This window comes from Rhizobium sp. Leaf306 (assembly GCF_001423425.1).
In the GTDB taxonomy this organism is placed as follows: Bacteria; Pseudomonadota; Alphaproteobacteria; order Rhizobiales; family Rhizobiaceae; genus Neorhizobium; species Neorhizobium soli.
In genome coordinates, this window is record NZ_LMNX01000001.1 from 1,355,001 (window position 1) to 1,410,612 (window position 55,612).

The following is a 55,612-nucleotide window of genomic DNA, read 5'->3' on the forward strand; positions in this document are numbered from 1 at the left end:
GCCGATGGCCGTCGCGCGCCGGACCGGCGCGAAATTTCCATGCGCTGGCTTTCCGGAACGTTCCTGACCGGCATTACATCGTCTCTCCTGATGGGCGTCGCGCTGTTTGCAGCGCTCGATGGCCGCCAGCAGCTTGCCACGCCTGCCGAAGCCTCTGCCGCGGTCCCTTCAGATCATGACGACGACATCACGTCGCGCGGCAAGCGTCTGCTCGGTGGCAATATCGTCGCCATGCCCACCGACCGGCGGATCATGGAAGTGTCCACCGTCGTTCACGAGGGCAATAAGGAAGTCGTGCGCCGCCGGCCCTTCGCGCATGTGAAGATGAACCTTGCGGTCAACAACGTCGCGCCGGAAGCCTATCCGAAATTCGATCCGCTCAGCATCTTCTCTTCCAGCGAAGCGCCGCCGCCGCCCAACAGCCGCACCGGCGTGATCTACGGATCCAACGTGGAATCCGATGTCAGCCTGCAGACGGTGCCCTTCCCGGTCAAGGGCGGCACCTATGCCTATGCGGCGCCGATGACGCTCGAGGAAGTGGAAGAAAACGTCCGATCCAACGGCTCCGTGCTAACGTCAGGCAATACCCAGCTCTCGGCACTCTATTATGTCGACCCGCAGCGCTTCTCCTCCGAAGATGAGGATGTCGACCTGACATCGGGTCTGGCGGCCCGCATTGTCGAGCAGAACATGTCGGTCTCGACGCCCGAACCGTTTACGGCGCGCAGCCGCGAATATGCAGATGATATCATCCCGGTCCGTCAGCCGACCACGATCGCCCAGGCGATGACCTCCGTCGGCTACCCCGATACAAAGGCCCGCGAAATCGCCGGCTACCTCAAGTCGCGGATCGGCAGCGAGGATGTGGCCGCCGGCGACGTGATCCGCATCGGCGTGATCCAGGAGGGCCAGATGGTCCTCGTCGTGCGCGCTAGCATCTATCGCCGCGGCAATCACCAGATCACGGTTGCCGCCGACGACAAGGGCCATTTCATCGACGGCAAGGAACCGCAGATGCTGGATGCGGTCGCATCCGCGTTCAGCGAGCAACCGGCCATCGTCGCCGGCCGCGAATTGCCCGACGTCTATGACGGCATCTATCGCGCTGCCCTCTCCTACGGCATGAACAGTGACATGACGTCCCTGCTCGTCAAGCTTCTGGCTAGCAATGTGGATCTTCAGGCGCAGCTGCGCCCCTCCGACATGATCGAAGCCTTCTTCTCCGTCGCGGACGAAAAGGGCCAAGCCAGCCGGGATTCGGAACTTCTCTATGTAAACGCCCGGTTCGGCGACACGACCACCCGGTTTTACCGGTTCCAGGATCAGGATGACGGTTCGGTCGATTACTTCGATCAGGACGGCCGCAGTGTCCGTCAGTTCCTGTTGCGCAATCCCGTCCCGAACGGACGGTTCACGTCAGGCTTCGGCATGCGCAACCATCCGATCCTTGGCCGTGCCTTGATGCATACCGGTTCCGACTGGGCGGCCCCGCGCGGCACGCCGATCATCGCCACCGGCAACGGCACCGTCGAAAAGGCGGGCTGGGACAGCGGCGGTTACGGCAACCAGACGCTTGTGCGCCATGCCAATGGTTACGTCTCGTCCTACAATCACCAGAGCGCGATCGCCAAGGGTGTGCGCGAAGGCGCCAAGGTCACGCAGGGTCAGGTAATCGGCTATGTCGGCTCGACCGGCCAGTCGACCGGCGCCCATCTCCATTACGAACTCGTGGTCAACGGCACCAAGGTCGATCCGATGAAGGTGCGCCTGCCCGGCGGCAAGTCGCTCGACGGCAAGGCGCTGGCGCGGTTCGAGGAAGAGCGCACCCGCATCGATGCGCTGCTGAAGAGCACATCGAAGCCGGCCGAAGTCGCCAGCCGCTAATCTTGCCCCGATACGAAAAAGGCCGCCCCGTTTCCGGTGCGGCCTCATTTTTCGATCGCGGTTTGCGTTTATGCCGCTTCGCTCATGCTGCCCTTGATGCGAAACAGCAAGCGGTCTGAGCCTGATGTCACGTTGATCGTTGATCCGTCCGGGATCTGTCCGGCGAGGATCTGCTCGGCGAGTGGATCCTGCACGAACTTCTGGATCACCCGCTTTAGCGGCCGGGCGCCATAGACCGGGTCGTAGCCCTTGTTCGCCAGCCATTCGCGGGCATCGCCATCCAGGTCCAGTTCGACCTTGCGATCGGCCAGAAGCTTCAGCAGGCGCTGCAGCTGGATATCAACGATCGCGCCCATCTCGTTACGCTTCAGCCTGTGGAACAGGATGATTTCGTCAACGCGGTTGAGGAACTCAGGCCGGAACGAGGCTTTCACCACGCCCATCACCTGCTCGCGCACGCTTTCAGAATCCTCATCCTCGCGAAGGCCGGTCAGATATTCGGCCCCGAGATTGGAGGTCATGATGATCATCGTGTTCTTGAAGTCGACCGTGCGGCCCTGCCCGTCCGTCAGGCGCCCGTCGTCGAGAACCTGCAGGAGAACGTTGAACACGTCGGGATGCGCCTTTTCGATCTCGTCGAACAGAACGATCTGGTAGGGCTTGCGCCGGATGGCTTCGGTCAGGGCACCACCTTCGTCATAACCGACATAGCCGGGAGGCGCGCCGATCAGCCGCGAGACGGAGTGCTTTTCCATGTATTCCGACATGTCCAAGCGCACCATCGCGGTTTCGTCGTCGAACATGAAGCGCGCGAGCGACTTGGTGAGCTCCGTCTTGCCGACGCCGGTCGGGCCGAGGAAGATGAACGAGCCGATCGGCCGGTTCGGATCCTGCAATCCGGCACGAGAACGGCGAACCGCGCGCGACACGGCCTGCACCGCATCGCCCTGACCGACGACCGATTTCGCCAACTCGTCTTCCATCCGCAGCAGCTTGTCGCGCTCGCCTTCCAGCATCTTGTCGACGGGAATACCGGTCCAGCGGGAAACCACATGCGCGATCGCATCCGGATTGACCACTTCCTGCACCATGGCATTGGTGGAACTGTCCTGTGCTTCGGCCTGTGCGAGCTCCTTTTCGAGATCGGGAATGACGCCGTAGGTCAGCTCGCCGGCACGCTGGTACTCGCCCTTGCGCTGGGCAGTGGCAAGTTCGTTGCGTGCCTCGTCGAGCTTACCCTTGAGATCGGCGGCGAGTCCAAGCTTCTGCTTTTCGGCCTGCCAGCGCGCAGTCAGTGCATCCGCCTGCTCTTCCAGCGACGTCACTTCGGTTTCCAGCCGCACCAGCCGGTCGGCCGAAGCCGTGTCGGTTTCCTTCTTCAGCGCCTCGCGCTCGATCTTCAGCTGCATGATACGGCGATCGAGTTCGTCCAGCTCTTCGGGCTTGGAATCCACCTGCATCCGCAACCGCGATGCGGCTTCGTCCATCAGGTCAATTGCCTTGTCCGGCAGGAACCGGTCGGCAATGTAGCGGCTGGACAAGGTCGCAGCCGCAACCAGAGCCGAGTCAGAGATGCGGACCTTGTGGTGCTGCTCGTATTTTTCCTTGAGACCGCGCAGGATCGAGATCGTATCCTCGACCGTCGGCTCCTCGACCATGACCGGCTGGAAACGACGGGCAAGAGCCGGATCCTTTTCCACATGCTTGCGGTATTCGTCGAGCGTCGTCGCGCCGACGCAATGCAGCTCGCCGCGGGCAAGAGCGGGCTTCAACAGATTGGACGCGTCCATCGCGCCATCCGCCTTGCCGGCTCCAACAAGCGTGTGCATCTCGTCGATGAACAGGATGATCTCGCCGTTTTCCGACTGCACCTCGTTCAGCACGCTCTTCAGCCGCTCTTCGAACTCGCCGCGATATTTGGCACCCGCAATCAGCGCGCCCATGTCGAGCGCCATCAGCTTCTTGTCTTTGAGGCTTTCCGGCACGTCGCCATTGACGATGCGCAGCGCCAGTCCTTCGGCGATCGCCGTCTTGCCGACGCCGGGTTCACCGATCAGGACGGGATTGTTCTTGGTGCGGCGCGACAGAACCTGGATCGTGCGGCGAATTTCGTCGTCACGGCCGATGACCGGATCGAGCCGGCCATCGCGCGCTTCGGTCGTCAGGTCGCGGGCATATTTCTTCAGAGCCTCAAAGCCCTGTTCGGCGGTGGCGCTGTCAGCGGTGCGGCCCTTGCGCAGATCGTTGATGACCTGGTTGAGAGCCTGTGCCGTCAGCCCGGCTTTCTTCAGGCTGGCCGATGTCGAGGCCGAGCTTTCGATCAAAAGCGCCAGCAGCAGTCGTTCGACCGTGACAAAGCTGTCGCCGGCCTTCTTGGCGGCTTCTTCCGCTGTCGAAAACACTTTTGCCAGCGGCTGCGAAAGATAGATCTCGCCATTGCCGCCCGATACCTTCGGAAGCTTGGAAAGTGCAGCGTCGTTTGCGATGCGCGCATCCTTGGCGCTGCCGCCAGCGCGTTCGATCAATGCGGAAGCCATGCCCTGGTCGTCGTCGAGCAGAACCTTGAGCAGATGCTCTGGCGTAAACTGCTGATGACCAGCGGACAGGGCCTGGGTCTGGGCAGACTGAAGGAAGCCCCGTACCCGCTCGGAATATTTTTCGATGTTCATAAGATAAACCTCCTGAATCGCCCCGCCCTCCATGGAGGCACGGACCGATGATTGAGATGGGGCTCCCTTTAAAGGCGAACCCGGCCGGCCAACCGGCCTTGGTGAAGATATGGGAGCGCGATTTTGTGATTTAAAGACGCGGAGAAGAGGATTTAGGCGATATTGGCGCGGCGTCGATCGAGCCGGGATCGCGCGATGTCGTCGAGCCGACAACTCGCCGCCGCACCCGGGTAAGACCGGCGACGTAACAGGTGCAAAACGTGCAAGGGACAGGATCCAAGGCGAGCCAGGTGCAGCATGGCGATCTCCCGCACGAGCATTCGGCTACCCCTCAAAGAAAAACTCCGGCCTTTCGACCGGAGTTTTCATATCAATCGTACAGTGTCAGACCGGCTTATTCGCCAGCTTCTGCCAAGGCCGGCTTGTCGTCACCGTCGCCGGCATCTCCGCCGTCTGCCGCATCGGCATCCTTGCGGGTCTGGCGACGTGGACGGTTACCTGCCGTGCGGCGACGGCGTGGCGTGGCTTCCGTCTGCGATTCCTCTTCGACCGAAACCTCGACCGGCGTGCCCTCGATATCAGGCTGCGGGCCGGATCCATCGACCACAGGCGCAACGGCTACCGGAGCTTCGGTGACCTGAGGCGCGCGCTGTCTGGTCCGTGTCGGAGCGACCGGCTGTTCGGCAGCCGGTGCAGCAGGCTGCTCCATCGGCTGCTCGCTGCCCTGTTCAGGTGCGCGCTCTGCACGGTCCTGACGCTCTGGGCGGTCGGGACGTTCCGGGCGACGCTCGCGGCGCTCGTTTCGGTCACGCCGGTTTTCGCGCGGCTGCTGGTCCTGGCCGGACTGGCTGCCCTGGTTGTGCCCAGAGTTTTGACCCGGGTTCTGTCCAGAGTTTTGACCGGAATTCTGGCCTGAGTGCTGTCCAGAGTTCTGGCTGGAATTATGCTCGCGGCGTGGCTGCTCGTCCATCATCGGCTGTGGTGCGTAGCCCATATCGTCGCCGTCACCCTGATCCATATCGTCTTGATCGATCGAGTTGCCGTCGCGGTCCTGGTATTCGCCACGCTCCTGATGCTGGAAACGGTCCTGCATCTGTGCCTGCGCTGCAGCAATGATGCGGTAATAGTGTTCCGCATGCTGCAGGTAGTTTTCGGCCATGACACGGTCGCCTGCGCTTTGCGCATCACGAGCAAGCGTCGAGTATTTTTCGGCGATGTGCTGAGCGGTGCCGCGGATTTTTACATCCGGGCCGGAGCTGTCATAGGACCGGCTGAGCGGGTTGCCGCCCTTGCGATTGAAATTGTTGTTTCCACCGCCGCTGCCGCCGCCGCCGCCATTGCTGCTGCCGCCATTGTTGCTGCCACGCCCCCGACCGCGCTTGTTTTGCTGTCCTGGCCTCATATATCGTTCACCAACTCTCTGTCTTCGCTGATAAAAGGCCACGCGGCCCGCCGGTCATCGCCGGAACAGGACTTCGCGTGCCATGCGCAGGTCGACCAAGGCGGCCTGCCGCTTTCAAAGTCAAATTACCTGATCACGCACTGGATCTGCTCAACCTGCTCGGTCTTCGAAAAGAGCCGGTTCTACGGTTGACCTTTTAGCGAGAACGAATCGTTGTTCACTCCCAGCCGCCCCGATGCGTGATTTACGCTAACTCGCTTCCTGAAGGATTCCAAGCCCTTTCTTTTGCTTTGCAACATCGAAAGCCTGGATAATCAAGGGCCACCTCTCGTAAAGACAAGCACGCGATCGTTGTTACCATAATCACGTCTTGCTTGCGTCAAGATGAAGCCTGCATCCTCAAAGATACGTGTCACCGTGTCTCGCTGATCGAACCCGATCTCGACGCCGATCGACCCTTCGTCCTTGGGAAACGAGCCGTCTTCCTGTGGACCGCGCAGTTCGAGAAAGTGCTCGGCCTGCGATGCGATTGCCCGGTAGGCATCCAGGCCATCGGGTCCGCCGTCCAACGCTGCCGGCGGATCGAAATCGCGAACTTCCGGCTCTAGTTCAGGAATGACATCGCTTCTGATATAGGGCGGGTTTGACACGATTATGTCGAAACGCCCGTCAATTGCGTCAAACCAATGACTTCTGACGCCCTGAAACCGCTCACCAAGATCAAGACGTTGCGCATTACGCGTCGCCGTCGAAAGCGCATCCTCGGAAATATCGGAGCCGACGCCCGTCGCTTGCGGAACCTCGCTCAACAGCGCCAGAATGATGGCGCCGGTCCCGGTGCCAAGATCGAGCACGCGGGCATGGCCCTTTTCCGCAACGATCCGTCTGAGCACGGGCAGCATGCATTCGACCAGGAGTTCGGTATCCGGCCGCGGCTCCAGCGTCTCTTTCGAGAGCAACAGGTCCAGCCCGTGAAACGCCCGCATTCCTAGAATACGGTGAACCGGCTCGTGACCCAGCCGCCTGGCCACCGCGTCCGCAATCCGGGCCATGTCGAGGGCATCGACAACACGGTCGCCATCAACGAACACCTCGGTCGAGGAAAGTCCCAGCAAGCCGCCGATCAGAAGCCTTGCCTCGATGGCCGCATCGGCGATCCCTGCTGCGGCAAGCTGCGCCCTTGCATCCGCCACCACCGCCTTCAGCACAGACGCCGGTTGCTCGCTCATCCGTGCTGCTCGCCAAGCTGCGCCAGCTGTCCGGCCTGATAATCCGAAATCAGCGCATCGACGACTTCGTCGATCTCGCCGATCATCATCCGGTCGAGCTTGTAGAGCGTCAGGTTGATACGGTGGTCGGTCACACGTCCTTGAGGGAAATTGTAGGTGCGGATGCGCTCCGAACGGTCGCCCGAGCCGACCTGGCTCTTGCGGTCCGCAGAGCGTTCGCTGTCGGCTTTCTGCCGCTCCATGTCGTAGAGCCTCGAGCGCAGGACCTGCATGGCTTTTGCACGGTTCTGGTGCTGCGATTTCTCCGAACTGGTGACAACCAGCCCCGTCGGCAGGTGGGTGATGCGAACGGCAGAGTCGGTGGTGTTGACGTGCTGGCCGCCGGCGCCGGATGCCCGCATCGTATCGATGCGGATATCGTCCGCCTTGATCTCGATGTCGATCTCTTCCGCTTCGGGCAAAACTGCGACTGTCGCAGCCGAGGTATGGATGCGCCCCTGCGTTTCCGTATCGGGCACCCGCTGCACCCGGTGCACGCCGCTTTCGAATTTCAGCTTGGAAAACACGCCGCGGCCGGTCACGGTGGCGATGACTTCGCGGAAACCGCCCGCTTCGCCGTCGCTGGCAGACAGCACTTCCACCTTCCAGCCATGGGCACTCGCGTAACGCTCGTACATGCGAAACAGGTCGCCGGCAAACAGCGCCGCCTCGTTGCCGCCGGTGCCGGCGCGGATTTCCAGGATGGCGCTGCGCTCGTCGGCCGCATCCTTGGGAAGGAGAAGGATCTGCATGTCCTTTTCCAGCTGCTCGATGCGTTCTTCCGCATCCGGCAGCTCCATCTCGGCCAGCTCGCGCATCTCGCGGTCGGTCGCCTTGTCGACAAGCATCGCACGCAGGTCAGCGACCTCAGCCAGGGTCTTTTCGTATTCACGGATCTTGGTGACCACCGGCTGCAGTTCGGAATATTCCGATGCCAGCTTCACATAGACATCGGCAGCCGGACCCTCCGACATGCGCGCCTCGATCTCGCCGAACCGGCGTTCCAGTTCGCGCATCTTTTCGACAGGAAGCTTCGCCACCCAATCACTCCACTCTTGTTCTTTGTGTTTTTCTATACGGGAATGTTGTTGGTTTCCGCAAACCGCAACAGCAAATTGCGGATCGGCTCGTCCGAGCGCACGTCGTCCAGCGCGGCGTCGAGCTCCTCGGCCAGCTGCCCCGCATCGAGACCGAGCAGCATTGCCTTCACCGGCCCGATCGAGGTTGCCGCCATCGACACCGAGCGGAAACCGACGCCGATCAGCGCCATGGCCGAAAGCGGCTTGCCGGCCATCTCGCCGCACAGCGTCACCGGCGTGCGGTTCTTATCCCCCGCGCGGGCGATGTCGCGCAGAATGCGCAGGAACGGCTTGCCCAGAATATCGAACCGGTCGGAGACGCGGGCATTGCCCCGGTCGGCGGCCATGGCGAACTGGAACAGATCGTTCGAGCCGACAGAGACGAAATCCACTTCCGCCATCAGTTCATCCAGCTGCCACATCAGCGACGGCACTTCCAGCATCGCGCCGAACTGCAGCTTGCGCGGCAGGCTGTGGCCGAATTTGGAGAGATGCTGGACTTCCTTCTGGAACAGCTCGCGCACCGCGCGGATCTCGGAAACCTCGGTGATCATCGGCAGCATCATGCGCAGCTCGGCACCCGCCGATGCCCGCAGCAGCGCGCGCATCTGGGTGCGCAGCAGGCCCGGCCGATCGAGAGACAGGCGGATCGCCCGCCATCCCAGCGCCGGGTTTTCCTCTTCCTGGCTACGAAGGTAGGACACGACCTTGTCGCCACCGATATCGAGCGTGCGGAACGTCACCGGAAGGCCAGCCGCCTGGCGGATCACGGCGCGATAGAACGCCTCCTGTTCCTCAAGCTTCGGCATGGTCGAGGCGATCATGAACTGCAGCTCGGTGCGGAACAGGCCGATACCCTGCGCACCGGATTCGGCAAGCTGCGGCAGATCCACCAGCAGGCCGGCATTCATGTTGAGGCTGATCGCCTTGCCATCCTTGGTCACCGGCTCGACCGAGCGCAGTGCCTTGAACTGCTCCTGGCGCCGGGCCCGCAGCTTGACCTTTTCCTCATAGGCCTTCTGCAGATCCGCCATCGGGCGCACATGCACCTGGCCGTCGTCACCGTCGATGATGATGGGATCGCCGTTTTCGGCAAGCGCAACCAAGCCCGTCGCCTGGCCGACAACCGGAATACCCATGGCGCGGGCCACGATCACCACATGGCTGGTGACCGCACCTTCTTCCAGCACCAGCCCGCGCAGGTTCTCGCGCGGATAATCGAGCAGTTCGGCAGCGCCCATGGCGCGCGCAAGAATGATCGCATCGAGCGGGAAGTTCTCGTCCGTTGCTCGGCCGGAATAGCCGGTCAGCTGGCGCAGCAACCGGTTGGCCAGATCGTCGAAATCATGCATCCGCTCGCGCAGATAAGGGTCGGTCAGGCGCATCATCCGCGCCTTGGTGTCGCTCTGCACCTTTTCGACCGCAGCTTCCGCCGTCAGTCCGTTATGGATCGCCTCTTCCATGCGGCGCACCCATCCCTGGTCATGCGCAAACATGCGGTAGGTCTCGAGAACCTCGCGGTGCTCGCCCTCCTGCGCCACGTCGCGGCGCTGCAGCATGTCGTCGATCGAGATCCGGAGCGATCCGAGCGCTTCGGCCAGACGGAGGATTTCCTTGTCCGAATCCTCGTTGAGAAGATTGGTAACGACGATGCGCGGCTCGTGCAGCACGACATGGCCGAGCCCGATGCCCTCGTTATAGCCGTTGGCCGCGATCGTGACGGCACGGGTGAGGTCCAGCTCCAGCCCCGGTGCCGTGATCTTTTTGAGGTCACCTGTCGCGATCATCTCGGCGATCACCATCGCCGTCGTCTCAAGCGCCTCGACCTCGTCTTCGCGGTAGTTGCGGCTGGCCTTGTTCTGCACGACGAGAACGCCAAGCGTGCGGCCGGCGCGCAGGATCGGCACGCCAAGGAAGGAGTGGTAGATCTCTTCGCCGGTTTCCGGCAGGTAGCGGAAGGCGGGATGCGCCTGCGCATCGGAAAGATTGAGCGGCTGTGCCGACGCGGCGATCGTGCCGACCAGGCCCTGCCCCATCTTCAGCTGCGATGTATGGACAGCCTCCTTGTTGAGGCCTTCGGTGGCGTAAAGCTCGAGCACGCCGTCGGAGCGCAACACATAGACGGAGCAAACCTCCGCCACCATGTTGCTGGCAATCTGGCGCACGATGCGATCAAGCCGCTCCTGCGGCTCAAGTGGCTCGGCCATCAACTCGCGGAGCCGCTTCAGAAGAACGCGCGGCCCGGCCGACATGTCTCTCATCGGCATCATTGCTCCCGAATGCATCTTTAATCCGGAAGTGGCCGCGCGAGTTTCACACCCACGCGGCAAACCGGTTGACGATCAAGTCTTATCGAGACCGTAGGCGGAATGCAAAGACCGAACTGCAAGTTCCGAATAGTCACCGGCGATCAGGATCGAAATCTTGATTTCCGAGGTGGTGATGGCCTTGATGTTGATCGACTTTTCGGCAAGTGCCTTGAAAGCGGTCGCGGCCACGCCTGCATGGCTGCGCATGCCGATGCCGATCACCGACACCTTGGCGAGACCCGATTCGCTCTGCACGACGTCGAAGCCGATCTTTTCCTTGTTGTCTTCGAGAACGCTGATGGCCTTCGCCACGTCCCCATAAGGCACGGTGAAGGTCATGTCGGTCTTTGATCCGTCCTCGGAAATGTTCTGGACGATCATGTCGACATTGATGTGATTTTCAGCCAGCGGGCCGAAGATGGCGGCAGAAACGCCTGGCCGGTCGGAGAGACGACGCAGGGAGATCTGCGCTTCATCCTTGGCGTAGGCGATGCCGGTGACGACTTCCTGTTCCACGATCTCTTCCTCGTCGCAAATCAAAGTACCGGGCGGGTTGATGAGGTCGCCCATGCCCGGTGCATCGGGATCCTCGAAACTGGAGCGCACGAAGGTGCGAACCTTGTGAACCATGGCAAGTTCTACTGAGCGCACCTGCAACACTTTGGCGCCGAGCGATGCCATTTCGAGCATTTCCTCGAACGAAATCTTCTTCAGGCGCCGCGCCTTGGGCACGATGCGCGGGTCCGTCGTATAGACGCCATCGACATCCGTATAGATGTCACAACGATCGGCCTTGAGAGCGGCAGCAATCGCCACCGCCGATGTGTCGGAACCGCCGCGACCCAGCGTCGCGATCCGGTTGTCCGGGCCGATGCCCTGGAAGCCGGCAACGACGGCCACCTGGCCCTCGCCCATCCGCTTGATGATGTCGGAACCGTCGATTTCCTGAATGCGTGCCGCGCCATGCGCATTGTCGGTGCGGATCGGCAACTGCCAGCCCTGCCAGGAGCGAGCGTTTATTCCCATCGACTGCAGCGCGATCGCCAGCAGACCTGATGTCACCTGCTCGCCGGATGCGACGACGGCATCGTATTCGCGCGCATCGTAAAAGGGAGAGTCAGCGCCATTGACCTTCGGCGTGTCCTGTACCCAGCCCACCAGCTCGTTGGTCTTGCCCGACATGGCGGAAACGACGACGGCCACTTCATGGCCCGCGTCGACCTCGCGTTTCACATGGCGTGCCACATTGTGGATACGGTCAAGATTGGCGACGGACGTGCCGCCGAACTTCATCACGATGCGAGCCATTCGACAAAAACCACTGTTTCGTCCCGGCACGAACCGCTGGAACGTCTGCTTCCCGTTTCTCTGCTATCCGGGCCTCAAGGCCTGGAGTCACAAAGTTGCGGGGGTCTCATATCGAAAAGGGGCTGGCGGTGCAATGGCCGGAACAGGCCAGAACGGTACGCCCGGCAAAAACCGGAGGCAGTATTTCGCGATTATCCGCGGAAAATCGCCGAACATGAAAAGGGCCGCTTTCGCGGCCCCCGACTATCATCAACTGTAACCATTCACGGCGGAGCTCGTCTACGCTTGTCGCCTTAGCGATTGCGGCAACCCGGGCCGACGCACTGCTCAGTTTCACCCTGCGGGGCGCGACGGTCGTTGTTGCGCTCTGCACGCGGTTCCTGACGACGTTCTTCTCTGCGTTCGTCATTGCGCTCGGCACGCGGCGGCGGGCGGCGATCGTCCCTGCGGTCATCGCCACGATCCATGCGCGGCGGTGGTGGGCGACGGTCGTCGTCGCGATCAATCCGCGGTGGTGGACGGCGGTCATCCCGGTCGCGGTCGATACGCGGTGGTGGAGGACGACGGTCGTCGTCACGATCGATACGCGGCGGTGGGCGACGATCGTCCCGGTCTCGGTCGACGCGTGGCGGGTCGCGGCGGTCGCCGCGATCACGGTCCCAACCGGGACGGTTGTCCCAGCGGTCACGATCGCGGTCGCGGTCCCAACCCGGAGGCGGTGGCGGCGGACGCCTGTCACGATCCCAACGCGGCGGTGGCGGCGGCTGACGATCGGCGCGCCAATTGTAATCGCGCCAGCGATCACGTTCGCGATAGAAATTGCGCTCTCTGTAATGGCGGCCCCAGTAGTCGTTGACTTCGAAGGTCACCGTCGGGATGCCGAGACCCTGATAGTAGTCGGGCGCGACATAGACGCGGTTCGAACGGTACGCCGCCTGGACATAGTTTCCCGACACCCAGCCACGACCGCCGTAGAACGAAACGTCGCACCAGTTCACGCTGCTCATGCAGCCGTTGATGCTAACGGTCGCACTGACCGGGATCACTGTGACCGCCGGATAGGCGGTGCTTGGACCAGACCGCATGTTCACGTTCGCGGTTGCGAATCCCTGCACGGCAGCCGAAGCAATCGACGGCGCCAGCATCAAGGCGCCGAGAGCGGCTACCCGTAAAAGTAACTTTTTCACCTGTTTCCTCCTGGAAAACATAAGCGGTCGGAATTGCTTCCGTTTTGCGCCCCGTAATTTTCAGCCTAAATGCTCGGAACGACCTATTGTTCCAGTTGTCGGCTGAATGGCGAATGAATGATGTATTTGACTGTCATTCACCCTTTTTCTCCTCGCCGTAAGCAACGGTTCATCCCGCCCGCTCACTGGAAAACAATGACTAAGCTGTCGCGCGACCTCCGCGGCGATGTCACCCCTTGACATCAACCCGGGATCGTCCGACTTCAGGCCCTAGTACGAGAGGATGACGATATGACCGAAACCACACGCAGCACAGTCGATAAGGACCAGGTTGAATGGTTCTCGAAAATGGCAGCCGAGTGGTGGAACCCGACAGGGAAGTTTCGGCCTCTCCACAAGTTCAATCCGGTCCGCCTCTCCTATCTCCGCGACCGGATTTGCGAGCATTTCGGCCGTGACCCCAACGGTCACCAGCCGCTTGCCGGTCTTCGCATCCTCGATATCGGATGTGGCGGCGGTCTGTTGTCGGAGCCGATGGCCCGCATGGGTGCGACCGTTGTCGGCGCGGACCCGTCAGAAAAGAACATCGGCATCGCTTCCACCCACGCCGCTGAGACCGGCGTCACCGTCGATTATCGCGCAGTCACCGCCGAAGACCTGGCCGCATCCGGCGAGCTGTTCGACGTGGTCATGAACATGGAAGTAGTCGAACACGTCGCTGACGTCGATTTTTTCATCACGACTTGCGCGTCGCTGGTGAAGCCAGGCGGCCTGATGTTCGTGGCGACCATCAACCGCACGCTGAAAGCCGGCGCGCTGGCGATCTTTGCTGCGGAAAACATTCTCCGCTGGTTGCCGCGCGGCACCCATCAGTACGACAAGCTTGTGCGCCCGGAAGAGATCGAAAAGCCGCTGTCAAAAAGCGGCATGGAGATCATTCACCGCACCGGCGTGTTCTTCAACCCGCTCAGCGACCGCTGGAACCTGTCATCCGACATGGACGTCAATTACATGCTGCTGGCGCGGCGTCCGGGCTGACCTTCAGTTCTTGACGACAGCCGTGACGGGTGTTGCGGCGTCGACGGATCCACCCTTGCGGTGCAAAAGCGAGGCCCAACGGGGCCGCTCGAACAGGAAGTTGCCGATCCCTGTCGCCCTGACAATCGCGTAGACGATGAGCGAGCTCACGATCGACACGATCATCACCGAAACGCTCAGCAGTCCCGTATCGGTAAACAGTCCGGTCTTGAGCGCCACTGCCCTGAACAGAGACATCGGAATGGTAAAGGCGAGGTAGACGACAAGCGAATGCTTGCCGAGCCAGACCAGCCAGCGCGAGAACGGCAGTTGGACGACGAGGCCGCAAGCGATGCAAAGCGCCAGCGTTCCAGCGACAGCAAGCACGAAATGCATCCCTGGCAACACCGCAGACCCCATCTGCATCCCGACCGGTTGAACCGCATAGCCGGATGAAAACACGAGCACTCCGTTGACCAGCGCCCAGACGCACAGCGCAGCCCAGGCTCTCGCCGGATAGCGCTGGCAGAGATCGACCAGCTTCAGAATAGCGGGACCCGTCAGGAAGCCGAGATAGAAGAAGACGAAATACGCGGCAAACTGCGTCACCACGTAGCTCGCCGAGTGCGGCGACCAGACCTCAAGGCCGATCGCGACCGGAAGAACCACCCAGGCCGGGACAGACAGCTGGTAGAACAGCTTCGTCACCAGTCCGAAAATGGCAAGCAGATAGACGAACCACAAAACGCCGTAGGGCTGGACCATCGCAAACGCCAGCTCCTTCAGCATCTTGCTGAGATCGAGCTCGTAGACCCCGATCTTGAGGCCAAGCATGATCGTGACCCAGAGCACGTAGAAATAAAGGTAATGGACCACCCGGCGGTCGACGAACTGCAACCACGGGCGGGCGATAACCTGCGACAGGAACAGACCCGAGATCAGGAAGAATTCCGGCATCCGGAATGGAGTGGCGAAACCGATGACATAGTGCAGAAAGCCGACCTGCCCGGTATATTCGCCGGTATTGTAGGCCGAGTACATCATCACAACCAGGATGATCGAGACACCTTTGGCGGCGTCGACCCACGCTAAACGATCAATCTTTTCCATGCTGCAGAGCACTTTCTGTCTGATCAAGGTTACGGGGACGCCCTTGCGCTGCGATCGCAACGATCCGGCCTGTTTGGTCTAAATCCAGAGGGTCATGTCGAATGCGATGTTGGTCGACGTCTGCCAATTCGTCGCCGGAGTGTGGTCCTTGGAGAACTGGGCAGGATTTGAACCTGCATGTACGGGCTTGCGGGCCCGCTCCATTTCAGTCTGGCACCAGTTCATCACGGACGGCTTTCGGCAGCCCGTCCGCAGAGATAGCGCAGTCAGGTTAGAGTTCGGTAAACCGGCATGGTAAAGATGCATGTCTTGGAAGAAATACTTACAAGATACTTCCGACATCGCTAATGAACTTGAAGACCGGCGTCAGTTGCCGTCTTCCGGGAGCGTCGGCAAGGGGGCGATGTCGATGCCCTCATCAATCAGCTCGCGCACGTCGTCGAAACTTGCCTTGCCGATAATCCCGCGCGCATCGGCCTCGCCGTAATGGATCTTGCGCGCCTCTTCCGGAAATTTCTCGCCGACATCTTCGGAACTGGCGCGGATACCGGCGACGGCTTCCTTGAGCTTCGCCATCACCTCATGGCGCGCCATATTCATCGCCAACTCCTGCTTGGCTTCCTTCTTCCGTGCTGTCGAAACGGAGGGCGCCATCAGGGATTTTGAGATCGCGGTGGAATTGCAGACCGGACAGGTTAAAAAGCCGCTTTCCACCTGGCGGTCGAAATCGGCGCTTTGGGCAAACCAGCCTTCAAACGCATGTCCGTTCTCGCAGCCGAGCGAATATTTAATCACGCCGCCTCTTCCCCGTCACCGCGGTCGGGGACGACCGCCACGGAAAACTCCCGGGCATTCTTGAGGTTGGGGATCTTCTGGCGTGCCGCCCGGACCTGGTCGAGATCGATCTCGGCGATCAGGACCTCTTCGCCGGTGCCGCCAGCCATCGCCAGAACCTTGCCCCAGGGATCGACGATCATCGAATGACCGAAGGTTTCGCGGCCATCTTCGTGGGTGCCGCCCTGTGCCGCAGCAATCAGGAACGTCCCGTTCTCGATGGCGCGGGCCCGAAGCAGGATTTCCCAATGCGCCTCGCCCGTCTGGCGGGTAAAGGCAGCCGGAACCGTGAGAATTTCGGCGCCGGCCAAGGCCTCAGCCCGAAACAGCTGCGGAAACCGCACATCGTAGCAGATCGCGAAACCGAGCCTGCCGAAACCGAGGTCGGCGACCCGCGCTTCGTTGCCGGGTTCATAGGCCGAACTTTCGCGCCAGCTTTCGCCATTGTCGAGATCGACATCGAACATGTGGATCTTGTCGTAGCTGCAGACGGTTGCGCCGTCTGGCGAAAACAGGAAAGCGCGGTTGGCGATCTTCCCGTCGTCGCGGGCAATGGCGGTCGAGCCGATATGCAGGAAGACACCAAGCTCTTTTGCGAGATCGCGCGCAGTCGAGACTATCACATCATCCGCCTCGCCCCGCAATACTTCGCGGGCCGCCTTGCGGTCACGCTGCAGCATGCCGGTCATTTCGGGGGTCTGAATATAGGTCGCGCCATTGGCTGCAGCGTCACGGACAAGACGCGCCATGTCGGCCGCATTCCTGACCGGATCGACGCCCGAACACATCTGGATCGCTGCAACCTTGACCGCGGTCATCGAAAAATCTCCTCAGGCCGCCAGAAGCGGATCGAGCTTGCCGGCACGGTCGAGCGCATGCAGGTCGTCGCAACCGCCGACATGCCGACCATCGATGAAGATCTGCGGGAATGTCGAACCGCCGTTCGACTTCTGCACCATTTCGGCGCGCAGTTCCTTGGAATAGGTCGCGTCATGCTCGGTAAAGGCAACGCCCTTGGATTCGAGCAGCGCCTTGGCGCGGGCGCAGTAACCGCAATATTCGCGGGTGTAAATGATCACATCTGCCATGATTTTCTCCACGTACTGTCAGGACTTTGTGCAGCGCGTCACAATTGCCGTCTCTGTCATATAGGCCCGGCAATGGCCATTGCAAAGGTCAAAACCGTCACCTCGGCAGCCCCTGCCCGCTTCAGCGCCCGGGTTGCGGAAGACACTGTCGCGCCGGTCGTGAACACGTCGTCGACCAGTACGATATGCTTGCCGAACACGTCCTGTTCGCGACCCGCGGCCACCTTGAACGCGGCGCGGACGTTCTCCTCGCGGCCCCGCGCGGTCAACCCCACCTGACGCCGCGTGCTCTTCGTGCGCAGCAATGTTGCTGCAAGAAAGGGCTTTTCGGATTGAGCGGCGAGATGCCGCCCGAGCTCGGCTGCCTGATTGAACCGGCGCCAGAACATCCGCGAGCGATGAAGTGGCACAGGGAGAATAGCGTCGCAATCGGCCACATGGGTCTCGCAAGCGCGCAGCATCCACCCGGCCATCATTGCGGCGAGGTCGGTGCGATCCCTATATTTCAGCGCATGGACGAGCGAGCGTGCCGCACCTTCGTGGATTGCCACAGCCCGCAGGCGGTCGAACACCGGGGGATTCGCGATCGCTTCCGGCGAGACCAGCAATTGCTCATCCAAAGCGGGATCGGAAGGATCATAGGAGAACGGAAGGCCTAGAACCTCGCAGTAAGGACGTTCGATGAAGCGCAGACCGCTCCAGCACTGTGCACAGAAACCGCGATGGCTGCCGGTGATCACCCCGCATCCGGGACAGGCTGGCGGGTAGGCGACGTCGCCTATCCGACGTGTCCAGACGGACGCGGCCGATACCATGCTCCTTAGCGATCGCAAGGCGTGGGACGAAGACATGCTTGACATTAATCGACGGAGAGCGACTTTGCGACCCGCGGAAATTGAGTGGAAAACATGGACATCATTTTTGACGCCGAACTGGTCGAAGCACGGCGCCGGCGTGCGATTGCCGCTGGCGACCACAACGCGGCGTTTTTGCTGGATATAGCCGGACGCGAACTGGCCGAGCGGCTGTCCGTGGTCGAACGGCAGTTCGAACAGGGTGTCGAGTTGCATGGCGGTACCGGCACTGCAGCCCGCGAAGCGAAAGCAACCGGCAAGATCGACAACATGGTCCGGGTCGAGAGCGATCCTACCTTCGCCGTCTCTGGCGAAGACATCACGGTCGCACCGCTCGACGATGTGCCGCTTGAGCCGGATACGGTCAATCTCATCGTCTCACCGCTCGCCCTTCACTTGATCAACGATCTTCCCGGCACGCTGGTCCGCATCCGCCGGGCGCTGAAACCGGATGGGCTGTTCCTTGCCGCCATTCCCGGATCCGGCACGCTTGCCGAGCTGCGCGATGTACTTCTGTCGGCCGAGGTGGAAATGACCGGGGGCGCTAGCCCGCGTGTCATTCCGTTTGCGGACGTGCGCGACGTCGGCGGGCTACTGCAGCGGACGGGTTTTGCCCTGCCCGTGATCGATGCGGAAACCTATACGGTGCGCTACGACAACCTGTTTGCACTGATGCGGGACTTGCGCGGCATGGGCATGACCAATGCGCTCGCTGGCCGCAGCCGCAAGCCGCTGACGAAGAGCTTTTTCCTGAAAGCCGCCGAGCTTTATGCCGAACGCTACTCGGATCCGGATGGGCGCATCCGGGCCACGTTTTCGATCATCTACGCATCGGGATGGGCGCCGCATGAAAGCCAGCAAAAGCCCCTGAAGCCGGGATCGGCCAAGATGCGGCTGGAAGATGCGCTGCGCGGATCGCAGAACGAAAACTGATAGATCAGGGTAACGATCGGGGGAGGGTCAGGTAATCGGCTTGTCGACCTTGCCGCCGAGGAAGCTGAACATATTGCTGAGCGCCGAGGAAAAAGCGCCGAAACCGGCGAGCAAGGCGGCCGATATGATCGCGATGATCAGGCCGTACTCGACAGCCGTCGCCCCACATTCATCGCGCATGAAGGAACGCAGGAGACGCATGACTTGCCCTTTATCCGGTAAACCGCTGATCTGTCGCCCGACTATAGCGACTAATCGTTAATTAGCAGCCATCGTTTGCGCCGTAGCCCTGTACGATGCAGACGGAGCCCGGCGTGTCCTGAAGTACGCTACGGCGGATCGTGTAGGTTTTCGTGCCCTTCTCGACCGGCTTGATCGAGCCGGTGGTGATCATGTCGAAGTCCTGCTTGACCGTTGCCAGCCGCTGCTGGTCATCGTGACCGGCGAGCATCGGCGTCACGATCAGCGCAAGCGCAACCGCAGCGGTGCCAAACAGCAGAGCAATATTGAGGGCGCCGGTCCTACCGGATCTGTGCTTTGCCCGCTGGCGGGCCTGCACAGTTTTCCAGAATTCGTCTTCCATCGCTGAAAAGCCTCGTCAACGCAGTCACTGATCCCCCTGACGATGCCACGATGGGCTGAATTAAAGGTTAACAGGCTCTGAATTCGACTGCGCTAATTCGATTGATCTCGATCAGACAAGATCCTGAATGATCGGGATCAGAGGCTCGTCGGCGGGCGGCATCGGATAGTCCCGAAGCGCGTTCGGCATGACCCACTTGATCGCCTGCCCCTCGCGCCCGTGCGGAATGCCCTCGAAACGGCGACAGACATAGAGCGGCATCAACAGATGGAAGGTTTCATAAGTGTGGCTCGCAAATGTCAGCGGCGCGAGGCAGGCTTCCTTCGTCTGGATCCCGAGCTCCTCGTCGAGTTCACGGATCAACGTCTCCTCGGGCGTTTCGCCAGGCTCCACCTTACCCCCCGGAAACTCCCAGAGCCCGGCCAGCGACTTGCCCTCAGGGCGCTGCGCAAGCAGGATGCGGCCATCGGCATCGATCAGCGCGCAGGCTGCAACGAGAAGAATTTTCCTCGACATGAGATCGGTCACCCTTTGCGCCAGTAGCGGTATTCATAGACCTTGCGAAAGCCGAACTGGCGATAGAGGGCAATCGCCGGTTCGTTGTCTGCCTCCACCTGCAGCCATGCCGAACGGGCGCCGCTGACGCGGGCCCAGCGCAGTGCCGAGGCAAGTATTTCCGAGCCGATGCCCTGCCGCCGAACCGTTTGCGACACGGCAAACGACATGACGCCCGCAAGATCGTTGTCCTGCACGCAAAGCGCCACGGCGACGGCGCCGTGACGTGGGCTTTCCTTGATGAAGAAGCCCGATTGCGGCTTGATGGAACTGAGGATCTCCGCCAGTGCCGGCTTCAGCGCTGCGTCGTCCTGCCCCACTGCAATGCAGGCATCGACGAAACGGCCGATATCGTGGCTGGGAAGATGACCAAGCGTCGGCGGCAGCGGAAGGTGGGCGAGATCGCCGATCATCACATCTGCGGTCTCGAACATCTGCCAGCCATCATCTTCCAGATGACGGATCAGGTGCGGCGGTGCAAGCGGCGTTTCACGCACCACCAGCGACCGCCCGTAATCCGCGAAACGCTTTCTGGCCTTCGAGAGCCGCAGGTCCATGTCCCGGTAATCGGACGGGTCGAGCGGCACGATGCAGTTCAACCGCTTGGACGGATGGCTCCCCGTCAGCCGAACCTGCCAGCTGCCGTCATAGACCACGGACGCCGCGGGCCAGGCCCGGAAGCCGACCGCTTCCAGCCTTCGAACCAGGGGCAGATCGGCTTGAACGGGAGATGCGGTCATATCCGTCATCAGCTCCGGTAATCTCCGTTGATGGCGACGTATTCCTTCGTGAGGTCGCAGGTCCAGACCGTGGCGGTGCCGGAGCCAAGGCCGAGTTCGACCTTTACCGGAATGTCCTGTCCCTTCATCACGTTGGACGCGGCCTCTTCCGAATAGGCAGGATCGCGTTCGCCATTGACGGCAACGCGGACATCGCCGAACCAGATCGCCAGCTTGTCGCGGTCCGCCGCTTCGCCGGCCTTGCCGACGGCCATGACGATACGGCCCCAGTTGGCGTCTTCGCCGGCGGCCGCGGTCTTGACCAGCGGCGAATTGGCGATCGACAGCGCGATCGTCTTGGCGCTAGCATCGCTTTCAGCGCCCGTGACCGTGATCTCGAGCATCTTGGTGGCGCCTTCGCCATCGCGCGCAACCTGGATCGCCAGGTCCTTCAGAAGCGCGTTCAACGCATCCCGGAAAGACGACAGCGCCGGATCGGCGGGATCGGTGATCTGCGCCTGGCCGTCTGCAGCAGCAGCCCCCGTTGCAAACAGCATCAGCGTATCGGACGTGGACGTATCGCTATCGACCGTCATGGAATTGAAGCTTGGCTCGACGCCTGCAGAGAGAAGCGACTGCAGCACCGAAGACGAGATATCGGCGTCGGTGACGACGAAAGACAGCATCGTCGCCATGTCAGGCGCGATCATGCCAGCACCCTTGGCAATGCCGTTGATCGTAACCGCGACGCCGCCGATCTCCGCCATGCGGGTCGCGACCTTCGGATAGGTATCCGTGGTCATGATCGCCTTGGCAGCCTCCTGCCAGAAATCGCCCGTGGCCGACCCGTGCATATCGCCAAGCACGCCTGCAAATTTCGTGGCATCGAGCGGTTCGCCGATGACGCCTGTCGATGCGAGGTAAATTTCATTCTCGCTGCATCCGACAGCAGCCGCTGCCGATTGTGCGGTAAGTTCCGTTGCCTGGCGGCCCTTGGCGCCGGTAAACGCGTTGGCATTGCCGGAATTGACCACCACGGCCCGCGCGGTGCCATGGGCTAAGTTCGCGCGGCAGAAATCCACCGGTGCCGACGGGCATTTCGACTTGGTGAACACGCCGGCCACCGCTGCCGGTGCGTCGAACACCATCAACAGCACGTCGGTACGGTTCTTGTATTTGATGCCGGCGGCAGCTGTCGCCATGCGGACGCCGCGCAGGGCCGGCATTTCGGGATAGGACTTCGGGGCGAGCGGCGAGACGGAAGAGGACATCTGAACAACCTGGCTGAATAGGAAAGGGCCCGGATATACCGGGCCCAGATGCGAATTTTACTGCTGTGCCGGTGCCGGCGCTTCTGCACCGTCCTGCATCTTGCTCACGTCCTCGTAGCCCTTCTTCAGGCCCTCATCCATGATCTCGATCTTCTGGTCGGCCTTCGCCTTTTCGATAATGGCGACATACTTGTCGCGCATCACGAGCTGCTTGACCTGGTCCTCGACCTGGTCGAGTGCCGGCGGAGCGGCTTCGCGCTTGTCGAGAAGCTTGATGACGTGGAAACCGAACTGGGTCTTGACCGGGGTCTTGGTGTAGGCGCCCTTTTCGAGGGCAAACGCGGCCTGCTCGAATTCCGGAACCATGCGGCCCTGGGCAAACCAGCCGAGATCGCCACCTTCGTCCTTGTTCGAATCCTGCGACTTTTCCTTGGCAATGGCTGCGAAATCGCCACCCTTGTCGAGGTCGGCAATCACGGCCTTTGCTTCATCCTCGGTCTTTACCAGGATATGGGCAGCATTGACCTCTTCCTGCTTCGGGATCGACGCGATTTCCTTGTCGTAGCGTGCCTTTACTTCTTCGGGCGTCGTGGCATCGACCACGTGCTTGCGGAAGTAGGCGTTGTGCAGCTCGCGATCGCCGATATAGGCCATGCGCTTCTTGTAGTCCTCGGTGTTACCAAGGCCTTCGGCGGCAGCACCGCTTGCCAGAAGCTTCACGTCGATTGCGCCGGAAAGGGCCGCAACCTTCTTCTGTTCTTCGGGAAGCTGGGCCAGCTGCGGGTCGAGGTTCTGGACCGCGACGTCGAGTTCGGCCTGAGTGATGTTCAGGCTGCCCACCTTGGCGACGACCGTATCGTCAGCGGCGAAAGCCGGGGCCTGGACGAAGATCGCAGCGGCAAGAGCAGCCGATACGAGAAGTTTGTGGCGCAGCATCGAGTTACCTTTCGATTGGTGAACCGGATCCAGAACGTCTGGCACCGGCCGGAAAACCTTCACAAACACCGGATTGTGGCCATTCTGTATCGGCCGTCACCGTTGACATAATTCGGACCCCCTCTTATCTGTCACGCAACTTCGCGTCCAGAAGCTTTGCGGGCGCCACGGGTTGAATTGTCAGAGGCGCCGCCGGCCGACAAGCTCAATCGTGGTCTCGACGAGTGACATCAGGGACTGACATCAGAAAGGGCCATTCGTATGGTCAGCTTTGGCGGCATTGCCCGCAAACTGTTCGGATCTGCAAACGAGCGCCGCGTGCGGGGCTACAAGCCGATGCTCGAGAAGATCAATGCAATCGAGGAAGCCACCAAGGCGCTCACCGATGAGCAGCTCGCCAACAAGACGGCGGAGTTCCGCCAGATGCTGGCAGACGGCAAGACGCTGGAGGATATCCAGATCCCTGCCTTTGCGGTGCTTCGCGAAGCGGCCCTCCGCGTTCTCGGCATGCGACCCTTCGACGTCCAGCTGACCGGCGGCATGATCCTTCACGACGGCGCAATCGCCGAGATGAAGACCGGCGAAGGCAAGACGCTGGTGGGAACCCTGCCCGTCTACCTCAATGCACTGTCGGGCAAGGGCGTGCATGTGGTGACCGTCAACGATTATCTCGCACAGCGCGACGCTAGCATCATGAGCCGCCTCTACGGGTTCCTTGGCCTTTCGACCGGTGTCATCGTCCACGGCCTGTCGGACGACGAACGCCGCGAGGCCTATGCCTGCGACATCACCTATGCGACGAACAACGAGCTCGGCTTCGATTATCTTCGCGATAACATGAAATACGAGCGCGGCCAGATGGTGCAGCGCGGCCACAACTTCGCGATCGTCGACGAAGTCGATTCGATCCTGGTCGACGAAGCCCGCACCCCGCTGATCATCTCAGGCCCGCTGGACGACCGTTCCGATCTCTACAACACGATCGACGCCTACATTCCGTTGCTGTCTCCGGAAGATTACGAAATCGACGAAAAGCAGCGCTCGGCCAACTTCTCCGAAGAGGGAACCGAAAAGCTCGAAGGCCTGCTGCGTCAGGCCGGCCTGCTGAAGGGCGAATCGCTCTACGACGTCGAGAACGTGGCGATCGTGCACCACATCAACAACGCGCTGAAGGCCCACAAGCTCTTCACCCGCGACAAGGACTATATCGTCCGCAACGACGAGATCGTCATCATCGACGAGTTTACCGGCCGCATGATGCCGGGCCGCCGCTATTCCGAAGGTCAGCATCAGGCGCTGGAAGCCAAGGAAAAGGTGCAGATCCAGCCGGAGAACCAGACGCTCTCCTCGATTACCTTCCAGAATTACTTCCGCATGTACGACAAGCTTGCCGGCATGACCGGTACGGCGCAGACGGAAGCGGAAGAATTCGGCAACATCTACAAGCTGGAAGTGGTGGAGGTTCCGACCAACCTGCCGATCCAGCGTATCGACGAGGACGACGAAGTCTATCGGACGTTTGAGGAAAAGTTCAAAGCGATCATCGTGGAGATCAAGGCCGCCAGCGAACGCAACCAGCCGGTTCTGGTCGGTACGACCTCGATCGAAAAGTCCGAACTTCTGGCAACCATGCTGCGCGAGTCCGGTTTTGAGAAATTCCACGTTCTGAACGCCCGCTACCACGAGCAGGAAGCCTATATCGTGTCGCAGGCCGGCGTGCCCGGTGCCGTCACGATCGCCACCAACATGGCCGGTCGCGGTACCGACATTCAGCTCGGCGGCAATATCGACATGCGCCTTGAGCGCGAGCTCGAAGGCATCGAGGACGAGGGCGAACGCGCTGCCAAGGAGGCTGCCGTCCGTGCCGAGGTGAAAGAACTCAAGGGCAAGGCTCTGGCAGCCGGTGGCCTCTACGTGATCGCCACGGAACGCCACGAAAGCCGCCGCATCGACAACCAGTTGCGTGGCCGTTCCGGCCGCCAGGGTGACCCGGGCCGCTCGAAGTTCTACCTGTCGCTCCAGGACGATCTGATGCGCATCTTCGGTTCCGACCGGATGGATTCGATGCTGCAAAAGCTTGGTCTCAAGGAAGGCGAAGCGATCGTCCACCCCTGGATCAACAAGGCGCTCGAGCGGGCCCAGAAAAAGGTCGAGGCGCGTAACTTCGACATCCGCAAGAACCTTCTGAAATACGACGACGTCACCAACGACCAGCGCAAGGTGATCTTCGAGCAGCGCATCGAGATGATGGATTCGGAAGACGTGTCCGAGACCATCGAGGACATGCGCAACGAAGTGATCGAGGTTCTCGTTGCCAAGCACATCCCTGAGCGGGCCTATGCCGAACAGTGGAGCGTCAAGGAACTGCGCGAAGACGTTGATCGCCTGCTGAACCTTGATCTTCCGATCGAGGACTGGGCGACCGAAGAGGGTATCGGCGAAACCGATATCCGCGAGCGGATCACTGCCGCCGCTGAAGCTTCCGTCAAGGATCGCCGAGAGCGGTTTGGTGCCGACGTGATGAACTACGTCGAACGCTCCGTGGTGTTGCAGACGCTGGACGCCCTGTGGCGCGAGCATATCGTCAATCTCGACCACCTGCGCTCCGTCATCGGGTTCCGCGGCTATGCGCAGCGCGATCCGTTGCAGGAATACAAGGCGGAAGCCTTCGAGCTGTTCCAGGCGCTGCTTGCGAACCTGCGCGAAGCCGTGACCGCCCAGATGATGCGCGTCGAGCTTGTGCAGAACCCCGAGCCGCCGGTACCGCCATCGGTGTTCGAGGAGCATCATTTCGACCCGACGACCGGCGAAGACCAGGTGTCGGGCGCAGACGGCAGCGACTTCCTCGCAACGCCTGCCGATCGTCATCCCGAAGACCAGTCTACCTGGGGCCGCGTCGGCCGCAACGAGGCTTGCCCCTGTGGTTCGGGCAAGAAATACAAGCACTGCCACGGCGCCTTCGAACAGGCCTGATCGGGCAACACCAGTGTTATCGATAGAACGCCGCCTTCGGGCGGCGTTTTTCGTTTGCGGGATCGTCGCCCTCGTAACGTTCGGGTCGGCTGAGCCAACCGTTTCTTAACCCTGCTGTGGCAGATTTGCGAGCATGGCTCCTGTAGCGTAACGAGTATTGCGTGCCCATCATGGCGGTGATCGAAACAGCGGAAAGACTGCTTCCGGCCGGTTTGCGTGCCAGAGTCGCACCGCTGACGGGCAGGATCAGAGCCACTGTCACCGAAAACAGCGATACGGCGCGGGCGCAACGCCAGGCCATGACCGCGTTTGCGATCCGCATTTTCAGCGCCGCTATCGCCTTCCTGTCCCAGATCGTCATGGCCAGGCTGATGGGCGAGTTCGAATACGGGTTGTTCGCCTTCGTCTGGGTGATCGTCATCCTCGTCGGCAATCTCTCCTGCCTCGGCTTTCACACCTCGATCATCCGCTTCATCCACCAGCATTCGGCAGAGGGTGAAAACGGCGAGATCCGCGGCTTGAGCCTTGCCGCCTGCCTTGTCGCGCTCGTCACCTCGACCGTGATCGGCGGCCTCGGCTTTGCCTTTCTCTGGGCGTTCGGCAGCAGCATCGAGCCCTACTACATCGTGCCGGTTTCGATCGCTCTTTTCATCATTCCGATGATCGGCATCGGCGACATCCTCGACGGGATTGCCCGTACCCATGGCTGGACGATATCGGCGCTGGCGCCAACCTACATCCTCAGGCCCATCCTGATCCTCACTTTCATGGCGGCAGCCGTCCTGTCCGATGCGCCGCGCGATGCGCAGACCGCCATGCTGGCGGCGCTTGCCGCCACATACGCCACAACGTTTGCGCATCTGACGCAGCTCATACTTCGGCTGAAAGGCAGCTACGGCAATGCATCGCGGCGCTACCGGCTTGGCTCATGGATCCGATACTCGATCCCGCTATTTGTGGTCGACGGCATCGGCTTCCTGCTGACCAATGCGGACGTGGTCGTGGTCGGCATCTTTCTGCCGCCGGACGATGTCGGGATCTATTTTGCGGCGTCGAAAACGATCGTCCTCGTGCAGTTCGTCTACTTCTCCATCAAGGCGGCCGCGGCTCCCCGTTTCGCCGCCATCATGGCGGAAGGCGACATGACGGCGTTGGCCACATTCGCGGGCCAGACCGTCCGCTGGACCTTCTGGCCGTCGCTCGTCGTCGGGTTGACCACGCTTGCTGCGGGTGAACTGCTTCTGTCGCTGTTCGGCGACGCTTTCACTTCAGGCTATATCCTGATGGTGATCCTGTTTGCTGGCATTCTGTCCAAGTCGCTCGTCGGCCCCGGAGAAGTTCTGCTCAGCATGGCGGGCAGGCAAAAGCTCTGCGTTGCAGTCTATACGGCAACGCTTGCCGGCAGCATCGTCCTCAATGTCGTGCTGATACCACATTATGGGCTGGTCGGTGCGGCGATGGCGACCGCCGGCGCCATGATGATCGAGGCGACGTTGCTGCACATAGCAGTACGCCGCACGCTCGGAATCGTGCTATTCGCTTTTTCCGATCCACTGCCCAGACCCTCGTTCAAGGTTCGATAGACACAATGGCTCTTCCCCCGAACAGGAGCGAAAAGGAATACGACGACGTCACAATGCCGAACGTCGCGTCGCGTCTTCGTGCAGACCGCCCGGATGCCGATACGCGGGTAGAAATCGGCCGGCCCGGCCGCGAATTTTGCCTCTATCCGGCAGGTCTCGGTTACGATCTGCAGGAAGAACTCGAATTTTTGTCTCACCGCGCGATGGAACCCAACATCTTCTTCTCGGCGCGGCTTCTTGCCCCCGCCATGCCGCGCATCGATGACCGCCAGGTGAGACTGGCGCTTATCCGTGACGAAGGCGAAAGCCATAGCCGCCTTCGCCTTTTGATGCCGTTTACCGTGGAGAAACCTGGCTTTGCCATGGGTGCCCCGATCATCCGCGTCTGGTCCAATCCGTTCGGCCCGCTCGGTACGCCACTGGTGGATGCCGAAGATGCGGCCGAAACCATCGACAACCTCCTGGAGGCCCTGACTGCCCGGGAAGCAAAACTTCCCTCCGTTCTCGTTCTGCCGGATGTGCGCTTAGGCGGCCGCTTTGCCCAGCTTGCGCGCGCCGTTGCCATCGGCCGCGACCTGCCCGTTGCCGTCACCGACAGCTTCCGCCGGCCGATGCTGGAAAGCCTTCAGGACGGCGAAACCTATATGAAGGCCTCCGTCTCGCCGCACCACTACCGCGAGATGCAGCGCCAGTGGCGGAAGCTCGGACAGCTGGGAAGGCTCGAATACGCCGTCGCCCGTCAGCCCGAAGAGGTGCGCCAGCGGATGGAGGAATTCCTGGCGCTGGAATCGACCGGCTGGAAAGGCCGCAAACGTTCGGCCCTGATCAACGACCGCTACCGCGCAGCCTTTGCCCGCGAAGCGATCACCAATCTTGCCGAAGTGGATGCCGTGCGGATCCACACGATCAATCTCGACGGCCGCGCGATCGCCTCGATCGTGATCTTCCTGATGGCCGGCGAGGCCTATACCTGGAAGACCGCCTATGACGAGAGCCTGAGCCGCTATTCGCCAGGCAAGCTATTGATCATGAAGCTGACCGACTGGCACCTGGATGACGCCAACATCCTGCGCACCGACAGCTGCGCCGTGCCCGACCATCCGATCATGAGCAGGCTATGGGAAGAGCGCGAGGAAATGGGAACGCTGGTGATCGGCCTTGCCCGCAACAGCGACCGCGACGTGAGACAGGTGGCGACACAGCTTCACCTCTACCGCAACACCCGCAACATGGCGCGTCTGCTGCGCGAAAAGATCCTAGCGATTGCCGGACGCAATGCCTGACATCGCGGTTTGCAGCGATCCGAATAGTTCTTCTTGCATCCGCCGCCGAGGCCATGTTAGAGGCCTTCACCATACCCTCCGTGCCCCATTGGCGGAACTGGTAGACGCGCTCGACTCAAAATCGAGTTCCGAAAGGAGTGCTGGTTCGATTCCGGCATGGGGCACCACGCACTTTTTTGACCATTGTTTTTACAGTGAAATTTGGTGCTAAACGTCCAGAAAACTTAAACTGCCTGAAAAAGCTGGACACTTTTGTTCTTACTTTCCCCCCTCGCTCCTTTCATCGATGTCGTCGAACAGGCTGATCGCGCTCTCCGCCAGTAGCTTCTGATTTGCCGCCTTCGTGTATCGCGACACCTCTTTCGATGTCGTATGACCGGTCACCGACATGATCTGTTTCTCGGTGGCGCCTCTCTCAGCTAGCCTCGCTGATGCGGATTTTCGCAGACCATGCGCGCTGCAATGGGGAAGGCCCGCATCATTGCACTGCTTGCGAAACCAGTTGCCAAACCCTGCAGCGGTGAAGCCTTTGTTGCATTCGGTCACGAGGAACGTGAGATCGCCGACAGGCGATGCATCAATGATCTTCTGCAGCTTCGGATGAACTGGGATCTCCAGCGTAATCGGCTTTTTCTTCCGGCCTTTGAACTGCGTAAACTTTAAACTGCCGTTGCTGACGTGCTGCCTGCCGAACAGGATGATGTCGCTACGACGCTGACCGGTGTAGAGCATCAGCGCCAACGCGAGCCGAGGCTTCGTGCCGATCTTGTGCTTCTCCTCAAACTTCGCAATCTCGTCTTCAGTCCACGAATGATAGCCGTCGCCTTGCTGAGCGAAGAAGGACACATCTCTCGCAGGGTTAGTCAGCATCAGTTCGACGTCGCTTTTGCAGGCCCACGCGAATATCGCGCGCAGCGCTTTGGTCCGGCTGTTAGCCGCTTCCGGCTTCTCTGCCTTGCGGTCTCTCAAAACTCGGACGGCTTTTGCAGTGATGGCAGCGATCGGCATGTCTTCAAAAAGACGCGAGCTGTCCTTCTTCAGAGGCTCGGCCCACATGTGCTCGATGATCAGCTTACGGACGTGGCGCGTCCTCTGGTCCAAGCGCTTGTATTCGGCCGACTGGAAGTACTGCTCGCAGAGCCAACGAAGGGAATTTTTCGTGGATAGCTTCGGGCCCCTCGCCTCTTCGAGCGCTGTGCCATTCACAGCGATGTAATAGGCCTCGTTGAACTCGTCGCTTCCCGGCACGCCAGGAAGCCGGATCTTCTTCTGGCCGCGCTTGCGGAAATAGAAGCGCAGGACGCCATCCGTGCGATCCTCAATCACGTACTTCTTTGCAAACTTCTTTGGCATCACACTTCCACGGACCAATCGTCTGCGTCGTCAGGATCTCCACCAGGCAGACGCGTGAACGCCCGGTCAAGTGCCACGCGGTCCCAGATCGTCCGGGCGTTGGCCTTCTTTGGTTTCGGCATTCTTCCATCGCCCACCATTTCGTCAAATAGGCTGGAAGATACGCCGATGTACGCCGCAGCCTGGTCACGTGCCAAGCCGCGTGGTGGGAGGGAGATCGGCAGAACTTCTGCGCGCTGTGCTCTCATCTGTCCCCGTCCCTTCTCGTTTCGGGTGGTGGGTTCAGAACAGCCAACCGCTCGGCGGATCGTCCTTGTGGTCCCGATAGTGCATGACTGCCAGAACGATCACGGCAGCAATCACAATCGCATAGTCGATCCACACCCTGATTCTCCTCACGCTGCGTCATCAAAAGTCACCTCACAGCTTTCTTCGCAGCCGCCGCCTACATCGAGGTCAAGCCCGCGAAAGAAGTCCATCTGATTGATTTGAGCGTCGTCGTCTGCCGGCGCGAAGTTTCCCGTCGCGGCAAGGCGACGAATATCTTCCACCTTGAGGCGGTTACGAAAGAACCGCTTTTCTTCGTTGCGCGGGTTGGCTCCGGATAACGGATAGAGCTTTTCCATTCGCTCTGGAAAATCGAATGCTTCCGGCGTTTCGGCCATGATCGTCAGGTGCTTGCGAAGAGACTTCTTCCAGCACCATTTGCAGTTGCCTTGGTAACCCTTGAGTTCCAGCCGGAAGGACTGCCGGATCCAGAAGGCGTTCACGTCCTCTTTCGTGTGGGGGAACCGCTTGATGAGCGGATATACCAAGCGCGCTGTCGCGGCCTTCGGGTTCATCCGGTCTATCTCGTCGACGCGTATGCCAATCGCAGTATCATAGGTGCCGGCCTTCCAGCTGATCGAGCGGCAATATGCCGTGATGGCCCGCTCTTTCAGTTCGCGCGTACAGTGGATGAAGCCGGGACCGGGAATGCCATGCTTCGCTATCATCGCCTCGAACACTGACCCATCGCGGCAGGCTGTCCCAAAATCGACGACGCGGGCTGTCACCCCCTTACCTTGCTGCGGGTCCGTGACCGCTTCGACCCAAACGACGTTCCATCCCCATGCCTCGTCGCAGCGCTGGACGAACTCAAGCGTCTGCTCGTTCTCCTGGCCGGTGTTTGCGAAGACAGTGACGATCTCGTCGTATTGGCCGGCAAGACGCTCATGGATGAGCTTTGTCATCCGTCCGGACGTTTCACCGCCAGAAAAGCTTATTAGGAGCCTCCGTTGATCGGTCATGGGTTGCCCTCACGCGTTTTCGGCGCGTAAAACATGGAAAAAGAGGCGGACGAAGAGGAGAAGAAATGCTTTCTGCAGCAGACAAAGAGACGCTGAAAGACGCCGTGCACGTCGTAATCAGCGGGCAAGTCGGTGACGCACCGTTTAACGTGGAGTGGATCAGGCGCCGAGTCGTTAACCGGGCTGGACTGGAAATGTATATCTCTAATGACGACGATGCCGCGAAGATTATCGAGGAGACAATGGACGAAATTCTCACGCAAAAACGGGCATTTCCGAACGTCTCGGAAGTTGATCCTGGTACTCAGGGCGAGCGGCGCTGGGTAGTTGCGTCCCACTGATTTAGTCATTTTTCCGCCCCCGCAAATGCGTCGAGGGTGATGGGGTCTTTGTGTCGGTCATCGAATTAAACCTCCTGACAGACAAGAGCAGCCCGACGCGCTTCCCATTGGCGTAGGATGTTCCGTTTGTGGGTTACGAGTTCAAGGTGATCCTGCTCCGGACGCACGCAAAGGCGGTTACGGCAGGAATGGTCGATCTCTTTCTTTCCGGGGATGTAGCCATGTTCGTTTGTCCACATGACCAGGTGCACGGCGACGGTCTGCCCGCCTAATGACATGCGCGGGTAGCCAGCGCCTCGACCCACCTTACCGGACGTCGGACCGGTCCAGATCCAGCATCCAGTTTTCTCGTCGATGCGGACTCGCTGCATGATTTTGTCTCTGATCTGGTCTCGCCGGCTCATGGAGCATCCTTCCATTCCCGAAAGCGTCCGAGTAAGGCCTCCCAGCGCCTGGCGGCGGCGGGGTGCGTGTTGAGTTCAGAGCGGGATTCGATTGCCAAGACCTTGCGAACGCTGTTGGCGAAACGCTCTCGGTCTTCGGACGGGATGCCGTGCTTCTTCAGCATGAATTGCTTGAACTGAGCGTCCTCGCAGATCCTTCCGCATTCCTTCGCCAGGTCCGGGCGTGGCTGGTCCTGGAGCTTCTGCAGCTCGCGGATCTTCCGGAACGCCTCTGCCAGCATGCAGAGCAGGAACAGGATGTCCGCGTGTGCGTGCAGGAGAAAGTTGCGGTCCTGATACCCGCACTCTGCCGTCAGCGTCACAAGGGCGATTGCCGGCTGAGTGGGTAGCAAGCGAGCCGTCAGCTGCTCGCCATGACCGGTGCTGTCGATAGCTCTCCAGTCCGTGCTGGCCTCGCCGTGGCGCGCGCGGATCGTGTCGAGGCGCTCTTTGTCCTGGGCGCTGCCCATCAGCCCAAACTCCGGCTGGCTGCGAAGTCAAAGCCGGCAAGATCGTTGACGGCCGACACGACGAGCGCGGCGATCATTAGAACCTTGTCGTTGTCGCGCATGCCGTTGCTGTCGACAGTCAGCACGTCGGCGCCGTCATCGTCGAGGATTACGCCGATGTCCTCGTCGGACAGGCGCAAGGGAAGCTTGACGCCCTGGTCGGCGAATGCGGCGCGAACTGCATTGGCGGCTGGAAGATCCGTCATGTTCAGGCCTCCCGCTGCGCCAGGCGCGAGAGTAGAAGGTCACGCAACGTGCGGTCTGCCTGAAGGCATCCGCAAAGGCTCAGCGCATGGAACAGCGCTGCTTCAAGCGACCGCGTACCTTCGGCGATCGATGCCTCGTCGGTCGCGCGGCTGGACAGCATTGCGAACCTGCCGGCGGCATCGTTCAGATTGTCGGCGACTGCACCAAGCTCCCGCTGGAAGAAGGATGCCGGGTGGGTCTCGACGGCACGAAGTGCGGGGCGAACCGGAAGGCGGTGGATTGTCGCGCTCATACGACCTCCTGCGCATATCGAGTTTCGATCTCCATGACGCGCTGGCCAGCCAACGCAGCCGCGGCGCAAATGCCGATGACCGAGATCACGACAGCGAAAGCAATGATGAAGCGCGCTGGAAGGCGATCGAGGCGGGCGTGCGCAGATCCGGTGATAGCGATGGTCGTCGGACGAACGCCCGGATCATCGACGATGAAGGGCACGTTGCGGCGTTCGGCAGCGTGGCGGCGGACCATCTCCGCTTCCACTTCCAGCCGCATCTCTATCGCAATCTCAGCCGATATGCCCCAACGTTCGTCGCTGGCAATCTCGGCTGTCCAGAATGCGAGTTCCTCGTCCAGCTGCAGCATCGTCATCTGTGACAATGGCAGTGTGTCGGGCATGTGCTGAGGGTTTTTGACGGCTGACATTGTGGCCTCCGATCCGTTTCGGATGCCGTCTGCGCGGCTTAAGCCGGGGGTACACAGACGGGCACCGAAGCGGATCAGGCGGCGCGCTTGGCCGGAACAGAAACGCGCCGCTGATAGGTGCTGGCGGCGACTGCATAGGCGCGTGCATCGTCAGCAACGTCGTTCAGTTCGCTGGAGGTGATGCCGAGGCTGTTCTTGAGATCACTCTCGGTGCAGCCTTCGCCAAGGCGGCGCATGGCTTCGCCGACGCATTCAACCTGCTCCTGGCGGTTGCGGCAAAGTGGGTAAGCATTGTGGTTGTGAAAGGTCATATGGTTCTCTCCTGATGATGATGGCGAACCTCCAAAGAGGTCTGCCGACCGGACAGAATATGCATTTCGCATAGTTTTGCGTCAAGCTCTAAATATGCGTAATGCATATTATGCGCTGCGCGTAGAAATTAGCGGTCTTGATCTGAGATGGTAAGACCGATGCAGTGACCGATATCAGCCACTGTTACATCTTGAGGATAGACATGCGGACCCGCCCGATAATCGTGGGCGTGTTGTCAGGAAAAATTGGCTCAAGTTCAGCGTTCGTCGAAACCGGTTCGAAGCGGTCGGGAGCTGGCCGGTATCGCTTGTAAGTGGCGTCTCCGTTCTCATCGGCGATCACATAACAGCCATTAGGGACGAGGGTTTTGTCGGCGCGATTGACGATGATGATCGAGGTAGGAGGTGAAATGCGATCCATCGACTCGCCTGACACCTCAAGTGCTATCCAGTCTCCTATCGGCAGCTGGCCGACAGTAACCGTGCCCATTGCTTCATCGATCACGTCATCGCGCTGGAGAGCTCCTGCGCTGACAGTTGTGAGAATGGGGATATCGATTGCTTTGTCGGAAATGATTTCGTCCGCTTCCCCTGGTCCAGGTCCTACGCCCCGTAAAAGCCAGTCGAGAGACACTTTGTAACGTCTCGCATACTGCTTTGCATTTCGGACAACGCCTCGGCTGCCGTTTTCGTGGCCCGCGTAGGTCGGGTATTTCATGCCAAGGGACTGCGCCGCCACCGTGGCGCTCGCATAGCCTGCGTGCTCGCGAGCAAGCTTCAAACGCTTGCCGATTTCTACTGTGTCGCTCATGTGTGTGCGTTTCGCATATTTGGATATGCGTTAGGCATTGACATAGCATCTATGCGTAAAGCATAAGATGGGTATGTTCACGCCCAGCAGCATCATCCAGTTTCGGACAGAACGAGGCCTAAGCCAGCGAGAGATGGCGGAGTTGTTGGGCGTTGATCAGGGAACGGTCTCCAAAATGGAGACCGGGAAGATACGACCTAGTGGCCCTGTCGAGCGCCTCTTATCCCTCCTTTCGAGGGAGGCGGCAGAGTGATTTCAGGCCAAAATTCATACGGTGGCAGCTCCTCCTCCCGCTTGTCCACCGAACCACGCGCCAGGGTGAGTTCCCTGACCTGGCGCGATCTCCGGCCGAGGCAGACTTTGTCTTGCGGACCGTCTCGGCCGGTTTCTTTTCTTGAGCTTCGTGCATGCGGTCCCCCGTGATCTGATGCGCTGAACTTCGCACTTTCGAATGCTTCCCACGATGGGAAACGCGCGGGACTTTTCCCGGCGCGGGAAAACTGTGTCTGGAGAAACCCCATGCAGGATACGTTGACGAACGCCTGGTTCCATCAGCTGAAAGCCGCCAACCGTCTGCTGATCAAGAAGAACGGCGGCATTGAAGCTGCAGCGGAAACTTGCTCGCTTTCAAAAAGCCAGGTTGGCCGCTGCAATGCCGATTCCGACACTGAGCTACTGCCGATCCCGGCTGTGCTGCGGCTTGAAGCCGAATGCGGCGATCCTTGCGTCACGCGGGTTATGGCCGGTCTGCACGGCTGCAAGCTCACAGACCCGGAAGAGAAGAACCGCGACGGCACGTGCCTGGTGCGCGGCTCCCTCGCGATCGGCGCTGCGGCGAACGAGTATCAGCGCAACGCCTCCATTGCCTATTCCGACCTGCAGGTGAGCGCAGCGGAAGCGCGGCAGGGCATGCGCGATCTTGAGAAGGTCGTCGAGGAAGCGACCGAACAGATGCGGCGGTATGCTGGGATTGTTGCCAAGGGCGGCGATGCTTCGCCGGCTCTGAAGATCGTCGGCGGGGAATGATTCCATGGCCCGCACCGCGTTCAAGCTTGTCGGCGTGATGATCAACGTGCCTGAGAAGGCGAAGATGACGCTCGATCGGCAGGCGGCGGAACGTGGTGTTGCCTCGTCGATCTGGGCTGGTCAGGTGTTCGACCTCGGCTTTGCGGCGGTCTGCGCGCGCGAGAAAGGGATGCCGGTCACTGACGCGGATCTCGACGCGATCGTCGGCGCTACGCTGCTGCTGTGGGAGCGCGGCGAATGGGATAGTGCATCAATAGCCAAGGGGCTTGGTGTCTCGGAGGCCACTGTCTCCCGCGTTCTCGACGGCTGGCGCAGCTATCGGAGGGCGTCATGACCAAGTCCCCCATAAGCCGTGCCTTTGAAGAGCGGCTGCACCAGGCGCAGCTCAGGAATTTTCGCGCCTTTGTCAGGCACACCGATTCGGTCAATGCCGGCGATTTCGCGGACGGCGTCCAGGCCCGTGAAGAGCCGGCCTACGAACGCTATGCGCGGCAAATGATCGAAGGCGGCATTTGCTGGCGCGATCCGCATGCGAGGCGACCAACATGACTGAGCTTACGATCCGTGACAGCTCGGAATTGGTTGCCTGCATAGAAACGGCGCGGGCGTTGCTGGATGCCGGTGATGTCGAACGCGCGCTCAAACTTTCGTCCGTGGCCTATGACCAGGCCAAGGCTGTTGCCGGTTCCGCGGAACGCGTGAAGACCTCGCGCGACCTGGTCGACAAGGCGCGGCGCATGCAGGCGGAAGCGCTGAAGATCGAAAGCCTCTGCTATGTCGCCATGGCGGATGCCGTCGACGACGCGCAGGCGAAGGGGCAAATCGCCCGACCGGGTCGCCCATCAAATATTCCCGGCGAGAATGTTTTCACTCTCCAGGATGTCGGCTTGGACGCCAAGCATCTGCATGAGGCCCGCAAGCTGCGCGACCACGTGCGCGACGAGCCGGACTTCGTGGAGCGCGTCATCGAGGTGCGGCTGTCCGAAGGGCTGGAGCCGAGCCGCGCGGCACTGAAGAAGGCGGCGCGGCACGCGACCGGCACCAAGACAGCAACCAAGGAAGAGCGCGGCCACGATCTCTACGAGACGCCGAGCGAAGCCATGCGGACGCTGCTGGCGCTGGAAAGCTTCAGCCTGAATGTGGTTGAGCCGAGCGTCGGCAAAGGTGCGATCCTGCGTCCGCTTGAGACGGCGGGCTACGAGGTGACCATCTCCGACCTCGTCGATCGCGGCGTCACGACGCAGCATGGCGAGTGTCAGGGCGTTGGCGACTTCCTTCTTTCCGTCGGTCAAGATGGCGGCTGCGACATCGTCACGAACCCGCCCTATGGCGTGGCGAATGCGTATGTCGCTCACGCTCTACGCGCTCACAAGCCGCGCAAGATGGCGATGCTGCTGAACCTCAACTTTCTTTGCGGTTTCGACGATGCCGACAGGTGCTTCGTGATGGACGAATGCCCGCCATCGCGGGTTTACGTCTTCACCCGGCGATTGCCGATGATGCACCGCGACGGCTGGGAAGGCGACAAGGCTAGCTCTCAGATGAATACGGCTTGGTTCATCTGGGAGCGGAACGATGACGCCAGCTATGGCGTCGGACATCCGCAGCTCATCCGTGTTGACTGGAAGGCATTCGAGACGGCTGACCCACTGACGCCGGGCGCCGGCGGGTTCGTTTCACCGCTGCGCTTCGATGCGCCGGATGACGAGTTTACCCGCATCACGCCTCGCAAGACGCTGGAAGAGCGCTGCGACGAAGAAACTGCGCGCGCGCTGGTGTGGATGGCAGAGAACCCCGGCTTTGACGCGGCACGGCTGCGGCGCGGGATTGGCGTGCGACCATCGGTTGCCGATGCGCTGATTGCGGACCTCGCGGCGAAGGGTCTGATCTGGGCCGGCCACGATGATGACGGGTGGCAGATCTCTCCGGCTGGAATGTCTGCACTCAACGCCACGGCTGCGGTGCTGCTCGGCGCGACACTCGACGAGGTGGCGGCATGAACCCCGACTTTTCCCCCGCGATGCTGCGCGGCTTCGTTAATGCGCGGATCCAGATGGCCGGCTTTCGCGCGGCATTTCCAGACGAACGCAAGAGCGCCCGCCGCAAGGAACTGAGCTTCGACGAGGCCTGCGCCGCTGAGCGCGCTCACCTCATTCGCCGTGCGGACATCACACCGGAGCAGCTGGATCTGGTCCTGTCCGGTCGCCGTATTTCGCCGGCTCCGCGCGAGCGGCTTTGGAAGGCACTGGACGCGGACCCCGGCCGGTTCGGCATCCGCCTCGTTGGCATGACCGAACAGGAGATTGTTCGATGATCCCCGAAATCGATCGCGACCGTTTGGCAATGGACACACGCGACTGGCTGAAGTCGACAGGCCTTTCAACGCGCAACGCCTCATCTGCGCATGAAGGACTGAACCCGGCGATGATCTCGCGCGCGTGCAGCTGTCAGGTTTTGTCGGCAGCAAGCCACCTCGCGCTATGCACGGCGATGGGTGTCGATCCTTCCGACTATCTCGTCTTCCATGATCGAGGCCAGCGAAATCAGGCTGTTACAGCATCTGCGCAACGTGAAACACCGAGGGCGGTCCCTTGAACCCCATCCTCGATATTCTGGCGGACCTGCAAAACGACCGGGCGCGGGCTGTGTGGCTTTCGACCATTCCGCTCGGCGTCATCCAGCGCGACCACGCCGACATCGCGGCTGTTCTTGGAGCTGCCGGCTTCTCCGGCGGGCTGGTCTATCTCGCAGCGCTCGTCGCTCACGTCAATTCGGTGCGGCTGGAGGACGGGTCGATCCCGATCGAGACGCGCCAGATCACGGACTATTCCCGCAAACTGATGTGGGGCGCCGTCAAGCAGGGGGAAATGGTGGAATGACATCTGAGCCCCGTCTTTCGATCATACCGGGATGGATCGTTACGGACCCGCGCCTGAAGGGCAAGGATCTGCAAGTGATCTGCATGCTGGGAAGGAACGCCAACACCCGCCACGGCTGGTGTCGGCGAAGCCAGGTGAAGCTTGCTGAGGCGCTGTCGTGCTCGCGCTCGACAGTCCAGGCGGCGATTGATCGTCTTGTGGAAATTGGTGCGCTGGAGCGCAAGAAGGTAGAAAGCGCGAGCGGTCGTGACAGCGCTCACTGGTATCGAGTCATCTATGATTCAGCCGTCGATAGCTCTGCATTTGACGCATGGGACGCCGACGACAAAGAGGAATTTGATCCTAATTCCTCTGCTTCAGCTGGTGCGCCCCCTGCCGGTATACCGGCACCCCCTGCCGGTCCAGAGTCGGCACCCCCTGCCGGTTCTGGACCGGCACCTATTAACGCCTCTACTTTAACGCCTCCTGCTAAACGAGAAGAGAGAGAGCGCGCGAGCGAAGACGATGAAGGGGAAGAAAATCCCAAAGCGCTGGAACGGCGTTTTCGGAAATGGTGGTCGTCATGGCCGACATACGCCATCGACGCTGAGATGCCGACACGGCGTGCCTGGCAGGATCTGGCGCCGGAGCAGCGCAAGGCCTGCGAGGAACGGACCCCTGACTATCTCGCTGCGGCCAAGGCCAGCGGTCGCAAGTTCTCCAAGGCTGCGGCGACCTATCTCTCGGAACGGGCGTGGGAGCGCCTCGACGACAGGCCTGCAGCAGCGGCGACGCCTGAGAGGCACAATCCATATTCGCGCGCCTGGAGCGCGCTGCGCCTTGCAGAGCTATCGAAACCGCCTGTCCATCTGACGCTCACGCCATTGGAAGCGCAGATCATCGAAGCGAAGCCTGAGAAGGATGCGGTGATCTGGCGCGACAAGCGCGAAAAAGCCGGATGGCCAGAGGCCGTTAAGCTGAACGATGGGGCACGTGAGCGTCGCCCGGTGTTCGTTAATCCGCGCATTGTCTCGATCTCTTCGAGCTTCGACAAGGTCGCAGTCGGCGGCGAGATCTGGGACGCTTGGAAGCGGCTGCATGCCGATCGTTGCTGGCCGTGGCTGCCAGAGCCGAACGGGTTGCCGTTCGTGCAGTTCCCGGCCTTGCCGGAAGGCATTGAAGATCCTGATGAGGCGGTGGCTGCTGCCCTTCGCGAGTTCCAGAAGAAGCTGATCGAGGTACGGGACCATGACCATGCAGCATAAAATCACGGGCAAGAAGATCAGCTACAAGCCAATGATCGCTTCAGACCTGACGAACTCGGAACGGCGAAGGATCGACGACGGGAAGGTTAAGGCCGAACGGGCTCGCAACGCGCATCATAATCTCGTGCGGATGGCACGAAAAGATGTTGTCGGTTTCGATTCACGGGCTCGTTGGATCGTTGGCACCTGCCGTTCTGGAACAGAGCAGGCGATAGGTGAGGAGCTGAAAGAGCAGAGGATCAAGACCTGGTGCCCGCTCGAACACTTCAGGACTAGACCTCGGAGAGGGCTGAAGCCTGTGGATATCTTCAGACCATTCTTCAGAGGGTATCTCTTTGTGCAGGTTGTTCCGTGCCACGAAGCGTTTGCTGGAGTGCTATGCGCATCGCGTTTGAACAGCCTTATGGGGCGTGATGGCGAGCCTTTCCTGATGCCTCCGAAGTTGATGGATGCTCTGATGCTATCGGTGCAGAAAAATGATTTGAAACAGGATGATGAGAGGCCTTTGCCAGTTCACAAAGGGGACAGGATTACCATCCGTTCGGGTCCATTCGTGGACTTCCAAACGACGGTCAGGAAGGTGATCGGAGAGCGATGGAAGCTACAGGCTGAGGTGAACATATTCGGCCGCATGACGCCAATTGAGCTGGACATTGACTCTGTCGCGCTCTCGCCGTAACGATTCGAACAAGCCGATGGTGAGTCTATCTCCATCGGCATACGGGATGACCGGAGCGTCTGATGCTGCCCTTTCGGGTATTGATGTTCTCCTCTGGCCCCAGCCTTGAAGCCTCTCGAGTGAGGCACCGATTCAGGGCAAGTGCTACAGCTATGAGATGACGAATGATGAGGCGGCCGGAAGGTCGCCTTTTGTCGTGTTAGAGTATGCCTCGTCTTAAGTCCCTGCCACCTCGACTGACCTCGATGCCGCCTCGTCTTGGACGTGCTGTCGGTGATGAAAAGGCCAGACGGAGAGAGCGCGAGATCAACACGCCGAACCGCAGCTGGTATCACAGCGCACGTTGGAAGAAGCTGCGGCTCAAGGTTTTCGAACGTGACAGCTACACGTGCAAGCAGACCGCAGCGCTCTGTCTCGGCCAGCATCCCGCTCCTAACAGTCCAGTCTGCGACCACGTCAAGCCGCATCACTGGGACGAGCAGTTGTTCTGGGACATCGACAACCTGCAGACCGTGACCAAAGCCTACCACGACAGCGAGAAGCAGAAGCAGGAGCGGGCACAGCCCGGATGGTGAGATGGCAACAGCGAACGTCGATGCTGCTGAGGTCATGAGCAGCTTGACCCTGACGTTCACACTGACGCGCACCTATCGGGCTCGCATGTGGATTGCACTCGTCTGATCCTCCTCGCAGGCTTGATCCTTGGCACGTCGATCGTAATCGTCGAGGCGGACAACGACCAGGCCGAGACCTGACCCCACCCCGTCGACCGGGAGGGGGGGGGTCGAAAGTCTGGAACCCCTCTGCCTCCTGCACCCGCGTCCCCCGCATTCAGGGAATTTTTTTATGTCGGATGAGAATTTCGACCTCTTCGGAATGCCTTTCGTGGACAAGCCCTCGAAGCGAGGCCGTCCCGCTCATGAGGTCAGCAAAAAAAAATCGCAATCGCGTCAGTATGTTATTGGCAATGGGCTGGACAAACCCTCGGATTGCGTCGGCTCTGGGCGTCACTTTGCCGACGTTGCACAAGTATTATTTTTACGAGCTTCGCGGTCGTGAGGTCGCTCGGGATCGGATGGAGCTCCGGCGGATCGAGCTGGCATGGGAGCTCTCCGAGAAAGGTAACGTTGGCGCTCTGAAGGAATTCGGCAAGCTGATGGAGCGTAGCGATCGCATGGAGATCGAACGCGAGTTGGCATCGACGCCAAAGGACACCAAGCCTGCGCCAACCGAGCGGGTTGGCAAGAAAATTCTCACCGAGCGCCAGGCGATCGATGCGGACGCCGATCTAATGGCAGAGCTGGAGCAGGAAGCTCAACAGCATGCACGTCACTGAAGATCTGCCGCGGTTCGCCTGTCCCGATTGGTGGGAGAGACTGCAGGCTGGCCAGACGCCCATGGCTGACGTTCCCTTGAACGAAGCCAAGGCAGCGAAGGCGGTTGCATTCTTCAATCGTCTGCGCCTGCCTGACATTGCTGGTAACCCTCCGCTGTCAGAAGCGTGCGGTGACTGGTTTCGTGAGATCCTTTGCGCATTCCTCGCAAGCGAAGATCCGGAGACAAAACGTATCCTGGTCCGTGAGCTGCTTTGCATGGTCCCGAAGAAAAACTCCAAGACGACTTACGTTGCGGCTTTGGGGCTGACGGCACTTTTTATGGAGGAAGCGCCAAATCGACAGATGCTGATTGTTGCGCCAAGCCAGAACATCTCCACGCGCTGCTTTGAGCAGGCACAAGGCATGATCCGGATCGACCCGCGCTTGAAAAGCATCTTCGACGTGCAGGACAGCGACAAGCGGATCACGCGTATTAAAACCGGCACGAAGCTGGACGTGAAGACGTTCGACACGGGTATCATCACCGGTGAGATACCAATCCTCACAATCATCGACGAGCTGCACGAGCTGGGGAAGAAGAACAAAGCCGCGGCTGTCATGCAGCAGATCAGAGGCGGTGGCATCACGATGCAAGGCGGTCAGGTTCTCATGATCACCACGCAATCTGATGAGGCTCCAACCGGGATCTGGAAGATAGAACTGGACAAGGCGCGGGCAATTCGGGACGGCAAAGGAGGTGGCGCGCCGATTATGCTTCCTGTCCTCTATGAGTTTCCTTTCGAGAAGCAGGTGGATCAGGAATACTGGCGCGATAAGAGAAACTGGGGCGCCGTGCTTCCAAACCTCGGCCGGTCGATTGATCCCGAACTTCTCGTTGATGACTACGAAAACAACGGGAAGGTTAATCTCGAAGCCGAACAGATATGGACCAGCCAGCATCTGAATATTCAGATCGGGGTCGGGATCGGGGGCGACGGATGGTCAGGGGCGGTTCACTGGTCCGACTGCGTCGATCCGAAACTTTCGGGGCTAGATGACCTTCTGCACCGATCGGAAGTTTGCACCATCGGCATTGACTGGGGCGGCGCGGACGATCTCGCAGCGCTGTATGTCATCGGACGAGAGAAGGTGACCAAGCGATGGCTTGGGTGGGGGCAGGCCTGGGCCCGCCAAAGTGTCTTTGAGAGGCGTAAGGGGATCTCGTCGCGCCTAAGAGAATTTCAGGCATTGGGCGAACTGATCATCTCCAAGAGCAGCGAGGACCAAGCTGCATCCGCGGCCGATATCTGTCGGCGCATTGCCGATACAGGGCTTTTGCCTGAGGCGAGAGGCATCGGACTGGACTCGGCGGGCATCGCGTTGCTGTTGGATGCACTTGAGGCAAGGAACCTTGAAGCACCTCAGCTCGAAGCTGTCGCACAGGGATGGAAACTCCAGACCGCAATTTCTTCTGTGCCGCTCAAGTTGGAAGATAAAAGGTTCATGCACGGCGACCAAGCCCTCATGGCGTGGGCAGTTGGAAATGCCAAACAGACCCTCCGCGGCAGTAACTACGTTGTGACCAAGGAAATTTCAGGGGCGGCAAAAATCGACCCTCTGATGGCACTATTCAATGCTGCCATGTTGATGTTCCTCAACCCTGAAGCAATCGGCCGCTCTGTCTACGAGACGCGCGGAATAAGGATGATCTGAGCCGATGGGCATCATGGATTTGTTTCGCGGCAAAGAGGCTGCCCCAGCATCAACCGGTCGCGCCGAGGTCATGGCGTCCGGAGCAGGTTATGTGTCGCTCGATGATCCTCGCCTAATCGAGTTCCTTCGTGATGGCATGATGACGGCGACCGGTTTCACGGTAAACCCGGAAACTGCCCTCCGAAACCCGTCAATGTTCAGGGCTTGCAGCCTCATCTCAAACTCGATTGGCATGCTGCCCCTGCATTTGATTGTTCAGGAGACTAAAGAGAAGGCAAAAGAACACCCGCTTTACCGCGTGTTGCATCGCCGACCGAACAGCTTCCAGAGTGCTTTCGACTTCCGCGCCTGCATGCAGATGCGTGCGCTGGTCCACAAAAACAGCTTTGCACGCATCTTGCGATCGACGAGCATCCGGACAGGCAAGCCGATCGTGTCGGGTTTGGTACCGCTCGATGCGCGCAAAATGTCCGTCAGCTTGAACGCCAGCTGGCGCATGGAATACCTCTACGAGCCAAGCAACGGGCCGAAAGTTCGATACCAGGCTGAAGACATTTTCCATCTCCGCGGTGCGTCGATCGACGGATTGAATGGCTTTTCGCTGATCGAGCAGGCGAAAGAGGCAATCGGCCTTGCGCTGAGTGCCGAGCTTGCCGCAGGCCGGATGTTCAAGAACGGAACGCTGGTTGGTGGCGCATTGTCACATCCCGGAAAGCTTGGAGATGACGCCTACAATCGGCTGAAAGACAGCCTCTCGGAAAAAGAGGGAGCCGAGAACGCCGGCAAGAACCTGATCCTTGAAGAAGGCATGGAGTGGAAGGCCTACGGGTCGAACGCCAAAGACTCCCAAATGACGGAGCTGCGCAAGCTTCAGATTGAGGAAATTGCTCGCGTTTCTGGCGTTCCGCGGCCGCTGCTGATGGTCGACGAGACGAGCTGGGGCTCCGGCATAGAAGCGCTGGGGCAGTTCTTCGTCGCGTATGCGCTGAACCCGTGGTTCGAAGCCTGGCAGCAAGCTGTCGAGCGATGCCTGCTCGATGATGAGGAGGTCGAACTCTACGAGGCCAAGTTCAATCCGGGAGCCCTGCTGCGCGGATCTCTGAAAGACCAGGCTGACTATCTCTCGAAAGCGCTCGGCGCTGGCGGGCATCAGCCGTGGATCCACTACGACGAAGCTCGCGACACGATGGATCTGCCGGAGCGTGAAAAGCCGATTAATCCCATGACGCAGCCAAACAGCGGACCGCCGCCGGCTGCACAATAAATATCGGCCAGCACTACGGCTGCAGACGCGACTACCCCGAAACAGGATTCGATCATGACAAACAAGCCGCTTCCTAAGCCGGTCAAGCCGGCTGCTGTCCAGATGGCCGGTTCATCGGTCCGCAAGCCGCCGCGTGGTGCTGTCACCAAGCCGCAGGCTAAAGGCCGTTTCGGTGCGCTGCCGGTACCGGCAAACCGGGAAGTCTCTGCCTACACCAAGCCCAACGTCTTTGATCGCTGGACTGACGACGCGGCCGGGGTTCGCTCGCTGGAGATGGGCGACAACGTCATAACCATGTTCGACATCATCGGCGAAGACTACTGGTCGGGGGGCGGTATTACCGCAAAGAAGGTCGCGGCGCAGCTGAAGGCAATTGGGCCGAAGCCGATTGAGATCCAGATCAACAGCCCTGGCGGCGATATGTTCGAAGGGATCACAATCTTCAATATTCTGCGGGAACATCCCCAGCCGATCACCGTCAAGGTCATGGGCATGGCCGCCTCGGCCGCGTCCGTCATCGCAATGGCAGGCGACACGATCGAGATTGGCGCTGCATCCTTCCTGATGATCCACAATTGTTGGGTGCTTGCGCAGGGCAATCGCCACGATATGCGCGAGACTGCGGACTGGCTTGAACCTTTCGACCAGGCGATGGTCGATCTCTACGCTGCCCGATCAAAGCAGGACGCGAAGAAGATCGCGAAATGGATGGACGATGAAACGTTCATGTCGGGATCGCAGGCCATCAGCCAAGGCTTTGCCGACGCGCTTTTGCCGGCCGACAGCATGAAGATCGACGACGAGGCGAAAGCACGCGACGAGGATCTCAACGAAATTCGGGCGATGGAGCTTTCCCTCGTCTCGGCGGGCATGACGCGCACCGATGCGCGCGCTCGCCTCACCAAGATCAAAGGCACGCCAGGCGCTGCCTTTGAAGACACGCCAGGCGCTGTCGCAGACGATTGGTCCGGTCTTGCCGGGCTGCTTTCTTCCATCCGGTCAAACTAGGAGATCCCTATGACCATGAAATTTGCTCCGGGCGCTTTCGCGCTCGCGCGTCCGCGCGCCGTACTGACAATGCCTCGCGCCGACGCAACCGATCCCAAGGCCATGCTGGCCCAGATCAACGCCGCCTTCGAGGAGTTCAAGAAGGCGAACGAAGAGAACATGAAGGGCAAGGCGGATGTCGTCGTTGCTGAGAAGGTCGAGCGCATCAACGCCTCCATCACCGAGATGGAGAAGAACATGCAGAAGGCCGTCGACGATCTGAATGCCAAGGTCGCTGCAGCTGGCTCCGGCAACATCATCGGCGATATCCCGGGCGATCCGGAATACACTAAGGCGTTCAAGGCGCATATGCGCAAGGGTGACGTCTCGGCGGCCATGACTAAGGGCACTGCCGAAGACGGCGGCTATCTGGCTCCGATCGAATGGGATCGCACGATCACCGGCCGCCTGAAGCGGATCTCGGCAATTCGTGCCAATGCTCGTGTGCAGTCGATCACCGGTGCTGGCTTCAAGAAGCTGTTCACCGATCGTGCGGTCGGCTCTGGCTGGGTGGGTGAAACCGCCTCGCGGCCGGCAACCACGACGCCGCAGTTCGGTCAGCTCGACTTCATCCCTGGCGAGATCTACGCGAATCCGGCGATCTCTCAGCAGATGCTCGACGATGCTGCCATCGATCTGGAAGTCTGGCTTTCCGACGAGGTTGACACCGAGTTCTCCCGTCAGGAAGGCATTGCCTTCGTCGGCGGTGACGGGGTCAATAAGCCGAATGGCATCCTGACTTACGTGACTGGCGCCGCCAATGCCGCCAAGCACCCATGGGGCGCCATCCAGGTGCAGAACTCCGGCGCTGCCGCCGGCGTGACGCTCGATGCCATGATCGACCTGATTGCAAGCCTGCCGGAGGAACTTTCGCAGAACGCGAAGTTCTTCATGAACCGGCTGTCGGTTGCCGCTTATCGCAAGATCAAGGATGCCAACGGCAACTACATCTGGCAGCCGAGCCCTGCTGTCGGTCAGCCGTCGACGCTGTTCGAAGCGCCAATCGTGCAGGTGCCGGACATGCCAGTCGTAGCGGCCGGCAACATCGCCGCTCTCTACGGCGACATGGAAGCGACTTACCTGGTCGTCGACCGTGTCGGCATCCGTGTCCTTCGCGACCCCTACACCAACAAGCCGTTCGTGCACTTCTACACGACGAAACGCGTTGGCGGCGGCGTCTACAACCCCGAGCCAATGCGCGCCCTCAAGATCGGCGTCTGATCCAGGCGGCGGGCGTCACATAACGCCCGCTACCACTTTGCTTCAGCCCAGATATCAAAGGAGGCCACCATGGCCACGACGAAAGAAACCACCGCGCCAGCCGCAGCCAAGCAGGCGCCCGAAGCAAACCATCACAATGAGACGGTTTCTGTCACGAACAGCGGCAATAACGCGCCTGTAGCCACGCCGGTGGAGAGCGTGACGTCCACTGAGACTGTGGCGACGGAACAGGCAGCAAACATCGCACCGGCGACCGAGGTCGATCCTTCCGGTGCACCCGTCCAGATCGTTCCGGACGTCGATCTCTCGCATCCGGCCATCGACGCCGATCCGCGCAAGGGCACGACGGTTGCTCAGAACCGTATCGACTTCAACGATCCTACCCTCACCCCCGGCGAGGCTGTTGCGAACATGCTTCGCGCTCAGGGTGTCGAAGTCATCACCGACCCCTCCAGCAAGTAAGGTCGCTTCCATGGCAAACGTCGTCGTCCTGACTACCGGCCCGCTCTACACTCTGGACGAGGTGAAGGCGCATCTTCGCGTCGATGGCAGCGACGACGACGTTACCATTGAAGCATACATGGATGCCGCTCAGGAATCCGTGCTGCAGTACTGCAACCTGGCTCTCGTTCCCCCTGGTAAGGAAAACACGTTCAAAGTCGCAGCGCTGATGTACGTCGCGGCGATGTATGAGAACCGAACGGGTCTCGATGGGCTTCCGCAGTCGGCGCAGTTGCTCGTGAACCCTTACCGTTGGCTTCGGGTGTAGCGATGGAAGCTGGCAAGCTGGACCGGCGTGTTGCATTCGACGCGCCGAAGAAGGTTAAAGATGGTCATGGCGGCATCAAGAACGGCTTTGCCGACGAGGCCGACGCGACAAAGGTTTGGGCGAACTTCCGTTACCTTCTTGGCGGCGAGACTGTCCAGGCTGCCCGTCTAGCCGGTCGTCAGCCTATCGTTGTGACGGTGCGCAGCAGCTCGCAGAGCAAGGCTGTCGACACTTCCTGGCGCATGCGCGACAGCGATGGCGAGATCTACAATATCCGCTCCGGACCGGTTCCCTCAGATGACCGGCTTTATCTGGAATTCACTGTCGAAGGCGGCGTGGCATGAGTGTTTCAGTCGCCTTTCAGGACATCGTGCTTTCGCTGTTGTCAAACGACGGGGCAGTGTCTGCAATTGTCGGCGACAGGATCATTGACGGTCCCGATGCAAAGACGCCTTTCCCTTACGTGAGCTTCGGGGCGACGGACACGGAACGTCTTGATGCTGAATGCATCCCCGGTCGCGACGAGACGATGCAAATCGACTGTTGGTCACGCGATGACGGACGGCTCAACCCTTGCAAGGCACTCGTCAACGCGGTTGAGGCTGCGCTTCACGAGAAAGACGGAACCCTCAGCGTCGGCGCTCTGATCTCGCTGAATGTCGTTTTGTCGCGATGCTTCATCGATCCTGATGGCATCACGGCTCATGGTGTCGTGCAAATCACGGCCGAAATTGAAGACCCTCGCAACTAAGGACTGGCAATGGCTCGCGTTCGTTTTCTCAAAGACTTTGACTATCGGCCGACTGGCAACAGTCTCACCGCATACCTCGCGGGCATGGAAGAAACCGTAAAGCGGGAATGTGCCGATCAGGCTATCGCTGAAGGCAAGGCGGTTGAGCTGCCGGCCGCAACAAGGGGTAAGCCAAATGGCGAAAATCCTGAACCTGGCTCGACTGGACAGGAAGCTTAAGCGGCTCCCGACTGTAGCTCGGGAGCGCATCAGGCTAGGCATGGAAGAGGCGGCTGACGAAATCGTCGCCATGATGAAAAGCCTAGTTCCGAAAGACAGCGGCACGCTGCGCGACAGCATCGGCTGGACGTGGGGAAAGGCACCTAAAGGCTCCATGGTCATGGCGACGGCCAAGGGATCATTGGGAGCTGATCTCACGCTGACGATCTACGCCGGCAACAGCGATGCCTATTACGCCCGGTGGGTCGAATTCGGTACTGCAGGACATACCAACGCTGGGAAGTTCGCCGGTTCAGACAACCCTGGCACAAGGGCGCAACCGTTCTTCTACGTGAGCTGGCGCGCAAATAAACGAGCGGCAAAGCGCATCGTCAGGAAAGCCAGTCGAGACGCAGCCAAAAAAGTGGCTGCCGGCTGAAACTATCAATTTTTCAATTCTGATCGCCTGCCGTTCGGTGGGTTCATTGGCATGCCATCAAAGGAGATCCACAATGGCAGAAGCAACGGGTATTAAGGGCGGACGCATCAAGATCATGCTCGGCAACTCTGCCGTTCCAATTGTCTACGGCGTTCCATGCGGACTGACGCAGCGTTCGCTTACCTTCAACAAAGGTCTGGAAGAGTTTCAGCTTCCCGACTGTGACGACCCCGATCAGGTGTCCTGGATGGGCCGTGACGCGATCTCAATCTCGATGTCGATCGGCGGCGAAACTGTTATCGCCGAAGAAAGCGTTGAAACGTGGCTGGATGCTGTGGAGGACGAGGACTCCACGCCGATCAAGGTCATTGCCGAGTTCCCGGCCAAAACGATCACGTGGACCGGTAAGGCGCACGTCGAAACGTTCGAAATCACGGGCATCAACAACCGCCGCGCGACTGGCACCGTCTCCCTCCAGAGCGACGGCAAGATGACGCGAGTTGTCGTCTAATGCGGGACGCGCAGATAACACTGCCGTGGGCGGATGGTGACTACACCTTCCGCCTCGGCTGGGGCGAGTTGGAGCTGCTGCAGGAGGCGTGCGGTGCTGGCCCTTACGTGGTCCTGAACCGATTAATCGCCGACGAATGGATGATGGGCGACGTTCTGCATACCATCCGTCTCGGACTGATTGGTGGCGGAATGGCTCCAACAGACGCCCTTAAAAAGGTTCGTGACTATGTCGAAAAGCGCCCACCCGTAGAGAATGTTCTCTATGCGCAGGGCATTCTGTCGGCTGGCCTAACCGGAGCTCCAGAGGAAGGCGCGCTGGGGGAGGACGTGGCCGGAAATCAGGACAGCAGCTCGACGACCTCCCAAACGGAAAGCTGAGATTTGCGGCCATCTACGGCAATGGCGCCGTGATGGGTTTTAGCCCGCAACAAGTGCGGGCTATGAGCATGTGGCAGTATTTTGCGGCGCTAGATGGATATCAGAAGGCGAACGGCGCCGAAGACGCCATGACCAAGGCCGAAGAAGACGATCTTTGGGATTGGATTAATTCTAGCGACTAAGCCTTGCGACCGATGAGCCGGCAGCCATCCGGTAACGATCACCATTGGAGCAATCGAGGACATACCCCCCTGATGCAACAGGCGTGACCATCTCGATGGTGCCGCAGCTATTTAGGATCGACTTCATTGCTTCGCGCGCAACAGCGTATTCCGCTGAGTCGGACCTGATCGACGTGCTTACTGCAAGGCTGGAGCTACCTCGGCTCGAAAACAGGGGCGAAAAGAGCCAATAGCCTCCCCCGCCAACGACAAGAAGAACTATCAACCAAGATAGGACGATTTCTCGTTCTTCTCTTCTTTTTGCATCTGTCACAGGACACCTATGGCAACCGATATTGAAAAATTGGTCGTACAACTTTCCGCTGACCTTAAGGGGTACCAGCGCGAAATGCAAAAGGCCGTAGGTGTCTCCAATCGACAGATGAAGGCTATCGAGACGCGCGCGAGCCAGCTTGACAAGAGGCTTGGTGCAATTGGCAAGAACGCCGCGGCAGGACTGATCGCGCCTCTGACAGGCGTCGCGGCTGCACTTTCCATTCGTGAAGTTACACGGTATGCCGATGCGTGGACATCTGCGAAGAACAGCCTCGCTGTTGCAGGTGTCACAGGGCAGCGGCAAACTCAAATTCTCGATCAGCTCTACCAGTCTGCGCAGGCGAACGCCGCCCCGGTGACAGCACTTGCTGACCTTTATGGCAAGGCCGCGCAAGCCTCCGATAACTTGGGCGCGTCTCAAGACGATCTGATCAAGTTCTCTGATGGCGTGGCTACAGCTCTTCGCGTAGCAGGAACGAGTGCACCTGCTGCGTCGGGAGCTTTACAGCAGCTTGGCCAGCTTCTTGGTTCTGCCCGCGTGCAGGCGGAAGAGTTCAATTCCGTCAATGACGGTGCGCGCCCCATCCTTATTGCCGTCGCAAACGGTCTTGATGCAGCTGGCGGATCTGTCAGCAGGCTAAAGGAGCTTGTCAACGACGGCGCAGTTTCTGGCCGGCAATTCTTTGAAGCCTTTATCAAAGGTTTGCCAACCATCCAAGGCATGGCGGCGAACGCGACGCAGACGATCGAACAGGGTTTTACCAAGGTCGACAACGCCTTCACACGTTACATTGGCTCGACCGACGAGAGCTTGGGTGCGACGCAGCGACTAGTCCAAGGTCTCAGTCTTCTTGCCGATAACTTCGACACGGTCGCGGATACGACGCTCACCGTTGCAAGTGTTATTGCCGGCGTTCTTGTCGGCCGCTCAATTGTCAAGATGATCAGCGGCCTTAAGGACGGGGCGACAGCCGCTCGCGCTCTGGTCGGGGCGTTGTCTCTCCTGAAATATGTCCGAAACGTACGTGATCTGGGGGCCGCCTTCTCTTTGCTTGGCCTCGCTGCTGGCCCGATTGGTGCTCTGGTGGGTGTCGCGGCGGTGGGCGCTGTGACCTATTTTGGCGGGAAAGCTGTAGAGACTACCGCTCGGACCGAGAGGCTCAAGCAGGAAATGGAGGCACTCGGGCTCAACGCGGAAAAGCTAGGTCCGTCCGTTGAGAGCGCCGCTACAGCTCTCGATAAGCTCGCGCCAGATCAGCTTCGGGCTCGTCTTGCTGACGTAAACGCCGAACTAGATCGAATGAACGACCGTAGCTGGTCGAACATGTTGGGGTTTGGCGATGCTGATACGCTTGGTGATATCAAAGCTCAGATCACAGCTATAACCCGAGGTCGGGTGAATGACTTCGATCGCGACGCCGCAAAGCAATTGCGCACGTTGATCTCGCAGGCGGAAAACGGAGAGCTCACGCTCGAACAAGTCCGGACGCGACTGAACGAGATAGGCAAAGTCGACGTAAGTGCAGGTGTCGCAACGCTCATTGATAAGCTGAGAGAAGTTTTCCCGTACATGCGTAGCCTCCGGACAATGGCCGGCCAGCTCGGAGACGGCATTGCAAACGGGGCTGCTGGGCGCACTGTATATCCCGCGGCCGACTATCAGGACCGCTTGGCCCAGGCAGAGACCACGCGCAGAGAAGGCGTTGGCAAGACGCTGCTCGACGAGGAAAAGCGTCGCGCCGCTCTGACAGATAGTCAGCGTGACCTTGAAGATGAGATGAAGCGCCTACGTGAGGCGATCGAGAAACAGGGCGGTATCGCAACGGATGCAGCCGTCCGAGCGCAGGCAGAGGCGAATCTTGCGTCAAAGGCATCGGCTACGGGCGGCGGAAGCCTCGACTTGCATCGGTTCCTCGCTGGCGGGAAAGACGCATCGCACATCAGCGGCCTGTCGTCGACGTTCGAAGGCAAGCTCGAAAGCCTTTTCGCGGCCCTGCCGAAAGAGCTGGCTGGACAGTTGAAGATCAACTCCGGCTACCGGTCGGTCGAGCGACAGCAGCAGCTGTGGCAGGACGCGCTAAAGAAATACGGGTCCGTGGCAGAGGCTCGCCGTTGGGTGGCTCCTCCCGGCAACAGCCAGCACAACAAGGGCAACGCCGCGGATCTTGGATACAGTTCCGACGCGGCTCGCCAGTGGGCGCACTCCAATGCCAGCAAGTTCGGCTTGTCGTTCCCGCTGTCGAATGAGAACTGGCATATCGAAGACGCGGATGCTCGCGCCGGTGTGGTGGCCGATAAGACCAAGCAGCTCGAAGAGCAGGGGCAGGCATATGACGACGTCATCGCGCGAGCCCGTGAGTTCGTTGCGGAGCAAGGCTTGGAAGGTACTGCTCTCGGAATGACAACTCAGGCGGCAAACCGTCTACGGTACGAACAGGAACTGCTCAACCAGGCTAAGCAGGCGGGACTCGAGCTTTCCCCAGCGCAGATCGATAGCATCAAGCAGCTTGCTGGTGAGATGGCGATTGCCGAAGAGAAAACGCGTCTCCTCACACAGAGCCAAGACGAAATGCGCCGAGCTGCCGAAGAGTGGGCATCGGTCGGCAAGGATGTCACGAAGGGCTTCATCACCGATCTGATGAACGGCGCCACTGCAGCGGACGCGCTCAAGAACGCACTCTCACGAGTTGCGGACGTGCTGCTCGACCAGGTGCTGGACGCCATTTTCCAAGTCAACGGGGCAGGCAGTGGCGGCGGTGGGCTTGGTGGCCTCGGCGGCATCATCTCGTCGATCTTCGGTGGCGGGAAAAGCTCCTCGTTCCCGGCCGCTCCGGGCGGGGCGCTCTGGTCCGACGGTGGTTATACTGGCCCAGGCGGCAAGTATCAGCCTGCGGGTGTCGTGCATAAAGGCGAAGTCGTTTGGAGCAAGCGTGATGTGAGCAAGGCCGGCGGCGTGGCGGCGGTCGAAGCAATGCGTCTTGGTCAGAGAGGCTATGACGGTGGCGGACCCGTGGCACTTCGCGCACCGACGATGCCTGTGATCCGCAACGGTGGCCGAGGCGGGAACTTCAACGTCCGCAGTCAGGTCGATGTCAGTGTTAGCGACCAGGGCGAGCTTCGCGCCTTCGTGAAGAAGACGTCAGTCGAAACTGTCGATGCGCGTACACCGCGTCATGTCGACGCCTTCAGCCGAAACGCGTTGCCGCAGCGGATGGCCGAGATCAATTCTAATCCCAGGAAGCGCGGATGACACAGTCTCTCGACTACCTGTCGTTCTACCGGTGGGCGCCCTTCAAGTGGGAAATCAAGCGGAATGATCAGCTGAGCGGTTTGGGCTCGGGAAGAACGATCGGCGCCGAGCTGGCGCCGCCGCTCTGGATGGCACAGGTCAGCGCATTGCAGATGCGCAACACGATCGCGGAGGAGGTCGACGCGAAGATCAGAGCGCTACGCGGTCCGCAAGATCTGTTCATGATGACCAGCTCGCTGTTTCGCGGACCGCGTCTTGATCCTGCCGGCATCGCGCTCGGAAGCGCTGCTGTGTCGGTCGCGAGCATTGTTGCCGGTGGAACGGGCCTCGCGCTTAAGGGGCTGCCGGCCGGCTACGTTCTGTCGATCGGCGACAAGGTACAGATCCAGTATAGCGGGGATCCTGAGCGATACGCGTTCTTCGAGTTCTCGCAGGCGGGTCTGGCGAACGGTGCAGGTGTGACACCGCAGATCCGCGTATTCCCCGCGTTGCCGGCAGGCGTAGCCGTCGACATGGCCGTCACCCTCATCAAGCCCGCTTGCCGCGTCTTCGTCGTTCCTGAGAGCTATAAGGTTGGGCAGGTGACAGGCGGCATCACATACGGCTGCAGCTTCCAGATCATGCAGAAGAAATAGCCATGCGCAACGTAGATCCTGATTTCATGGCCGCGTTAGCCGACGCGCCAGAGCGAGGCATCGTGCCGCGCAAGCTGGTGAGCGTCACCGCCCGCGAATTCGGCCATCCAACCGTCTTGGAGACAGTGTCCTTTTGGACCGGTGATGAGAACGTCGACATCACAGTCACGTCCGGCGTTGACAGCCAGCCATCGACGCGGCTGTTTTACGGCAGCGTCAACCTTGAGGTGGGGTCGATCCCGCGTGTTTCGGACCTGACCATCCAGACCGTCCCTGTCAGCATCAGCCAGCTTGCTGATCCCGTTCAGCAACTGGTCCGCGGCTACGATGTGCGACTGGGCAAGGTCGAGATCTGGGACATGCTTCTTGATCCCGCAACGCGCTTGCCAGTTGGGGTGCCGCAGCTCGTGTTCCTCGGTGAGGTCGACGGCTCGCCGATCGACACGCCTTCGGTGGGTGGCGAAGGTCTGGTGACCATACGCTGCGTCTCCGATGCCATCTCGATGCTGACCCGCAAGAACTACACGAAGTCGTCCTACGAGGCGCAGAAGCTGCGCGGTGGCGACGAGTGGGGCAAGTACGCCAACACCGTCAAGACCTGGCGCATTCCATGGGGGCAGGCAGTATGATCGAGCTGCACCGCAAGCCGCTGTGGATTTCCGAGTTCCACGCGCTCGTTGATGAAATCCGGCGCCAGCCATTTGACTGGCAAGGTCATGACTGCGTGCTGGGTCTTGGCGCCCGCACCGTCCAAGCTCTAACCGGCGTCCGCTTTGGTGAGGAGTATGCCGACCAGTTCAGCGATGCTGCATCTGCTTATCGGCTAATTCGAAAACTCGGCTTCGACGATATCGCGGATCTCCTGGCAAACTATCTGCCGGAATACTATCATCCGTCTGAAGCGCAGATGGGTGATATCGTCACCATCCCTGTCGACACCCAGTTCAAGCACAGCCTCGGCGTGGTCAACGGCGAGCGCGTC

The 55,612-nt window shown here is 60.2% G+C and carries 61 protein-coding genes and 2 tRNA genes (2 of these 63 only partly in view); 34 read left to right on the top strand and 29 right to left on the bottom strand.

All coding sequences use genetic code 11. The annotated features are described in order from the left end of the window. On the top strand, positions 1–1,884 hold the 3' portion of the coding sequence (locus ASG19_RS06410) for a M23 family metallopeptidase (RefSeq protein WP_062454271.1). It extends 54 nt beyond the left edge of the window; only the last 1,884 of its 1,938 coding nucleotides appear in the window; its start codon lies off the left edge, out of view; it ends in the stop codon at positions 1,882–1,884. 68 nt (positions 1,885–1,952) lie between these two features. Here the strand turns inward: ASG19_RS06410 and clpB are convergent, their stop codons facing one another. From clpB to ASG19_RS06445, 7 genes are all read right to left on the bottom strand, one after another. Further along, positions 1,953–4,553 (bottom strand): ATP-dependent chaperone ClpB, encoded by a 2,601-nt coding sequence (gene clpB / locus ASG19_RS06415; RefSeq protein WP_062454962.1) that lies wholly within the window; start codon positions 4,551–4,553, stop codon positions 1,953–1,955. A 394-nt stretch (positions 4,554–4,947) separates the two neighbouring features. Then, positions 4,948–5,955, bottom strand: a complete 1,008-nt coding sequence (locus ASG19_RS06420; protein ID WP_062454272.1) for a DUF4167 domain-containing protein — start codon at positions 5,953–5,955, stop codon at positions 4,948–4,950. Between the two features lie 314 nt (positions 5,956–6,269). Beyond that, positions 6,270–7,184 (bottom strand): peptide chain release factor N(5)-glutamine methyltransferase, encoded by a 915-nt coding sequence (prmC, locus tag ASG19_RS06425; protein WP_062454273.1) that lies wholly within the window; start codon positions 7,182–7,184, stop codon positions 6,270–6,272. Continuing rightward, the gene (gene prfA / locus ASG19_RS06430; protein ID WP_062454274.1) at positions 7,181–8,263 is read right to left on the bottom strand and encodes a peptide chain release factor 1; all 1,083 of its coding nucleotides are present in this window, start codon (positions 8,261–8,263) and stop codon (positions 7,181–7,183) included. Before prfA ends, prmC begins: the two co-directional genes overlap by 4 nt. A 32-nt stretch (positions 8,264–8,295) precedes the next feature. Beyond that, on the bottom strand, positions 8,296–10,563 hold the full coding sequence (gene ptsP / locus ASG19_RS06435; protein WP_062454964.1) for a phosphoenolpyruvate--protein phosphotransferase: 2,268 nt from the start codon (positions 10,561–10,563) through the stop codon (positions 8,296–8,298). A gap of 81 nt (positions 10,564–10,644) precedes the next feature. Continuing rightward, entirely contained in the window at positions 10,645–11,919 is a 1,275-nt protein-coding gene (locus ASG19_RS06440; RefSeq protein ID WP_062454275.1) for an aspartate kinase, read from the bottom strand. A 293-nt stretch (positions 11,920–12,212) separates the two neighbouring features. Next, positions 12,213–13,106, bottom strand: a complete 894-nt coding sequence (locus ASG19_RS06445) for an SH3 domain-containing protein (protein ID WP_082476198.1) — start codon at positions 13,104–13,106, stop codon at positions 12,213–12,215. Positions 13,107–13,397: 291 nt separating this feature from the next. Here ASG19_RS06445 and ubiG point away from each other — a divergent pair, with 291 nt between their 5' ends. Further along, entirely contained in the window at positions 13,398–14,144 is a 747-nt protein-coding gene (ubiG, locus tag ASG19_RS06450) for a bifunctional 2-polyprenyl-6-hydroxyphenol methylase/3-demethylubiquinol 3-O-methyltransferase UbiG (protein ID WP_062454276.1), read from the top strand. Positions 14,145–14,147: 3 nt separating this feature from the next. Here ubiG and ASG19_RS06455 read toward each other — a convergent pair whose 3' ends face one another. From ASG19_RS06455 to ASG19_RS06475, 6 genes are all read right to left on the bottom strand, one after another. Beyond that, positions 14,148–15,233, bottom strand: coding sequence for an acyltransferase family protein (locus ASG19_RS06455; protein ID WP_062454277.1), 1,086 nt, complete (start codon positions 15,231–15,233; stop codon positions 14,148–14,150). 149 nt (positions 15,234–15,382) lie between these two features. After that, a tRNA-Ala gene (locus tag ASG19_RS23800) sits at positions 15,383–15,456 on the bottom strand. A gap of 143 nt (positions 15,457–15,599) precedes the next feature. Next, entirely contained in the window at positions 15,600–16,028 is a 429-nt protein-coding gene (locus ASG19_RS06460; RefSeq protein ID WP_062454278.1) for a DUF1178 family protein, read from the bottom strand. Beyond that, positions 16,025–16,885, bottom strand: coding sequence for a carbon-nitrogen hydrolase family protein (locus tag ASG19_RS06465; protein ID WP_062454279.1), 861 nt, complete (start codon positions 16,883–16,885; stop codon positions 16,025–16,027). Before ASG19_RS06465 ends, ASG19_RS06460 begins: the two co-directional genes overlap by 4 nt. Positions 16,886–16,897: 12 nt before the next feature. Continuing rightward, entirely contained in the window at positions 16,898–17,155 is a 258-nt protein-coding gene (grxC, locus tag ASG19_RS06470) for a glutaredoxin 3 (protein WP_062454280.1), read from the bottom strand. A 56-nt stretch (positions 17,156–17,211) separates the two neighbouring features. Further along, the gene (locus ASG19_RS06475; RefSeq protein WP_062454281.1) at positions 17,212–17,970 is read right to left on the bottom strand and encodes a ComF family protein; all 759 of its coding nucleotides are present in this window, start codon (positions 17,968–17,970) and stop codon (positions 17,212–17,214) included. 93 nt (positions 17,971–18,063) lie between these two features. Between ASG19_RS06475 and ASG19_RS06480 the strand changes: the two genes are divergently transcribed. Further along, positions 18,064–18,942, top strand: coding sequence for a methyltransferase domain-containing protein (locus tag ASG19_RS06480; RefSeq protein WP_062454282.1), 879 nt, complete (start codon positions 18,064–18,066; stop codon positions 18,940–18,942). A 27-nt stretch (positions 18,943–18,969) separates the two neighbouring features. On the opposite strand, the gene ASG19_RS06485 is transcribed toward ASG19_RS06480, so the two are convergent. From ASG19_RS06485 to ASG19_RS06510, 6 genes are all read right to left on the bottom strand, one after another. Beyond that, the gene (locus ASG19_RS06485; protein WP_062454283.1) at positions 18,970–19,143 is read right to left on the bottom strand and encodes a Flp family type IVb pilin; all 174 of its coding nucleotides are present in this window, start codon (positions 19,141–19,143) and stop codon (positions 18,970–18,972) included. A gap of 61 nt (positions 19,144–19,204) precedes the next feature. Further along, positions 19,205–19,525 (bottom strand): hypothetical protein, encoded by a 321-nt coding sequence (locus ASG19_RS06490; protein WP_062454284.1) that lies wholly within the window; start codon positions 19,523–19,525, stop codon positions 19,205–19,207. A gap of 111 nt (positions 19,526–19,636) precedes the next feature. Beyond that, the gene (gene mutT, locus ASG19_RS06495) at positions 19,637–20,041 is read right to left on the bottom strand and encodes an 8-oxo-dGTP diphosphatase MutT (RefSeq protein ID WP_062454966.1); all 405 of its coding nucleotides are present in this window, start codon (positions 20,039–20,041) and stop codon (positions 19,637–19,639) included. Between the two features lie 8 nt (positions 20,042–20,049). Further along, a complete protein-coding gene (locus ASG19_RS06500) occupies positions 20,050–20,820 on the bottom strand; it encodes a GNAT family N-acetyltransferase (RefSeq protein WP_062454968.1) in 771 nt (256 codons plus the stop codon). 8 nt (positions 20,821–20,828) lie between these two features. Next, entirely contained in the window at positions 20,829–22,070 is a 1,242-nt protein-coding gene (gene argJ / locus ASG19_RS06505) for a bifunctional glutamate N-acetyltransferase/amino-acid acetyltransferase ArgJ (protein ID WP_062454285.1), read from the bottom strand. A gap of 57 nt (positions 22,071–22,127) precedes the next feature. After that, positions 22,128–23,006, bottom strand: coding sequence for a peptidylprolyl isomerase (locus ASG19_RS06510; RefSeq protein ID WP_062454286.1), 879 nt, complete (start codon positions 23,004–23,006; stop codon positions 22,128–22,130). Between the two features lie 261 nt (positions 23,007–23,267). On the opposite strand from ASG19_RS06510, the gene secA reads away from it, so the two are divergent. The 4 genes from secA to ASG19_RS06530 all read left to right on the top strand — a co-directional run bounded on the left by secA (position 23,268) and on the right by ASG19_RS06530 (position 29,012). Further along, a complete protein-coding gene (gene secA / locus ASG19_RS06515; RefSeq protein WP_062454287.1) occupies positions 23,268–25,979 on the top strand; it encodes a preprotein translocase subunit SecA in 2,712 nt (903 codons plus the stop codon). Between the two features lie 170 nt (positions 25,980–26,149). Then, on the top strand, positions 26,150–27,562 hold the full coding sequence (locus ASG19_RS06520) for a lipopolysaccharide biosynthesis protein (RefSeq protein ID WP_062454288.1): 1,413 nt from the start codon (positions 26,150–26,152) through the stop codon (positions 27,560–27,562). 53 nt (positions 27,563–27,615) lie between these two features. Next, entirely contained in the window at positions 27,616–28,845 is a 1,230-nt protein-coding gene (locus ASG19_RS06525; protein ID WP_062454970.1) for a GNAT family N-acetyltransferase, read from the top strand. Between the two features lie 82 nt (positions 28,846–28,927). Beyond that, a tRNA-Leu gene (locus ASG19_RS06530) sits at positions 28,928–29,012 on the top strand. Positions 29,013–29,103: 91 nt separating this feature from the next. On the opposite strand, the gene ASG19_RS06535 is transcribed toward ASG19_RS06530, so the two are convergent. The 3 genes from ASG19_RS06535 to ASG19_RS06545 form a co-directional block, all read right to left on the bottom strand. Next, positions 29,104–30,093, bottom strand: a complete 990-nt coding sequence (locus tag ASG19_RS06535) for a tyrosine-type recombinase/integrase (RefSeq protein WP_244476085.1) — start codon at positions 30,091–30,093, stop codon at positions 29,104–29,106. A gap of 104 nt (positions 30,094–30,197) precedes the next feature. Beyond that, positions 30,198–30,446 (bottom strand): hypothetical protein, encoded by a 249-nt coding sequence (locus tag ASG19_RS24295; RefSeq protein WP_062454290.1) that lies wholly within the window; start codon positions 30,444–30,446, stop codon positions 30,198–30,200. Positions 30,447–30,593: 147 nt separating this feature from the next. Beyond that, a complete protein-coding gene (locus ASG19_RS06545; RefSeq protein WP_162238122.1) occupies positions 30,594–31,487 on the bottom strand; it encodes a hypothetical protein in 894 nt (297 codons plus the stop codon). 65 nt (positions 31,488–31,552) lie between these two features. On the opposite strand from ASG19_RS06545, the gene ASG19_RS06550 reads away from it, so the two are divergent. Next, positions 31,553–31,828 (top strand): hypothetical protein, encoded by a 276-nt coding sequence (locus ASG19_RS06550; protein ID WP_062454292.1) that lies wholly within the window; start codon positions 31,553–31,555, stop codon positions 31,826–31,828. Positions 31,829–31,893: 65 nt separating this feature from the next. On the opposite strand, the gene ASG19_RS06555 is transcribed toward ASG19_RS06550, so the two are convergent. From ASG19_RS06555 to ASG19_RS06585, 7 genes are all read right to left on the bottom strand, one after another. Then, positions 31,894–32,232: an HNH endonuclease signature motif containing protein gene (locus tag ASG19_RS06555; protein WP_062454293.1), complete on the bottom strand. Its 339-nt coding sequence runs from the start codon at positions 32,230–32,232 to the stop codon at positions 31,894–31,896. After that, positions 32,229–32,741, bottom strand: a complete 513-nt coding sequence (locus ASG19_RS06560; RefSeq protein ID WP_062454294.1) for a hypothetical protein — start codon at positions 32,739–32,741, stop codon at positions 32,229–32,231. The genes ASG19_RS06555 and ASG19_RS06560 overlap by 4 nt, the downstream gene beginning before the upstream one ends. Further along, on the bottom strand, positions 32,741–32,986 hold the full coding sequence (locus tag ASG19_RS06565; protein ID WP_062454295.1) for a hypothetical protein: 246 nt from the start codon (positions 32,984–32,986) through the stop codon (positions 32,741–32,743). Before ASG19_RS06565 ends, ASG19_RS06560 begins: the two co-directional genes overlap by 1 nt. A gap of 2 nt (positions 32,987–32,988) precedes the next feature. Next, positions 32,989–33,279 carry a hypothetical protein gene (locus tag ASG19_RS06570; protein WP_062454296.1) on the bottom strand — a complete coding sequence of 97 codons (291 nt, stop codon included), beginning with the start codon at positions 33,277–33,279 and terminating at the stop codon, positions 32,989–32,991. Next, on the bottom strand, positions 33,276–33,689 hold the full coding sequence (locus tag ASG19_RS06575; RefSeq protein WP_062454297.1) for a hypothetical protein: 414 nt from the start codon (positions 33,687–33,689) through the stop codon (positions 33,276–33,278). The genes ASG19_RS06570 and ASG19_RS06575 overlap by 4 nt, the downstream gene beginning before the upstream one ends. A gap of 74 nt (positions 33,690–33,763) precedes the next feature. After that, positions 33,764–34,000 carry a hypothetical protein gene (locus ASG19_RS06580; protein ID WP_062454299.1) on the bottom strand — a complete coding sequence of 79 codons (237 nt, stop codon included), beginning with the start codon at positions 33,998–34,000 and terminating at the stop codon, positions 33,764–33,766. A 184-nt stretch (positions 34,001–34,184) separates the two neighbouring features. Continuing rightward, positions 34,185–34,811, bottom strand: coding sequence for a S24 family peptidase (locus tag ASG19_RS06585; RefSeq protein ID WP_062454300.1), 627 nt, complete (start codon positions 34,809–34,811; stop codon positions 34,185–34,187). Positions 34,812–35,330: 519 nt separating this feature from the next. Between ASG19_RS06585 and ASG19_RS06595 the strand changes: the two genes are divergently transcribed. The 26 genes from ASG19_RS06595 to ASG19_RS06720 all read left to right on the top strand — a co-directional run. Then, positions 35,331–35,837: a hypothetical protein gene (locus ASG19_RS06595; protein WP_062454304.1), complete on the top strand. Its 507-nt coding sequence runs from the start codon at positions 35,331–35,333 to the stop codon at positions 35,835–35,837. A gap of 4 nt (positions 35,838–35,841) precedes the next feature. Next, positions 35,842–36,171, top strand: a complete 330-nt coding sequence (locus ASG19_RS06600) for a hypothetical protein (RefSeq protein WP_062454306.1) — start codon at positions 35,842–35,844, stop codon at positions 36,169–36,171. Next, positions 36,168–36,386, top strand: coding sequence for a hypothetical protein (locus tag ASG19_RS06605; protein ID WP_062454309.1), 219 nt, complete (start codon positions 36,168–36,170; stop codon positions 36,384–36,386). The genes ASG19_RS06600 and ASG19_RS06605 overlap by 4 nt, the downstream gene beginning before the upstream one ends. After that, positions 36,383–37,837, top strand: coding sequence for a hypothetical protein (locus tag ASG19_RS06610; protein WP_200933882.1), 1,455 nt, complete (start codon positions 36,383–36,385; stop codon positions 37,835–37,837). The genes ASG19_RS06605 and ASG19_RS06610 overlap by 4 nt, the downstream gene beginning before the upstream one ends. Beyond that, positions 37,834–38,151: a hypothetical protein gene (locus tag ASG19_RS06615; RefSeq protein WP_062454311.1), complete on the top strand. Its 318-nt coding sequence runs from the start codon at positions 37,834–37,836 to the stop codon at positions 38,149–38,151. The genes ASG19_RS06610 and ASG19_RS06615 overlap by 4 nt, the downstream gene beginning before the upstream one ends. Further along, positions 38,148–38,432, top strand: coding sequence for a hypothetical protein (locus tag ASG19_RS06620; RefSeq protein WP_062454314.1), 285 nt, complete (start codon positions 38,148–38,150; stop codon positions 38,430–38,432). Before ASG19_RS06615 ends, ASG19_RS06620 begins: the two co-directional genes overlap by 4 nt. Then, a complete protein-coding gene (locus tag ASG19_RS06625; protein WP_062454316.1) occupies positions 38,429–38,716 on the top strand; it encodes a hypothetical protein in 288 nt (95 codons plus the stop codon). Before ASG19_RS06620 ends, ASG19_RS06625 begins: the two co-directional genes overlap by 4 nt. Before the next feature lie 590 nt (positions 38,717–39,306). Further along, a complete protein-coding gene (locus ASG19_RS06630; protein WP_062454318.1) occupies positions 39,307–39,960 on the top strand; it encodes a hypothetical protein in 654 nt (217 codons plus the stop codon). Then, a complete protein-coding gene (locus tag ASG19_RS06635) occupies positions 39,944–40,639 on the top strand; it encodes a transcription termination/antitermination NusG family protein (protein ID WP_062454320.1) in 696 nt (231 codons plus the stop codon). Before ASG19_RS06630 ends, ASG19_RS06635 begins: the two co-directional genes overlap by 17 nt. Before the next feature lie 245 nt (positions 40,640–40,884). Then, entirely contained in the window at positions 40,885–41,214 is a 330-nt protein-coding gene (locus tag ASG19_RS06640) for an HNH endonuclease (protein WP_244476086.1), read from the top strand. Positions 41,215–41,558: 344 nt separating this feature from the next. Beyond that, complete coding sequence (locus ASG19_RS06645) at positions 41,559–41,975, top strand: hypothetical protein (protein ID WP_200933883.1); 417 nt, start codon at positions 41,559–41,561, stop codon at positions 41,973–41,975. Then, positions 41,962–43,668, top strand: a complete 1,707-nt coding sequence (locus ASG19_RS06650) for a terminase TerL endonuclease subunit (RefSeq protein WP_062454325.1) — start codon at positions 41,962–41,964, stop codon at positions 43,666–43,668. Before ASG19_RS06645 ends, ASG19_RS06650 begins: the two co-directional genes overlap by 14 nt. 4 nt (positions 43,669–43,672) lie before the next feature. Next, the gene (locus ASG19_RS06655) at positions 43,673–44,932 is read left to right on the top strand and encodes a phage portal protein (protein ID WP_082476202.1); all 1,260 of its coding nucleotides are present in this window, start codon (positions 43,673–43,675) and stop codon (positions 44,930–44,932) included. A gap of 54 nt (positions 44,933–44,986) precedes the next feature. Then, positions 44,987–45,940: a head maturation protease, ClpP-related gene (locus ASG19_RS06660; RefSeq protein ID WP_244476087.1), complete on the top strand. Its 954-nt coding sequence runs from the start codon at positions 44,987–44,989 to the stop codon at positions 45,938–45,940. A gap of 9 nt (positions 45,941–45,949) precedes the next feature. Continuing rightward, positions 45,950–47,200, top strand: a complete 1,251-nt coding sequence (locus ASG19_RS06665; RefSeq protein ID WP_062454327.1) for a phage major capsid protein — start codon at positions 45,950–45,952, stop codon at positions 47,198–47,200. 69 nt (positions 47,201–47,269) lie between these two features. Then, positions 47,270–47,662 (top strand): hypothetical protein, encoded by a 393-nt coding sequence (locus ASG19_RS06670; RefSeq protein ID WP_244476088.1) that lies wholly within the window; start codon positions 47,270–47,272, stop codon positions 47,660–47,662. A gap of 10 nt (positions 47,663–47,672) precedes the next feature. Next, on the top strand, positions 47,673–47,969 hold the full coding sequence (locus tag ASG19_RS06675) for a head-tail connector protein (RefSeq protein ID WP_062454328.1): 297 nt from the start codon (positions 47,673–47,675) through the stop codon (positions 47,967–47,969). A 2-nt stretch (positions 47,970–47,971) separates the two neighbouring features. Further along, entirely contained in the window at positions 47,972–48,313 is a 342-nt protein-coding gene (locus tag ASG19_RS06680) for a head-tail adaptor protein (protein ID WP_062454330.1), read from the top strand. Next, the gene (locus tag ASG19_RS06685; protein WP_062454332.1) at positions 48,310–48,720 is read left to right on the top strand and encodes a DUF3168 domain-containing protein; all 411 of its coding nucleotides are present in this window, start codon (positions 48,310–48,312) and stop codon (positions 48,718–48,720) included. The genes ASG19_RS06680 and ASG19_RS06685 overlap by 4 nt, the downstream gene beginning before the upstream one ends. Before the next feature lie 175 nt (positions 48,721–48,895). Then, a complete protein-coding gene (locus ASG19_RS06690; RefSeq protein ID WP_062454334.1) occupies positions 48,896–49,357 on the top strand; it encodes an HK97 gp10 family phage protein in 462 nt (153 codons plus the stop codon). Positions 49,358–49,430: 73 nt separating this feature from the next. Then, positions 49,431–49,868 (top strand): phage tail tube protein, encoded by a 438-nt coding sequence (locus tag ASG19_RS06695; RefSeq protein WP_062454336.1) that lies wholly within the window; start codon positions 49,431–49,433, stop codon positions 49,866–49,868. Further along, complete coding sequence (locus tag ASG19_RS06700; protein WP_062454338.1) at positions 49,868–50,248, top strand: gene transfer agent family protein; 381 nt, start codon at positions 49,868–49,870, stop codon at positions 50,246–50,248. Before ASG19_RS06695 ends, ASG19_RS06700 begins: the two co-directional genes overlap by 1 nt. A gap of 504 nt (positions 50,249–50,752) precedes the next feature. Further along, positions 50,753–53,995, top strand: a complete 3,243-nt coding sequence (locus tag ASG19_RS06705) for a tape measure protein (protein WP_062454339.1) — start codon at positions 50,753–50,755, stop codon at positions 53,993–53,995. Further along, the gene (locus ASG19_RS06710) at positions 53,992–54,630 is read left to right on the top strand and encodes a hypothetical protein (RefSeq protein ID WP_062454342.1); all 639 of its coding nucleotides are present in this window, start codon (positions 53,992–53,994) and stop codon (positions 54,628–54,630) included. The genes ASG19_RS06705 and ASG19_RS06710 overlap by 4 nt, the downstream gene beginning before the upstream one ends. Positions 54,631–54,632: 2 nt before the next feature. Further along, positions 54,633–55,259: a hypothetical protein gene (locus tag ASG19_RS06715; RefSeq protein ID WP_062454344.1), complete on the top strand. Its 627-nt coding sequence runs from the start codon at positions 54,633–54,635 to the stop codon at positions 55,257–55,259. After that, on the top strand, positions 55,256–55,612 hold the 5' portion of the coding sequence (locus ASG19_RS06720; RefSeq protein ID WP_062454346.1) for a hypothetical protein. The gene runs 72 nt beyond the window's last position; only the first 357 of its 429 coding nucleotides appear in the window; the start codon lies at positions 55,256–55,258; the stop codon falls past the right edge of the window. The genes ASG19_RS06715 and ASG19_RS06720 overlap by 4 nt, the downstream gene beginning before the upstream one ends.

Excerpts from the sequence above, each read along its gene's own strand:
- ASG19_RS06520 (WP_062454288.1), top strand. The coding sequence starts at position 26,150 with ATGGCGGTGATCGAAACAGCGGAAAGACTGCTTCCGGCCGGTTTGCGT.
- ASG19_RS06565 (WP_062454295.1), bottom strand. The coding sequence starts at position 32,986 with ATGACGGATCTTCCAGCCGCCAATGCAGTTCGCGCCGCATTCGCCGAC.
- ASG19_RS06475 (WP_062454281.1), bottom strand. The coding sequence starts at position 17,970 with ATGGTATCGGCCGCGTCCGTCTGGACACGTCGGATAGGCGACGTCGCC.
- ASG19_RS06615 (WP_062454311.1), top strand. The coding sequence starts at position 37,834 with ATGAACCCCGACTTTTCCCCCGCGATGCTGCGCGGCTTCGTTAATGCG.
- ASG19_RS06660 (WP_244476087.1), top strand. The coding sequence starts at position 44,987 with ATGACAAACAAGCCGCTTCCTAAGCCGGTCAAGCCGGCTGCTGTCCAG.
- ASG19_RS06600 (WP_062454306.1), top strand. The coding sequence starts at position 35,842 with ATGGCCCGCACCGCGTTCAAGCTTGTCGGCGTGATGATCAACGTGCCT.
- ASG19_RS06635 (WP_062454320.1), top strand. The coding sequence starts at position 39,944 with ATGACCATGCAGCATAAAATCACGGGCAAGAAGATCAGCTACAAGCCA.
- ASG19_RS06650 (WP_062454325.1), top strand. The coding sequence starts at position 41,962 with ATGCACGTCACTGAAGATCTGCCGCGGTTCGCCTGTCCCGATTGGTGG.
- ASG19_RS06440 (WP_062454275.1), bottom strand. The coding sequence starts at position 11,919 with ATGGCTCGCATCGTGATGAAGTTCGGCGGCACGTCCGTCGCCAATCTT.
- ASG19_RS06525 (WP_062454970.1), top strand. The coding sequence starts at position 27,616 with ATGCCGAACGTCGCGTCGCGTCTTCGTGCAGACCGCCCGGATGCCGAT.
- ASG19_RS06620 (WP_062454314.1), top strand. The coding sequence starts at position 38,148 with ATGATCCCCGAAATCGATCGCGACCGTTTGGCAATGGACACACGCGAC.
- ptsP (WP_062454964.1), bottom strand. The coding sequence starts at position 10,563 with ATGAGAGACATGTCGGCCGGGCCGCGCGTTCTTCTGAAGCGGCTCCGC.
- ASG19_RS06685 (WP_062454332.1), top strand. The coding sequence starts at position 48,310 with ATGAGTGTTTCAGTCGCCTTTCAGGACATCGTGCTTTCGCTGTTGTCA.
- ASG19_RS06695 (WP_062454336.1), top strand. The coding sequence starts at position 49,431 with ATGGCAGAAGCAACGGGTATTAAGGGCGGACGCATCAAGATCATGCTC.
- secA (WP_062454287.1), top strand. The coding sequence starts at position 23,268 with ATGGTCAGCTTTGGCGGCATTGCCCGCAAACTGTTCGGATCTGCAAAC.
- argJ (WP_062454285.1), bottom strand. The coding sequence starts at position 22,070 with ATGTCCTCTTCCGTCTCGCCGCTCGCCCCGAAGTCCTATCCCGAAATG.
- ASG19_RS06710 (WP_062454342.1), top strand. The coding sequence starts at position 53,992 with ATGACACAGTCTCTCGACTACCTGTCGTTCTACCGGTGGGCGCCCTTC.
- ASG19_RS06680 (WP_062454330.1), top strand. The coding sequence starts at position 47,972 with ATGGAAGCTGGCAAGCTGGACCGGCGTGTTGCATTCGACGCGCCGAAG.
- ASG19_RS06705 (WP_062454339.1), top strand. The coding sequence starts at position 50,753 with ATGGCAACCGATATTGAAAAATTGGTCGTACAACTTTCCGCTGACCTT.
- ASG19_RS06630 (WP_062454318.1), top strand. The coding sequence starts at position 39,307 with ATGCCGACACGGCGTGCCTGGCAGGATCTGGCGCCGGAGCAGCGCAAG.
- ASG19_RS06670 (WP_244476088.1), top strand. The coding sequence starts at position 47,270 with ATGGCCACGACGAAAGAAACCACCGCGCCAGCCGCAGCCAAGCAGGCG.
- ubiG (WP_062454276.1), top strand. The coding sequence starts at position 13,398 with ATGACCGAAACCACACGCAGCACAGTCGATAAGGACCAGGTTGAATGG.
- ASG19_RS24295 (WP_062454290.1), bottom strand. The coding sequence starts at position 30,446 with ATGAGAGCACAGCGCGCAGAAGTTCTGCCGATCTCCCTCCCACCACGC.
- mutT (WP_062454966.1), bottom strand. The coding sequence starts at position 20,041 with ATGTCGAGGAAAATTCTTCTCGTTGCAGCCTGCGCGCTGATCGATGCC.
- ASG19_RS06700 (WP_062454338.1), top strand. The coding sequence starts at position 49,868 with ATGCGGGACGCGCAGATAACACTGCCGTGGGCGGATGGTGACTACACC.
- ASG19_RS06605 (WP_062454309.1), top strand. The coding sequence starts at position 36,168 with ATGACCAAGTCCCCCATAAGCCGTGCCTTTGAAGAGCGGCTGCACCAG.
- ASG19_RS06655 (WP_082476202.1), top strand. The coding sequence starts at position 43,673 with ATGGGCATCATGGATTTGTTTCGCGGCAAAGAGGCTGCCCCAGCATCA.
- ASG19_RS06550 (WP_062454292.1), top strand. The coding sequence starts at position 31,553 with ATGCTTTCTGCAGCAGACAAAGAGACGCTGAAAGACGCCGTGCACGTC.
- ASG19_RS06575 (WP_062454297.1), bottom strand. The coding sequence starts at position 33,689 with ATGTCAGCCGTCAAAAACCCTCAGCACATGCCCGACACACTGCCATTG.
- ASG19_RS06610 (WP_200933882.1), top strand. The coding sequence starts at position 36,383 with ATGACTGAGCTTACGATCCGTGACAGCTCGGAATTGGTTGCCTGCATA.
- ASG19_RS06555 (WP_062454293.1), bottom strand. The coding sequence starts at position 32,232 with ATGAGCCGGCGAGACCAGATCAGAGACAAAATCATGCAGCGAGTCCGC.
- ASG19_RS06455 (WP_062454277.1), bottom strand. The coding sequence starts at position 15,233 with ATGGAAAAGATTGATCGTTTAGCGTGGGTCGACGCCGCCAAAGGTGTC.
- ASG19_RS06465 (WP_062454279.1), bottom strand. The coding sequence starts at position 16,885 with ATGACCGCGGTCAAGGTTGCAGCGATCCAGATGTGTTCGGGCGTCGAT.
- ASG19_RS06690 (WP_062454334.1), top strand. The coding sequence starts at position 48,896 with ATGGCGAAAATCCTGAACCTGGCTCGACTGGACAGGAAGCTTAAGCGG.
- ASG19_RS06510 (WP_062454286.1), bottom strand. The coding sequence starts at position 23,006 with ATGCTGCGCCACAAACTTCTCGTATCGGCTGCTCTTGCCGCTGCGATC.
- ASG19_RS06480 (WP_062454282.1), top strand. The coding sequence starts at position 18,064 with ATGGACATCATTTTTGACGCCGAACTGGTCGAAGCACGGCGCCGGCGT.
- ASG19_RS06570 (WP_062454296.1), bottom strand. The coding sequence starts at position 33,279 with ATGAGCGCGACAATCCACCGCCTTCCGGTTCGCCCCGCACTTCGTGCC.
- ASG19_RS06675 (WP_062454328.1), top strand. The coding sequence starts at position 47,673 with ATGGCAAACGTCGTCGTCCTGACTACCGGCCCGCTCTACACTCTGGAC.
- ASG19_RS06715 (WP_062454344.1), top strand. The coding sequence starts at position 54,633 with ATGCGCAACGTAGATCCTGATTTCATGGCCGCGTTAGCCGACGCGCCA.
- ASG19_RS06595 (WP_062454304.1), top strand. The coding sequence starts at position 35,331 with ATGCAGGATACGTTGACGAACGCCTGGTTCCATCAGCTGAAAGCCGCC.
- ASG19_RS06560 (WP_062454294.1), bottom strand. The coding sequence starts at position 32,741 with ATGGGCAGCGCCCAGGACAAAGAGCGCCTCGACACGATCCGCGCGCGC.
- ASG19_RS06490 (WP_062454284.1), bottom strand. The coding sequence starts at position 19,525 with ATGGAAGACGAATTCTGGAAAACTGTGCAGGCCCGCCAGCGGGCAAAG.
- ASG19_RS06640 (WP_244476086.1), top strand. The coding sequence starts at position 40,885 with ATGCCGCCTCGTCTTGGACGTGCTGTCGGTGATGAAAAGGCCAGACGG.
- ASG19_RS06420 (WP_062454272.1), bottom strand. The coding sequence starts at position 5,955 with ATGAGGCCAGGACAGCAAAACAAGCGCGGTCGGGGGCGTGGCAGCAAC.
- ASG19_RS06485 (WP_062454283.1), bottom strand. The coding sequence starts at position 19,143 with ATGCGTCTCCTGCGTTCCTTCATGCGCGATGAATGTGGGGCGACGGCT.
- prmC (WP_062454273.1), bottom strand. The coding sequence starts at position 7,184 with ATGAGCGAGCAACCGGCGTCTGTGCTGAAGGCGGTGGTGGCGGATGCA.
- ASG19_RS06585 (WP_062454300.1), bottom strand. The coding sequence starts at position 34,811 with ATGAGCGACACAGTAGAAATCGGCAAGCGTTTGAAGCTTGCTCGCGAG.
- clpB (WP_062454962.1), bottom strand. The coding sequence starts at position 4,553 with ATGAACATCGAAAAATATTCCGAGCGGGTACGGGGCTTCCTTCAGTCT.
- ASG19_RS06665 (WP_062454327.1), top strand. The coding sequence starts at position 45,950 with ATGACCATGAAATTTGCTCCGGGCGCTTTCGCGCTCGCGCGTCCGCGC.
- ASG19_RS06580 (WP_062454299.1), bottom strand. The coding sequence starts at position 34,000 with ATGACCTTTCACAACCACAATGCTTACCCACTTTGCCGCAACCGCCAG.
- ASG19_RS06500 (WP_062454968.1), bottom strand. The coding sequence starts at position 20,820 with ATGACCGCATCTCCCGTTCAAGCCGATCTGCCCCTGGTTCGAAGGCTG.
- grxC (WP_062454280.1), bottom strand. The coding sequence starts at position 17,155 with ATGGCAGATGTGATCATTTACACCCGCGAATATTGCGGTTACTGCGCC.
- ASG19_RS06645 (WP_200933883.1), top strand. The coding sequence starts at position 41,559 with ATGAGGTCAGCAAAAAAAAATCGCAATCGCGTCAGTATGTTATTGGCA.
- ASG19_RS06545 (WP_162238122.1), bottom strand. The coding sequence starts at position 31,487 with ATGACCGATCAACGGAGGCTCCTAATAAGCTTTTCTGGCGGTGAAACG.